General features: G+C 68.5%; 30 protein-coding genes and 2 pseudogenes. 16 read left to right on the plus strand and 16 right to left on the minus strand.

Annotated elements, in window-relative coordinates:
• Together EF918_RS05215 and EF918_RS05220 are read left to right on the plus strand one after the other, a co-directional pair.
• A pseudogene (locus EF918_RS05215) lies at positions 1 to 156 on the plus strand (OB-fold tRNA/helicase-type nucleic acid binding protein); the annotation flags it as partial.
• 3 nt (positions 157 to 159) lie between these two features.
• The gene (locus EF918_RS05220; RefSeq protein WP_125641479.1) at positions 160 to 930 is read left to right on the plus strand and encodes a DUF3159 domain-containing protein; all 771 of its coding nucleotides are present in this window, start codon (positions 160 to 162) and stop codon (positions 928 to 930) included.
• A 98-nt stretch (positions 931 to 1028) separates the two neighbouring features.
• On the opposite strand, the gene EF918_RS05225 is transcribed toward EF918_RS05220, so the two are convergent.
• On the minus strand, positions 1029 to 1691 hold the full coding sequence (locus tag EF918_RS05225; protein WP_125641483.1) for a TrkA family potassium uptake protein: 663 nt from the start codon (positions 1689 to 1691) through the stop codon (positions 1029 to 1031).
• Positions 1688 to 2356, minus strand: a complete 669-nt coding sequence (locus tag EF918_RS05230) for a TrkA family potassium uptake protein (RefSeq protein ID WP_125641486.1) — start codon at positions 2354 to 2356, stop codon at positions 1688 to 1690. Before EF918_RS05230 ends, EF918_RS05225 begins: the two co-directional genes overlap by 4 nt.
• 229 nt (positions 2357 to 2585) lie before the next feature.
• Here EF918_RS05230 and EF918_RS05235 point away from each other — a divergent pair, with 229 nt between their 5' ends.
• Together EF918_RS05235 and EF918_RS05240 are read left to right on the plus strand one after the other, a co-directional pair.
• Positions 2586 to 4634: an APC family permease gene (locus EF918_RS05235; RefSeq protein ID WP_125641489.1), complete on the plus strand. Its 2049-nt coding sequence runs from the start codon at positions 2586 to 2588 to the stop codon at positions 4632 to 4634.
• A gap of 176 nt (positions 4635 to 4810) precedes the next feature.
• Positions 4811 to 6169: a class I SAM-dependent RNA methyltransferase gene (locus EF918_RS05240; RefSeq protein WP_125641493.1), complete on the plus strand. Its 1359-nt coding sequence runs from the start codon at positions 4811 to 4813 to the stop codon at positions 6167 to 6169.
• A gap of 841 nt (positions 6170 to 7010) precedes the next feature.
• Here EF918_RS05240 and EF918_RS05245 read toward each other — a convergent pair.
• The 4 genes from EF918_RS05245 to EF918_RS05260 form a co-directional block, all read right to left on the minus strand.
• Entirely contained in the window at positions 7011 to 7535 is a 525-nt protein-coding gene (locus EF918_RS05245; RefSeq protein ID WP_125641496.1) for a hypothetical protein, read from the minus strand.
• An 18-nt stretch (positions 7536 to 7553) separates the two neighbouring features.
• Complete coding sequence (locus EF918_RS05250; RefSeq protein ID WP_260609810.1) at positions 7554 to 8732, minus strand: NucA/NucB deoxyribonuclease domain-containing protein; 1179 nt, start codon at positions 8730 to 8732, stop codon at positions 7554 to 7556.
• A 29-nt stretch (positions 8733 to 8761) separates the two neighbouring features.
• Positions 8762 to 10141 carry a hypothetical protein gene (locus EF918_RS05255; protein ID WP_260609812.1) on the minus strand — a complete coding sequence of 460 codons (1380 nt, stop codon included), beginning with the start codon at positions 10139 to 10141 and terminating at the stop codon, positions 8762 to 8764.
• Between the two features lie 704 nt (positions 10142 to 10845).
• Positions 10846 to 11901, minus strand: coding sequence for a hypothetical protein (locus EF918_RS05260; protein ID WP_125641499.1), 1056 nt, complete (start codon positions 11899 to 11901; stop codon positions 10846 to 10848).
• Between the two features lie 31 nt (positions 11902 to 11932).
• Between EF918_RS05260 and EF918_RS05265 the strand changes: the two genes are divergently transcribed.
• Positions 11933 to 12736 (plus strand): hypothetical protein, encoded by an 804-nt coding sequence (locus EF918_RS05265; RefSeq protein ID WP_125641502.1) that lies wholly within the window; start codon positions 11933 to 11935, stop codon positions 12734 to 12736.
• Positions 12737 to 12887: 151 nt separating this feature from the next.
• On the opposite strand, the gene EF918_RS05270 is transcribed toward EF918_RS05265, so the two are convergent.
• The 3 genes from EF918_RS05270 to EF918_RS05275 form a co-directional block, all read right to left on the minus strand.
• Positions 12888 to 15875, minus strand: a complete 2988-nt coding sequence (locus EF918_RS05270; protein WP_260609814.1) for a DUF3883 domain-containing protein — start codon at positions 15873 to 15875, stop codon at positions 12888 to 12890.
• Positions 15872 to 16768, minus strand: a complete 897-nt coding sequence (locus EF918_RS37970; RefSeq protein WP_260609815.1) for a sacsin N-terminal ATP-binding-like domain-containing protein — start codon at positions 16766 to 16768, stop codon at positions 15872 to 15874. Before EF918_RS37970 ends, EF918_RS05270 begins: the two co-directional genes overlap by 4 nt.
• 111 nt (positions 16769 to 16879) lie before the next feature.
• Positions 16880 to 17218 carry a hypothetical protein gene (locus tag EF918_RS05275; protein WP_125641506.1) on the minus strand — a complete coding sequence of 113 codons (339 nt, stop codon included), beginning with the start codon at positions 17216 to 17218 and terminating at the stop codon, positions 16880 to 16882.
• Positions 17219 to 17290: 72 nt separating this feature from the next.
• Here EF918_RS05275 and EF918_RS37975 point away from each other — a divergent pair.
• Positions 17291 to 17813, plus strand: a pseudogene (locus tag EF918_RS37975) (hypothetical protein); the annotation flags it as partial.
• Here the strand turns inward: EF918_RS37975 and EF918_RS05285 are convergent.
• The 6 genes from EF918_RS05285 to EF918_RS38965 all read right to left on the minus strand — a co-directional run bounded on the left by EF918_RS05285 (position 17737) and on the right by EF918_RS38965 (position 27808).
• On the minus strand, positions 17737 to 18864 hold the full coding sequence (locus EF918_RS05285; protein ID WP_125641509.1) for a hypothetical protein: 1128 nt from the start codon (positions 18862 to 18864) through the stop codon (positions 17737 to 17739). The pseudogene EF918_RS37975 and the gene EF918_RS05285 sit on opposite strands and share 77 nt — an antisense overlap.
• A gap of 11 nt (positions 18865 to 18875) precedes the next feature.
• Positions 18876 to 20414 (minus strand): AAA family ATPase, encoded by a 1539-nt coding sequence (locus EF918_RS05290; RefSeq protein ID WP_185921601.1) that lies wholly within the window; start codon positions 20412 to 20414, stop codon positions 18876 to 18878.
• A gap of 61 nt (positions 20415 to 20475) precedes the next feature.
• Positions 20476 to 22017, minus strand: coding sequence for a class I SAM-dependent DNA methyltransferase (locus tag EF918_RS05295; protein ID WP_312847811.1), 1542 nt, complete (start codon positions 22015 to 22017; stop codon positions 20476 to 20478).
• The gene (locus tag EF918_RS05300) at positions 22014 to 23453 is read right to left on the minus strand and encodes a restriction endonuclease subunit S (RefSeq protein WP_125641516.1); all 1440 of its coding nucleotides are present in this window, start codon (positions 23451 to 23453) and stop codon (positions 22014 to 22016) included. The genes EF918_RS05295 and EF918_RS05300 overlap by 4 nt, the downstream gene beginning before the upstream one ends.
• Positions 23450 to 27034 (minus strand): DEAD/DEAH box helicase family protein, encoded by a 3585-nt coding sequence (locus tag EF918_RS05305; RefSeq protein WP_260609820.1) that lies wholly within the window; start codon positions 27032 to 27034, stop codon positions 23450 to 23452. The genes EF918_RS05300 and EF918_RS05305 overlap by 4 nt, the downstream gene beginning before the upstream one ends.
• 456 nt (positions 27035 to 27490) lie before the next feature.
• Positions 27491 to 27808, minus strand: coding sequence for a hypothetical protein (locus EF918_RS38965; RefSeq protein ID WP_312847812.1), 318 nt, complete (start codon positions 27806 to 27808; stop codon positions 27491 to 27493).
• A 1492-nt stretch (positions 27809 to 29300) separates the two neighbouring features.
• Between EF918_RS38965 and EF918_RS05320 the strand changes: the two genes are divergently transcribed.
• Positions 29301 to 30443 carry a site-specific integrase gene (locus tag EF918_RS05320; protein ID WP_260609821.1) on the plus strand — a complete coding sequence of 381 codons (1143 nt, stop codon included), beginning with the start codon at positions 29301 to 29303 and terminating at the stop codon, positions 30441 to 30443.
• Between the two features lie 412 nt (positions 30444 to 30855).
• Here the strand turns inward: EF918_RS05320 and EF918_RS05325 are convergent, their stop codons facing one another.
• Positions 30856 to 32637: a helix-turn-helix domain-containing protein gene (locus EF918_RS05325; protein ID WP_125641519.1), complete on the minus strand. Its 1782-nt coding sequence runs from the start codon at positions 32635 to 32637 to the stop codon at positions 30856 to 30858.
• A 217-nt stretch (positions 32638 to 32854) separates the two neighbouring features.
• On the opposite strand from EF918_RS05325, the gene dnaK reads away from it, so the two are divergent.
• The 9 genes from dnaK (at position 32855) to EF918_RS05365 (ending at position 42883) form a co-directional block, all read left to right on the plus strand.
• Positions 32855 to 34762, plus strand: a complete 1908-nt coding sequence (dnaK, locus tag EF918_RS05330) for a molecular chaperone DnaK (protein WP_125641523.1) — start codon at positions 32855 to 32857, stop codon at positions 34760 to 34762.
• A 9-nt stretch (positions 34763 to 34771) separates the two neighbouring features.
• The gene (locus EF918_RS05335) at positions 34772 to 35392 is read left to right on the plus strand and encodes a nucleotide exchange factor GrpE (protein WP_125641526.1); all 621 of its coding nucleotides are present in this window, start codon (positions 34772 to 34774) and stop codon (positions 35390 to 35392) included.
• A gap of 6 nt (positions 35393 to 35398) precedes the next feature.
• On the plus strand, positions 35399 to 36352 hold the full coding sequence (locus EF918_RS05340; RefSeq protein ID WP_125641529.1) for a DnaJ C-terminal domain-containing protein: 954 nt from the start codon (positions 35399 to 35401) through the stop codon (positions 36350 to 36352).
• Positions 36349 to 36756: a chaperone modulator CbpM gene (locus EF918_RS05345; protein ID WP_125641532.1), complete on the plus strand. Its 408-nt coding sequence runs from the start codon at positions 36349 to 36351 to the stop codon at positions 36754 to 36756. Before EF918_RS05340 ends, EF918_RS05345 begins: the two co-directional genes overlap by 4 nt.
• On the plus strand, positions 36747 to 39386 hold the full coding sequence (gene clpB / locus EF918_RS05350) for an ATP-dependent chaperone ClpB (protein WP_125641536.1): 2640 nt from the start codon (positions 36747 to 36749) through the stop codon (positions 39384 to 39386). Before EF918_RS05345 ends, clpB begins: the two co-directional genes overlap by 10 nt.
• On the plus strand, positions 39383 to 39841 hold the full coding sequence (gene trxA, locus EF918_RS05355) for a thioredoxin (RefSeq protein WP_125641541.1): 459 nt from the start codon (positions 39383 to 39385) through the stop codon (positions 39839 to 39841). The genes clpB and trxA overlap by 4 nt, the downstream gene beginning before the upstream one ends.
• A 27-nt stretch (positions 39842 to 39868) precedes the next feature.
• Positions 39869 to 39991, plus strand: coding sequence for a hypothetical protein (locus EF918_RS37980; protein ID WP_260609827.1), 123 nt, complete (start codon positions 39869 to 39871; stop codon positions 39989 to 39991).
• Positions 39988 to 41691, plus strand: coding sequence for an FAD-dependent oxidoreductase (locus EF918_RS05360; RefSeq protein ID WP_125641544.1), 1704 nt, complete (start codon positions 39988 to 39990; stop codon positions 41689 to 41691). Before EF918_RS37980 ends, EF918_RS05360 begins: the two co-directional genes overlap by 4 nt.
• A gap of 61 nt (positions 41692 to 41752) precedes the next feature.
• Positions 41753 to 42883: a hypothetical protein gene (locus EF918_RS05365; RefSeq protein ID WP_125641563.1), complete on the plus strand. Its 1131-nt coding sequence runs from the start codon at positions 41753 to 41755 to the stop codon at positions 42881 to 42883.
• Positions 42884 to 43017: the final 134 nt, after the last annotated feature.

Here is a 43017-nt window from a genome sequence, read left to right on the forward strand (position 1 = left end):
GCCGCGCTGGACGTGGTCTGGCTCGGGCGTCGCTCGATCGTGGGAATCGAACCCGGGCGCAAGCTGATCGCCTCCGGGCGGATCGCGATGAGCCACGGACGGCGTGTGCTGTTCAACCCCAAGTACGAACTCCGACCGCTCGGACAGGAGCACTAGCCGGTGACGTCCTTCGACAAGCCGACGCCCTCGTCGCCCACCCCGCCCTCGTCCCCCGGCTCGCCGGGGACGCCGGGGGCGTCCGGTCAGGACGACGTGAAGGCGGTGACCCAGGCGGCGCTCTTCGACGCCTTCGGCGGCATCCGCGGCACCGTGGAGACGATGCTCCCCGGCCTGCTGTTCGTGATGATCTACACGTTCAACAAGGACGTGACGATGTCCGCGATCGCGGCGGGCGCGGTGGCCGTGCTGCTGGTGATCGTGCGACTGGCCCGCCGGGACACCGTCAAGCACGCCTTCAGCGGCGTCTTCGGCGTCGGCGTCGGCGTGGCCTTCGCCCTGTTCACCGGCAGCGCCAAGGGCTTCTACCTGCCCGGTATGATCTACGGCGCCGGCCTCGGCGTGGCCTTCACGGTCTCGGCCCTGGTGGGCTTCCCGCTGCTCGGCGTGATGCTCGGCCCGGTCTTCCGCGAGAACCTCTCCTGGCGGACCCGCAACCCCGGCCGCAAGAAGGCCTACACCAAGGCCTCGCTGGCCTGGGGCCTGATCTTCCTGGCCAAGTACGCGATCCTCTTCCCGCTGTACTTCTGGGGCGACGAGACCCAGCTCGGCTGGCTGCTGGTGGCGCTGAAGCTGCCGCCGATGGTGCTGGCGGTGTACTTCACCTGGGTCTTCCTGGCCAAGGCCCCGCCGCCGATCGACGTGATCGCCGAGTACGAGGCGGAGGAGGCGGCCGAGAAGGCCCGCGAGGCCGCCCGCCGGGGCGGGGCGTAGGCCCGTAGGACCCGGGCCCGGCACAGGCCCGTAGGACATGTCGAAGGGGGGCCGCCCCACGGGTGGCCCCCCTTCGACGTGCGCGGCGTGCCGGACGGCTAGCGGCGGGCCTGGAGCAGCTCCTCCAGCTGCTCCTCGCGGGCCTGCGCGGCCACGAACAGCAGCTCGTCGCCCGCTTCCAGGGTCTCCTCCGGGTGCGGGGTCAGGACCCGGTTGCCGCGGATGATGGTGACCAGGGAGGTGTCCTGGGGCCAGTTGATCTCGCTGATCTGGGTGCCCGCCACGGAGGACTCCGCCGGCAGGGTCAGCTCGACCAGGTTGGCGTCGCCGTGGCTGAAGCGCAGCAGGCGCACCAGGTCACCGACGCTCACGGCCTCCTCGACCAGGGCCGACATCAGACGCGGCGTGGAGACCGCGACGTCGACGCCCCAGGACTCGTTGAAGAGCCACTCGTTCTTGGGGTTGTTCACCCGCGCCACGACCCGGGGGACCCCGTACTCGGTCTTGGCCAGCAGCGAGACGACCAGGTTGACCTTGTCGTCACCGGTGGCGGCGATGACCACGTTGCAGCGCTGCAGCGCCGCCTCGTCCAGCGAGGTGATCTCGCAGGCGTCGGCCAGCAGCCACTCGGCCTGCGGCACCCGCTCCACCGAGATGGCGGTCGGCGCCTTGTCCACGAGCAGCACCTCGTGGCCGTTCTCCAGCAGCTCGCCCGCGATGGAACGGCCCACCGCGCCGGCTCCGGCGATCGCGACCCTCATGCCTGTGCCTCCTCGGGGCCCTCGGCGAAGGCCGCCTCCACCTTGTCGATCTCGTCCGTGCGCATCATCACGTGGACGAGGTCACCTTCCTGCAGCACCGTCTGCGACGTCGGCAGCATGGCCTCGCCCAGGCGGGTGAGGAACGCCACCCGGACACCGGTCTCCTCCTGGAGCCGGCTGACCTTGTGCCCGATCCACGCCGTGGAGGTGTGCACCTCGGCGAGCTGCACGCCGCCGCTCGGGTCGCGCCACAGCGGCTCCGCGCCCGAGGGGAGCAGCCGGCGCAGCATCTGGTCGGCGGTCCAGCGGACGGTCGCCACCGTCGGGATGCCCAGACGCTGGTAGACCTCGGCGCGCTTGGGGTCGTAGATGCGGGCGGCGACGTTCTCCACGCCGAACATCTCGCGCGCCACGCGGGCGGCGATGATGTTGGAATTGTCACCACTGCTGACGGCCGCGAAGGCGCCCGCCTCCTCGATGCCGGCCTCGCGCAGGGTGTCCTGGTCGAAGCCGACCCCGGTGACGCGGCGCCCGCCGAATCCCGCTCCCAGCCGACGGAACGCGGTGGGGTCCTGGTCGATCACAGCGACGGTATGCCCCTGCTGCTCCAGGGTCTGCGCAAGGGCGGAGCCCACCCTTCCGCAGCCCATAATGACGATGTGCACGGCCGTCCTTCCGGCTGTCGGCGGCTGTATCGGTTCCAGCCTCGTTCATGCTCAGGCTTAACAGGGTCTCAGACCGTTGCCCAAGGTACACACGGGTGGTCCGCCGGGGTGACCCCTTGCGGCCCTCCGGTCACGAGCGGCAGCCTCTTGTGGTACTCCGGTGCCGAATTCCCGGAGGAATCGGCAGGTGGTTGGGCAGCGCCGATTTCGAACGCTTACGATCCTCTGCGTGTCCAAACTGACCGACGTGCCCAAACGGATCCTGATCGGCCGGGCGCTGCGCAGCGACCGCCTCGGGGAAACGCTCCTTCCGAAGCGGATCGCCCTTCCCGTCTTCGCCTCCGACCCGCTCTCCTCGGTGGCATATGCCCCCGGCGAGGTCCTGCTGGTCCTCTCCGTCGCGGGCGTGTCGGCGTACCAGTACAGCCCCTGGATCGCGGCCGCCGTCGTGGTGCTGATGTTCACGGTCGTCGCCTCGTACCGGCAGAACGTGCACGCCTACCCCAGCGGCGGTGGCGACTACGAGGTCGCCACCACCAACCTCGGGCCCAAGGCCGGCCTGACCGTGGCCAGCGCCCTGCTCGTCGACTACGTCCTGACCGTGGCCGTCTCCATCGCCTCCGGCGTGGAGAACCTCGGGTCCGCGGTGGACTTCGTCATCGAGCACAAGGTCCTCAGCGCGATCGTCATGATCCTTCTCCTCACGCTGATGAACCTGCGCGGCGTGAAGGAATCCGGAAAGCTCTTCGCCATTCCGACCTACGTGTTCGTCGCGGGCGTCTTCGTCATGATCGCCTGGGGTGCCTGGAAGGGCCTCGTCCTCGACGACACCATGCAGGCCCCCACCGCCGACCTGGAGATCAAGGCAGAACACCAGGGCCTCGCCGGCTTCGCCCTGGTCTTCCTGCTGCTGCGCGCCTTCTCCTCCGGCTGTGCCGCCCTGACCGGCGTCGAGGCCATCAGCAACGGCGTCCCCGCCTTCCGCAAGCCCAAGAGCAAGAACGCGGCCACCACCCTCGCCCTCATGGGCGCGCTGGCCGTCACCATGTTCTGCGGCATCATCGGGCTGGCCATGGCCACCGACGTCCGGATGGCCGAGAAGCCCGCCACCGACCTGCTGCGCAACGGCGTCCCCGTCGGCGACAGCTACGTCCAGAACCCGGTCATCTCCCAGGTCGCCGAGGCCGTCTTCGGCCCGGGCAGCTTCTTCTTCGTGCTGCTCGCCGCCGCCACCGCGCTCGTCCTGTTCCTTGCCGCGAACACCGCGTACAACGGCTTCCCGCTGCTCGGCTCGATCCTCGCCCAGGACCGCTACCTGCCGCGCCAGCTCCACACCCGCGGCGACCGGCTCGCCTTCTCCAACGGCATCGTGCTGCTCGCCGGCGCCGCGATCCTGCTGGTCTGGCTCTACGACGCCGACTCCACCAAGCTGATCCAGCTCTACATCGTCGGCGTGTTCGTCTCCTTCACGCTCAGCCAGATCGGCATGGTCCGGCACTGGAACCGGCACCTGAAGACCGAGAGGGACACCGCCGCGCGCCGCCGGATGATCCGCTCCCGCGCCATCAACGCCTTCGGCGCGACCTTCACCGGCCTGGTGCTGGCCGTCGTCCTCGCCACCAAGTTCACCCACGGCGCCTGGGTCGCCCTGCTCGGCATGGTGATCTTCTACGGCACCATGACGGCCATCCGCCGGCACTACGACAAGGTCGCCGACGAGATCGCCGCCGCCGAGGAGCGCCCCGACGAATACGTCCGCCCCTCGCGGGTCCGTTCCGTCGTCCTGGTCTCCAAGCTCCACAAGCCCACCCTGCGGGCCCTGGCCTACGCCAAGCTGCTGCACGCCAACCAGCTCGAAGCGCTCACCGTCAGCGTGGACCCGGCCGAGACCAAGGCGCTCAAGGCGGAGTGGGAGCGGCGCGGCATCGACGTTCCGCTGAAGATCCTCGACTCGCCGTACCGCGAGGTCACCCGCCCGGTGATCGAGTACGTCAAGGGCCTGCGCAGCGAGAACCCGCGCGACGCGGTCAGCGTGTACATCCCCGAGTACGTCGTCGGCCACTGGTACGAGCACCTGCTGCACAACCAGAGCGCCCTGCGCCTGAAGGGCCGCCTGCTCTTCACGCCGGGGGTCATGGTCACCTCGGTCCCGTACCAGCTCGCCTCCTCCGAAGCGGCGAAGAAGCGGGCCAGGAAGCGCCAGGAGTGGAGCGCCCCGGGCGCCGTCCGCCGCGGCCCGGTGGACACCCGCCGCAAGGAGCCGAGCGGAAAGCCGTAGGGCACGGCTCGGCCGGCCGGGCCTCGGCCCGGCCGGCCTTGTCGGGCGTGGTCGGGCCGGGTGCGGGATCCACGTAGACTGAAGGGTCGCCGCCCGAGCCGCCGACCGGCTGTGCCGCCGGCGCCGGAGGCCGCCCACCCGCAGTCCGCAACCCCGACCTCCTTGGAGCCACCCCCATGACCCCGCAGAACCAGAAGAACGCACCGGTCGGCGGGGAGGAGAAGGCGTCCCTGGTGGGGGAGGAGTACGAGGTCGAGGTCGGCCCCGTCGCGCACGGCGGCCACTGCATCGCCCGTACCGAGGACGGCCGCGTCCTCTTCGTCCGCCACGCCCTCCCCGGCGAGAAGGTGATCGCCAAGGTCACCGAGGGCGACGCGGACTCCCGCTTCCTGCGCGCCGACGCCGTACGCGTCCTGGACCCCTCCAAGGACCGCGTCGAGGCCCCCTGCCCGTACGCCGGCCCGGGCCTGTGCGGCGGCTGCGACTGGCAGCACGCCAAGCCCGGCGCCCAGCGCCGCCTGAAGGGCGAGGTCGTCGCCGAGCAGCTGCGCCGCCTCGCCGGCCTCACCCCCGAGGAGGCGGGCTGGGACGGCACGGTCATGCCGGCCGAGGGCGACAAGCTGCCCGCGGGCCAGGTCCCGCAGTGGCGCACCCGGGTCCAGTACGCCGTCGACGCGGAGGGCCGCGCGGGCCTGCGCAAGCACCGCTCGCACGAGGTCCAGGTCATCGACCACTGCATGATCGCGGCGCCGGGCGTGACCGAACTGGGCATCGAGAAGCGTGAATGGCCCCAGATGGCCTCGGTGGAGGCCATCGCCGCGACGGGCTCCCAGGACCGCCAGGTCGTCCTGACCCCGGTCCCCGGGGGCCGCCTGCCCCTGGTCGAGCTGGACAAGCCGGTCTCGGTCCTGCGGGTGGAGGAGAAGGACGGCGGCGTCCACCGCGTCCACGGCCGCCCGTTCGTCCGCGAACGCTCCGACGGCCGCACCTACCGTGTCGGCATGGGCGGCTTCTGGCAGGTCCACCCCCAGGCCGCCGACACCCTGGTCAAGGCCGTCATGCAGGGCCTGATGCCGCGCAAGGGCGAGATGGCCCTCGACCTCTACTGCGGCGTCGGCATCTTCGCGGGAGCCCTCGCCGAACGCCTCGGCGAGACGGGCGCCGTCCTCGGCATCGAAGCGGGCAAGCGCGCCGTCGAGGACGCCCGCCACAACCTGGCCGACTTCCCCCGGGTCCGCATCGAACAGGGCAAGGTCGAGCAGATCCTCCCGCGCACCCGCATCACCGAGGCCGACCTGATCGTCCTCGACCCCCCGCGCGCCGGCGCCGGCAAGCAGACGGTCCGCCACCTGGCCTCCCTCCACGCCCGCCGCATCGCCTACGTGGCCTGCGACCCGGCCGCCCTCGCCCGCGACCTGTCCTACTTCCGCGACCACGGCTACCGCGTCCGCACCCTCCGCGTCTTCGACCTGTTCCCGATGACCCATCATGTCGAGTGTGTCGCGATCCTTGAGCCCGTTGAAAAGGGTCACTGACCTGCGGTTTTGGCGAGTGTGCGTTATGCGCAGTAGGTGCGTTACGGGCGATATCTTGACGCCAATCTGACGCACGTGACGCACGTGACGCACGCGTGACGCACGTTTGACGCACGCCGGACGTTTTTTCTGACGGGCCGTCATGGCAGGAAAGTCGCCTCCCGAGACGGTGTCCCGTCGGGGAGGTGGCTTTCGCGCAGTCGAGCCGTGCTGCCCTTCCCCTGCGGGCGTCTCGGACAATCCCGTGCGTGGTAACACTCTGTAGTCGATCGCCGGGGTGGCGGCGGGCCGGGGAAACACCGCGGGCGAGATGTTCAGGCGGTTGGTGAACGCGTCCGGGGGGCGGGTGGTCACCTTAGGTGCCGCAGGGGTCGGGGCTCGTAAGCGAGGAGGGTGTCGGCCTGCTGGTGCCGAGTAAGGGTGCGGGTAACGCCCAGAGATGTGCTTCGTGTGGAGGAGCGCCCGGCGACGGCAGCATCGGCTGGACGTTGGGGCCCGCCCGCCGGGCCTGTACAGGCCCGCGTGTCGCCCGACGCCCCGGGAGGGGGCGCCGGGCGGTTTTGAAGCAGCTGATGACGGGCTCGCCGAGGGATCCGTTGCGGATAGGGTCAGCTTCATCCCGGGCCGATATGGCGTGCGCGGGCCAGGCCCGGCGCCCAGGCGCTCTGGGAGCAGTACCGCCGGGCCGCCTCAACTTTCCGCGACCACCCTCTGTTGGTGTGCCAACTCCCCTTGTGCCGTCCTCAATTACTGTCGGGCAGAGCGGGCTTCGCCGCGGCTGCGAGCGGTGGTGAGGCCGGCGCGGGGTGCGCCGGGCTCACCAGACTTGCTCCGGCTCCGGTCATTCCGGCATGTCGTCTTCGGGTTCGTGGAGGTACCACATGTCGAAGCAGTACGTTTCGGAGCCTGCGAGGGCGTCCAGTGCCTGTCGTGTGGCGGCGCGGCTCCACTGTTCCTCGACGGCGCGCATGCGGATGGTCGAGGCCTGGTGGGCTGTTGGCTCGCGTCCTTGCCAGGAGGCGCGGACCTGGTAGACGCCGGGTCGGGGGAGCTCGACTTCCCCGGCGACCCCTGCGGTGAACTCGCCGACGACCAGGGTGCCGGTTGCGCACTCCAAGGTCAGTTCCGTGCTGCCGTCGGCGGGCGGCCAGGTGGAGGGTGGGGCGTTGTGGACTCGGATGGTGACGCCGACGCCGACGCCGCTTTGCAGGCTGCCGATGTAGAGGTGGTATCCGTCGCCGGCCACCACGTGTTCGTCGAGCTGGTCCAGGACGGCTGATGTGCCGACGTAGGCGTCGGCGTCGTACAGCTCGATGACCCGGCGGTCGGGGACGGCCTGCAGCCGGTGTTCGGCAAGGATGGTCACGGAAGTCCTCGGCGGGTCTCAGGGAACGATCTTGACGTAGAAGGGGTCGTTGTCGAGGATGCGGTTCTCCTCATACACCTTCTGGATGCGTTCGCCTCCCTTGCGGTTGTCGCGGCCGTCTATGAGCCGGGCACTGTATCGGTTGTCGTTCTTCGCGGCGCCTTCGTAGGTGCTGGAGAAGGGATACTCGTCGCATTCCAGGCCGCTGCCCTCGTAGTTGCCCCAGACATCGTTGCAGGTGGCGATCGCCACGTCCCGGTTCGCGTCCTGCTTATCGCGGTTGATCAGGCGGTGCAGGGGCTCACTGGAACCGGGGACGGACTTGCCGGGCCACGAGGGGAAGGTGCGTTCGGGCAGCTGCTGGGCGTCGAGGATGTGCCGGGCGCTCTGATCGACTTCCGGGTCTTTCAGACTCATGGTCAGCTCGACACGGGCCTCGACGAACACCGTGCCCTTGTGCTTTCCGGCAGCCCGCCCGGTGTAGTCGAAGCGGACGTTGGAGTACGCCATGTTCGAGTCGACCCAGGGCACGGCTGTCGGTGAGGTGATGTTCATTGCAAGGTTGACCTGCCCGGCGACGCGTTGTGCGTTGGCGGCGTCCACACGGCCGGTGTCGGGGGAGGTGTAGGTCAGGACCCACTGGGGCTTGGTCTTCCACTGCTCGATGGTGTCCTCGCGGCTGGTCACTGCCGGCTTGGTCATGGCCGGGTTGGGGTCACTGGCGGAGGCGTTGATCGAATGGGAGAAGGACTGTCCGAGCTTCCAGGTGGCCGGGTTCTCACCGGCAACGGCCTTGGCCCGGATGTTCTCGATGCTGGTGACGTAGTCCACGCGGCGGGATCCGTCGTAGGAAAAGCCGAGCATCCACAGGTCGAACCACAGCTCGCCGCGCAGCCGCCGCCTGTCGTCGAGGAGCTTGAGGTAGACGGGCTGGTGCACGCATGTCTCGAAGCGGTTCTTGATCCAGCCCTTCTTGGTCTTGGCCTCGGGGTGGGCAGCGCATTCGGTGCGCAGGTTCCCCTCGTCGGCGGCTGGGCCGTTGACCGCGAGGGTATGGCGAATCGTTTCTTCCGGCGCGGCGGTCGCAGCCGTCGTGGCGGTGAGGAGGAAGGCGAACAGGGCCGCGAACACCGCGCTCGTCCGGCGGGTCAGATGAGAGCGGCGCTGGCCGGCCATGGGGTCACGTGGCAGACGCATGGGGGCTCCTGAACGGGGGACAGTACGGGTCATCGGGCGCACATCTGCCCCCAGCAGGCGTCAAGGAGCTGGCCGCTCACGGCCGAGTAGGTGGCACGGAACCCGCGGACGGCGGTGCCGCGGGCGGAAAGGCCCTTGGTCGTCGCCTGCGACTCCACCGTCCAGACGGCACCAGCTTCAGGCTGCGGGTCGGCCGAAGGCGCCGTCTTGCCCGCGGTGTCGCGGCTGCTGCCCGTGCTGACGTGAACGTCCTGCACCGGGACGCCGAACGCTGCCGCAGCGCGCCCACGGATCTCCACCGGCGACGGAAGCGGAGGCGTTGCGGACCGCGCCGACGGCGCATGCGTGGGGCGCGATGCCGTGGGTGTCAGAGCGGCGGCGTTGCACTGCTTGGCGGTGCGTACGCACTCGGCCAGCCCCGGCACCGTCGCAAGGCAGCTGTTGGGGTCCTCGGCCATACACCGGGCGAGTGCGCCCTGGTCAGTCCCGTTGAACGTGCCGACTGGGGCAGGGTCGACACGGCCGGGTGCCGACTGCGGCACGAACGGAGCGGTTCGCGGCGCGACGGGGGAGGAGCCGGCCGCGCCAGGCTTGCTGACGGTCCACTGTGTGAACTTGGTGTTGTCGGTCAGCTTTGCGTTGAAGCAGTTGGGGGGAGCGTAGGTGAAGTTCGGGTCCCACGGACTCTTCTGGCCGCAGATGCCCAAGGTGACAGCCTGCGCGGTGTCGGCGGTGGCGGAGCGGGACCAGGTCTTGTTCTCGGCCATGTACTGGACCCGGTTGGCTATCTCGGGGACCGTTACGTACTGCGGACCCATGACCTCCAGGCCGATGTCGATGCGGTTGGGGTTGCCCCGCGGGACTTTCAACTGGTCGGTGGTGGAGCCGACCCAGTTGAAGTCGTACAGCACGTCCCACTGGTCCCCGCTGGCCTGCCGAATCGTCATGTAGGTGTGGTTGACGTTGTTCGGCTTGTCCGGGTCGATGCCCTGGGTGATGGCGTGGGTCTTGCCGCCGCTGTTGCCGACCTCGGTCCATCGCGGACCGTACGTACTGCCCGTGGGGCCGGTCTTCTCCGCGTACAGTCCGAGCTCGATGTGGTTGGCGAACATGCCGCCCTCGGTGTTGGGCACCATGGTCAGGTAGTTCGACGCCTGTACCGTCGTCCCCTGGGGCGCCGCACTGTCGAACGTGATGGGTGTGTTTCGCCAGGTGGCAAAGGCGCCGATCACCGGCTGGCCGGGCTGTGAACACGCCACCGCCCAGAAGACGATTCTGGCCTGATGCGTTTCACTGCAACTGGCGGTGGGTGGACTCGCGCTTGCCGGTGCGGCTGCTGCCAGGGACAGCACTGCGGCGGATGCCGCTGCGGATAAGGATGCGGCGAGCCTTCTCTTCGCGCGGAACACATGTCTCCGATCTCGTTGATCAATGACGTGACCGCGTGAACCTATCGAACAGATGTATGCGCCACTGGGTTATCTACCGACTTGGCCGGATGTCTACTCTTTGGGCGGCTACGGGGTTTGCGATTCCCGACGCGAGCATGCGGAGGCAAGTCGCCGAAAGGATGTGTGTGGGGACCTGGTGACAGGTCCCCACGTATCGCCCGAGAGTAGGGAAGGAGGCTCGCGATGGGCGAGGCCGGCCAGTGTGGTGGGCGACTTCGCCAGCTGTGATCTCCACGCGGTCCGTGTGAACCGTGGACTGAGGAGAGGATGGTCGATCGGGAACGGGCCGCAATGGCCGTATGGGCTGCTGACCAGCCCATGAGAGCGCCTTGGTTGGACTCGAAGCTTCGGCCGAGCGCTCAGAAGAGACCCATACGTTTCGCCGCGCCCACCCCTCTGACCAGCGGCGGAGCACTGCTGGAGTCGCTTCGAGGACCGACTGCCACGCCTGTTCACCGGAAGGCGCGGTTCCGGCGTCCTGCGAGGACGGCCAGGTCGGACGCATCTGACCTGGCCTTCTCTGAGCAGCCTTGGGATTCGAACCTGAGACCTACGCATTACGCCTATGGCGGGTCGGTCACAAGTGCTGGACCTCGGCCGGGAAGCCGTCAGACAAGGTCGGTGCGATGGTGGACGCTTCGGCTGATCGCCTGGTTCTTCCTTCACCCGCGGCCCCGGAGGGTGGGCACGCAGAAACGCGCGGAGACCCCGGGTCCCGGGGCCTCCGTTTTTGACACACCGGTCGGGCGACGTGGCGTGCCTATGGCGGAGTTGACGGTGCTCCTACCCGTCGGGCCTGTTCTCGTCGGGGGTACAGCCGCGAGTTGCCAGCGCAGGTCCCCGTGGGCGGGTACGAGACGTCGGCTCAGTGTGGTGAGCTGGAGCGCTTCCTGGCGTACTACGGTTCCGCTGCTGAGCGCGAGAGTTGTGCGGGCGGCGAGCGGTGCGGGGAGCCAGGTGCTGACGGTGCGGGCGGCGTCAGGGGCGATGGCGGTGGCGCTTCGCCGGGCGCACGTGAGGAGTGCCGCGTAGAGGCCGCTTGCCGGGGTGAGTGGGGGAAGGCCGGCTGCCACGGACCGTTGGCTGGCCAGCGTGACGCAGTGCAGCCCGTCGTAGTCCAGGTCGCCGTAGTAGAGGATCTCTGTGAGCGGATGCCCGGTTTCGCTGAGGCGCTCGGGGAGCGTGGTGATGCTGGCGGCGATGCGATCACCGTCTCCGAAGGCGATCCAGCCCACTTCGTGAGGGCAGGGCCACTGCCGCAGGATGCGGCGGAGGTTGTCGAAGGTGGCCGTGTTCTCGACGATGAGCAGCCATGGCGCCGGACCGAGCTCGATGATGTTCAGGGGCTCGGGGGTGAGGTAGGCACGCAGGTGCGTGTCGATGCTGAGGAGACCGTCGGTAACCCATTTCGCGTCGTGGATGCCGTCGAGGAACTTTTCGTCTCCGAACAGTTCGAAGGACCGGTCGCGCAGGGGTATGAGCTCGCGGGTGGCGCTCCCGGCGAGGATCAAGTCGTTGAGACGGGTGAAGAGTCGGTAGTCGTGGGGGGAGAGCCGGCGGCCTTCGAGGAAGGGCAGTGTTCCACCCAGGAGCGGGCGGGACGAGCTGCCCTGGGTCGGGGCGCTCGCCGCCCACAGCACCGACCCGGACGCCGCCGCCCAGGCCAGGGCCGCGGCGGAAAGCGCGCTGCGCCGGCTCGGCGAGCTGGCGATCGGCACGTTCCCGGGGACGCTGCTGCCCAACTCCCTGGTGAGCGAACTGTCCCACCTGGCCCGGCAGGTGGAGCTGCCGGCGCCGCTCGTGGAGGAACTCGCGGCCGACATCTTCATGGGCAGCTTCACCCCGAAGTTCCTGACCGCCGCCCGCGTCGCCGCCGACCTGCTGGAAGGCAGCCTCTACGCGCGCTACTACGGCATCGACTGCGCGGCGGTCCGGAGCATGGCGGTGCTCCAGGCGGCCCAGAGCCTCGCCCGCGGCGCCCAGGGCGCCCCCGCCTCCGCCGCCGGACGGCCCGCACCCGCAGCCGCGTTCGGCCGGATGTGCGTCGAGCGCGCCGAACAGGCCTCGGCGGGCGCCGGATCCGGCGCCCGGTCCTGGTCGCCGGCCGCGAACGGCACCGTGATCGAGCAGGCGCAGATCCTCACCACTCACAACCTCGCCGTCCTCGTCCGGCTCGCCGGGGTGGAGCCGGCGGCGGGCTGGGAGGACCTGGCCCGGGCCGCCTTCATCACGGCCTGCCGGCTGGTCGCCCGCGCGCACGACCACCCGTACCCCCTGGCCACGGTGAAGGACGCGGCGTACGCGTTGCGCCAGATGCTGTTCCACCTCTCGCTGTGTACCCCCGAGCGCCAGACGGCGCTGGTGGACTGGATCGGTGCGGAAGCCGCACGCCAGCCCTGGCACACCGCGGCCCGCCTCGCCCCCGCCGTTGCCGGCCTGCGCATGGTCGCCTCCGGCGGCGCCTTCCTCCCGGACGGCACCGCGCTGGGCGGGCTGGCCCGCCGCTTCCTCGGCTGGACCACGACCGGCCACTGGCCCACCCGCCGCCTGTGACCACCGCCCCCCCGGCCGGACCGCACCGCCTCCCGCGGCGACTGCGGCCCGGCCGGGGGACGGGCGCCGGGCGGCGCCGGGGGGCGAGGCGCCGGGCCGATTCCGGCCGTGGTCCCGGCGCCGCGCACGCACCCGAGGGAACCGCGCTCCCTCAGAGCCAGTACGAGAAGCGCAGTGCGCCCCCCTCCTCCCGGTACCGTCCCCGTCCCTCCTTGCCAAAGGGATTCGGAAGCATCCGGATGGCCATCCGCTCCGGATCGCGGACGTGGCTCACCACCAGCAGCCGCCACCGGTCGTTCCCCGCGGAGCGCTGCGCCTCGCGCACCTCGCTCTCGCCCAGCTCGATGCGCCCGCCGTCGCCCTGGGTGGCCTTCACCTCGAACATGAGGGGGCGCTTGCCCGACCCCACCCTGAAATCGAATCCCAGGCCGTCGTCCCCGCGCACACCGGGGAAGGCCCGGCCGGCGTTGGCGGAGACCCAGCTGCTTTCGTCCGTACGCGTCGGGTAGGCGGCCCGCAGCCAGTGGTAGGCGTACCACTCGCCCATGTAGCCGATGGCCTCGCGCTGAGCCTGGGACAGCCCGGCGTCCCCGCCGCCGGGCCGCCCGGTGCGCACGGTCCCCCGGCCGGAGGACCGCTTCGCCGGAGCGGTCTGCCGCCGGCTGAACACCGCACGGCCCTGCGGCAGCAGCCCGCGGTCGACGATCCGCTGGAGTTCGGCCGTCAGCTCGGTGAAGTCACCGGACGCTACGAGGACGTCCCTGCCGCCGATGCCGACCGTCTGCCGGCGGCGCTCCTGCGCCTCGCGTTCCCGGCCCGCCTCGTCGCGCGCCCGGTCCAGGTCAGCCCGGGTCAGCCCGTGCAGGTGCGGTTCGGCCGTGGGGTGCATCCCCGGCGGCCACGCGTCCGTGGCGGCAAGCCAGAGCACCACGTCGGCCGGGGCGAGGGAACGGAAGTCCAGCGCACCGGCCGCATCCAGGTGCGTGATGACGGCTGCCGCCGGGTCTGGTGCGGCGAGGACCGCGGGGAGGCTCCGCCCGGCGGCCTTGACCAGCGCGGCGAGCTCGGAGGCCATGGCGCTGATGGTCCGCCGGTTCGTACTGCGGACCTGTTCGCGGCCCGGGAGCTGTTCGCCCGTCCGGGGCGTCGGCCGTCCCAACCGGCGGGTGAGCTGCGCTTCGACGTGCTCCTCCAGCAGCGCGGGACCGGCGCTCTCCACCGCGTACGCCCACTCTGGCGGGATGCCGATCCATTCCAGGGAGCGCAGCGCGGGCCAGTGCGGCATCGGACGGCGGGCGTCGAAGTCCGCCACCGCGACCCGGCGCAGCCGGTCCACGATGTCCTTGCCGTGCAGGTCCAGGTACTGGTGCAGCGCCTCCTCGTGGGCCTCCGCGTGACTGACCGGTCCGTGGTCCGGACCCAGGGACCCCAGCGTGGCGTTGAACTCGGCGAAGCCGACGCCCAGTCGGGACCGCAGGTCGTCCAGGTCCCGAGCCGAACGGGCCCGGGCGAGGAACTCCTGCGGCGGCAGCGGCAGAGCGTCGGCGTGCCGCTCCAGCGAGGCCCGGAAGTCCGCCGCGTCCCGGGGCGCCGGCACGGTGAGCCCCCGTGCCTCCTCGACGCCCAGAGCGTGGGCGAGGAAGGGATAGCAGCGCTCCACCACCAGGCCGATCGCCCCGTCGACACGGTCGCGCGTCTGCTGCAGCTGGGAGGGCGTGACCTCGAGGGCCTCGGCCAGCTGCTCGTCCCCCGGCGCGGGCACGGCGGCGTACAGGGAGGCGAGGGAGAAGACGGCCAGCCGCAGCCGGGGGCCGAGGTCCGGGCGGTCGATCAGGTCGCCGACCGCCTCCACGATGCGGGGCACCTCGCCCCAGCCCGGCTCGGCCTGCGGGGCCAGGAGCAGCGGGTGCTCGGGATCCGCCAGCGGCAGGACCCCGCCCAGACGGTGCGGCATCGTCACGGGACGCCCGTCGAGCTCGATCTCCCAGGCGCGGTAGCGGCGCAGGTGCACCCGCCGCACCGCGGAGGTGAGCGCGCTCAGCACCGCTTCACTCGCCCGGGGGCCGCTCGTGGCGTGGTCGGCGAGGACGGCGACGGCCAACGGCAGCCACGGCAGGTGGCCGACGAGCGGTTCCCCCGAGGTGCCGGGGTCCACCCGCTCGCCGTCGACGCTCACCGCGAACGCCGCATCGGCCAGCCGCCGGACCGCGCCGGGGCGGCGCCCGCGTCCCAGCAGACCCGCGACCTCGACGGCGACCCCGGGCGCGACCAGCAGCGGACGCCGCATCTCACGGACCAGCAGCGCCTTCAGGCCCTGCCGCCCATCGCCCACGTAGAGAACCGAGCCCTCTTCGTCCAGCGCGGACGGAACGACGGCGGCCGGCTGCTCGCCGACCTCCACCAGCAGGGGAACGTCCTCCTGCAGGGCCGCCCCGGGCTGCTGTGCGAAGTGCTGCCACGCGCGTTCATTGGCCCGCTGCGCCGCCGGCCGGTCCTCGCCGCCCAAGGCGCCCTCCGCCACCAGCCGACCCACGGCCGCGAGGACCCGCCCGCTGTCCTGCGGATCGTCCCACGTCGGCATGCCCAGCCTCCGCAGCCGGTCGCGGACCTTCTCCGGAGCCAGGAGGTGGCGCACGCGGTGGTCGCACGTCAGGAGGTACGGCGGCTCCTCCTCCGAGCCGTCCGGGCAGTGCCAGACCTCGGCCGGCGGCACGAACCGCGCGGTGCGGTCCCGGCCGCGCACCGGCAGCCAGGGCTGCTCCCGGACGAAGGCCGCCAACGGCGTCAGCACATACTCCCGCTGCTCCTTCTGGCTCCCCCTGCTGGCCCACGTGCTGCTGAACAGGGCGTTCCCCCAGCGGGCGAGTCCGTGCAGGACGAGCCGCGCGTAGGCGAACCGAACGTGCTCGCCCAGCCGCTCGACGACGCCCTGCCCGGGCAGGCGGTAGGCGGGAGTCCCCTTGTACAGGGTCTGAGGATAGTGCGCACCGGACCGGGAGCGGCCCACGTGCGGCTCCCACTGCGCTTCCACCTCGGGCGGGAGCTTCGCCATCCCGACCAGCCGGCGGGTGACCAGCTGCCGGCCCTCCTCCCATACGTCCGCGCCGGCGGACGCAACCGGGGCCAGCCCGTCGGTCACACCGCACTCCGCGAGGAAGGCGCGCCAGTCCTCGACCTGCTCGCCCTTCCTGAGGAACTCGCCCGGCGCGGCGAGCAGGTTCCCCGCGACGTTCCCCAGTCGAGGAACAGCATGACGGGCACCTGGGCGCGGGCGAGCTCGTGCAGCCGGCCCCGGACCTCGGTGCGGGCCGTGCCCTCCAGCAGCGGCAGCCGCACCACGGTCACGTGTCCCCGCGCCGCCAGCTCCCGGCACACCGGCGGCACCTCGGTCAGCGGCAACGGAGCCTGCAGCAGCGGGAATTCCGCCGCCACTTCACGGGCGTCCGGTTCGCCCGCGAGGAACTCCTCCAGATCGCTGCGCGAAGCGAACCGGAAGCAGTACCCGTCCAGTTCCCGTCCGCCGGGCCGGGTGGGGTCGACTGCGCCAGCGGGGTCGACGACGTCGGCCGGGTCGGCGAGGTCGGTGGGGTCGGCCGGGTCGACGAGGTCGGCGAGGCGGTCGGGATCGGCGCTGTAGATCTCCGGCGCCTCGCTGATCAGCAGGACGCTGCGGAACCCCACCCCCTTGTTGCCGATGCCCTCCCCGACGACCTTCGAGCTCCTGGCGAGCTCGCACACCCGCTTCACGTTCTCCCAGGTGAACGGGTCGCCGCCGTTGGCGACGTACAGCGTCCCCCACTCGCCCTCGTCCTCGTCCAGCAGGACGTGCACCCGGCCACCGCGACTGCCCCTCGGGTGCGCGTCGTACCCGTTCTGCAGCAACTCCAGGAGGAACCGGCCGGCATAGGCCTTGGCGTACTCGTCGGTGGCGGCGTTGACCTGCCGGCCCATCCGACGGACCTCCTCCGACCGGGCCCCGCCCAGCACGAAGTCCGCGAACTCCTGCAACTGCCCGGCACGCACGTTCCCCACCGACTCCCCCTCGCCCCGTCTCAGCCGAGACGCTACCGCTCGCCCCGGCCCGCGGTGTCACGAACGGGAAGACAAGCGGAAGAGCACCGGAAGGAGGGAGACGGGAGGGCCTCAGCCCGGGCCGCCCGTCTCGGCGCCGGTCAGGACGGCGGCCAGTTCCGCCGGGTGACCCAGGGCGACGCAGTGGCCCGCGGCGATCTCCTCGGGGACCACCCCGAGACGTTCCCGTACGAGGCGGCGCAGGAAGCCGGGCGCAGGGACCATCCCGGCCACCAGCACCAGCACCAGCGCCCCCACCGGCCGGCGGGCGGAGACCAGCGGCGCCGTGAACGCACCGAACGACTGCCCCACGACCACCAGATCACGCCGCGCGCCGACCGCTCCCAGCACGGCCTCGGCATAGTCGTCCAACGTCAGCGAGTCGTCGTCACCGAGGTGTTCCTCGCCCATGCGTGCATGGCCGCACGCTGATCGACCGGCGTCTGTATCTGCCCGCCTCCTGGACGGACGACCGCGACCGGCTACTACATCGCCTACTGCCCCGCCGAAACCACCTTGGACGAGCTGATCCGCGTCGCGGGAAGCCGGTGGGCAGTCGAGGAATGCTTCCAGAGCGCGAAACAGGAATGCGGCCTGGACGACTGCCAGGTCCGCCGCTACGACGGCTGGCACCGCCACATCACCCTGGCAATGGCCACCCGCCCACGCCTGCCTCACCGTCCTGCGGGCCCGCGACCTCGACACGGGGAAAGCAGAAACGGATCCTCCCAGCTCATACCCCTCACCCTCCCGAAATCCGACGCCTGATCCACCACCTCACCCGACCCCGACCGAGCAACGACGACGTCCTGCACTGGTCACACTGGCGACGCAAACGACAGTTCCAACCCCGCATCAGCCACTACCAACAACGCGGCCACACACCACCCCGAAACCAACACACCGTCACAGAAAAGACCGTTGCAGTACTAGGTTTCATGGTGTTGGGACCGAGCCGATGCGTACGTGTCACGAATTTCTGCGATCGAAACACGTCCACTGTTAACTTCGATGGTCCAGAAATGCCAGCCGCTGCTGGCCTCGGCTCCGGCCGCTGCGGCGGCCGACTCAGGGCTGGCGTACGCTCGTGCGCCGAGTTCAACACGCCCGTCGGCGATCAAGGTTGCGTGGACATCGCCTAGCGCTGTCGATCCGATCAGTTCGACGCCGGGACTCAGGACACCGGTTTCAATCAGTCTGGGCAGGCTGAGATTCAAGTCGCGAGTTGAATCGCTATCGGTTACCTCGGACTCGTCAACCAACAGTACGTCATGAAAGGCCTGACAAACGTTTGGTAGCCCGCGGGCCGTCCGCAAGGCTGCACGGGCAGCACTGCTGTATTCGGCTTCTGTGGCTATGCGTGCCCGGATCCATTCCTCAGCCTGCGGAAAAACGCCAAGGGCTTTCGCAAGGTCCACTACCTCGCCCATCACGACCCGTCTGCCTTCTGTCAGACCAGTTCGATCGAGCCTGAATATTCGAATGCTCTCGGTAACCCGGTCTACGCTCTCTAGTGGGGTACGGGGCGTCAGCGCGTTGCGTCGCGCAACACCTACCATATCGAAGGACAGCATTACACTGTCACTCGCAACCAGAGGATCGAGCAGGACGGGCATTTCGCGGCTCAGCTCGCCCCCGGGAGAGCGAATACGCGCAGACTCGTTCAGCAAAGGAAAGTGGTCATGCTTTGTTCTTCGTGACCCATTTGTCACATCGTCCGTTGACGAGTTGCAGAATTCGCATGCAAGGCGGAAATTTTGGGGAACAAAAGCTAGCCAGTAGTAGCCTGTGTGAGAGGGATCTTCGGTGACCCGTCCTTTGGGTCTGAAATGATCGATATGTAGTCTGCTATGGGAAACTTTGCCTTCGCAGTACCAACATTTCCGGCCGCACAAGTCCACTAGCTCGGCTCGAAGCTTGGTCCAGTGGGACGTGTTTCTCCGCTCGAAGAACTTTTGAAGCTTTACTTTGTCGCCGTTGCATTCATCGACCTGCTTCTCCAGGGCGTCGGCGTCGGCACGCCACTGTGGCGGTACACTCAGCCGAGTGCTGTCCACGTGCCGCACTGTCAGAGCCCCCGGGTCAAGCGCTGATCGAAGAGTTGGGCTGCCAACGCTGCAAGCTCCTGAGAGTTCGGATAGCTGTCTCCGGTCGCGCTGGAGATGAGTTCTTTCCGGCGTCGATCTAGTTCGGCCAAGAATAGCTCGACCGCCTTCTCCCGATGAGATGGAGCAAAGCCGAGTTCCTCGAGCTTCTCGTTGAGCTCCCGTAGTCTATCGAGCTCGTCATGACTAAGCTTTCGGCGCCCCGCAAGCTCGTATTGTTCGTCGATCAACATCTGGGTATAGCTGTCGAGCTGGCTGGTGAGTCCGTAAAGCTCGGAGGTCAAGATTCCGCCGACTCCGCGACCGCGAGGGTCGTCAGCCGGCATCTCCGCACATGTCGAACCATCATTCGCACGCCGAAGGATCCTGAGCTGCTCACGGGGAACATTGGATACCAGGGCGGGATCATGCGTCGTGGCGATGAACTGCGACCTCTGTCCATCCTCCAGCATCTCGCGAATCGAGGCATACCAACTCTGACTCCATGCAGGGTGGAAATGCGAGGCTGGCTCGTCGAGGAGGAAGAGGGACTCCTCGCCTCGCTGTAGGCGGAGCATTCCGAGGACTACGAGCATCTGCTGCTCGCCTGCACTCAGATCCTGCGGCCGAATCTGATCACCGCTGCTTGTGATCAGCCTGACGTCCGCCGTCAAGATTTCTGCGGTCTGCAAGCGCTCCAGAGTGGCGAACATCGTCGCATCCGAGGCGAACAGACCTAGAAAGCTCGCGAGATCGTCGGGTGCGGCGATAGTGATCCGGAAATCGTCATAATTGCTGGGAATTGAGGAATCGGGTATTGCGCCGAACCGTCCCATGGACGCTACTTGGTCAAAGAGAGTCGGCGCAAATCCCTGAAGTCCCCAGTAAGGCAGTGCAGCATGCGAAGAATTTCTGAACCACGGGGGCCGTCGTACCGTTAGGTCGGCCGAAGCGAATCCTTGAATTCCGACATGCTTCTCCGTGTACCGGCTAAACCTCTCCGACCAATCAGGTAGGAGCGCGAGGAGAATTAGCGGAAGGTGCCGTCCGTCGCACTGGAATAGCGACCGCAGCCCCGGCTGGCTCTCGAGGCGATCCATTCCCTGCTTTCGGGCGGCGTCAAGATCGGCCTTTGCGTGACGTTCGAACTCCTCGTCCCAAACAGATTCTCCACTTGCCTGATAGCCGAATACATGGTCCGGAAGATGATGGTGCCAGTGCGCGCCATTCACCTGCTCAGCGGCACGGCCACTGGCTGAAATTTTCATCGTCGGTTGTGACCCCGCCGTCTTCTGGACGACGTGGACGGCTAGATCTCCGTGAATATACTTGACGCCGTAGCTGAAGCTGGCTTTCTTGGATCGCCGGAGACTTCCAAAGATCTCTACCAGAGCATGCAAGACCCTGGACTTGCCGCGCCCATTACGCCCTACGAGGACACCGACATCACGGGCGTCGTGAAGGTTGAGATGGAAATCGCGCAGGCCGCGATAGTTTGGAAGCTCCAATTCGACCAGGTGCACGTCCACTCCCCCCTTGATCATTCGGCGCCAACTCTCGCCATCGCCGATGAACCAGCTTCCGTTATTCGCTTTGCTCGGTGTCCTGCAGAGCGAGGCCCGCAGGGCGCAATGCGTCCGCGAGGGACATCAGCTCTGCCAGGGCAGATTCAAGCTCTTGTGCGATCTCGTCAGCAATCACATGAGGCTCGAGCAAGTCGTCCTCGTTGTCGGCCAACTCATCCTTAACGCTCGCCAGCAGCCGGAGATCGACCAGATCACGCTTCAGCAAGTAGTCGACGTCGTAGGGCTTGAATTGTTCGGACGGCTGCCGGAGCTCCCGGCTCTCGCCCGGGCGGTACGCGGCGACGAAGTCGTCCAGGTCTTCCCGCCGAAGGCGCTTCTGCTTCAGCGTGAAGTGCTGGTTGGTGCGGAAGTCGTAAACCCACAGCGTCTTGGTCTGAGGCTTGCCGTCCGCCCTCGGCGGAAGCTTGTCGAAGAAGAGCACGTTGGCCTTGACGCCGCCCGCATAGAAGATGCCGGCGGGCAGCCTCAGCAGCGTGTGCACGTCACACTGTTGGAGCAGGCGCCTGCGCAGGGTCTCGCCGGGGCCGCCCTCGAAGAGGACGTTGTCAGGGACGACGACGGCGGCCCGGCCTCCCGTCTGGAGCAACGTGTAGATGTGCTGGACAAAGTTCAGCTGCTTGTTGCTGGTGGTGACCCAGAAGTCGAGGCGGTGGTAGGCCAGGTCCTTGCGCTCGATCTCGTCATCCTCCCCGAAGACCATGATCGAGGACTTCTTCCCGAACGGCGGGTTGGCCAGGACGAGAGACGCATGCCGGGTCGGCGGCTTGGCCAGTGCGTCGCCCACGTCGATCAGCGACTCGCCGTTCGGCTGCCCGATGCCGTGTAGCAGCAGGTTCATTGCTGCAAGGCGGGCGGTTCCGTCGACCAGCTCGTTCCCGCGAATCGCACCAGCGCTCAAGCGCTCGCGCTGTTCGGGCGTGAGGCCTCTGTCGTGGTGGCTTTGGATGTACTCCGATGCGCTGAGGAGGAACCCGCCAGTACCGCAGGCGGGATCGACGATTGTGTCGTCGGGTGTCGGCTGCATGCAGTCCACGATCGCTCGGATGAGATCGCGCGGCGTGAAGTACTGTCCAGCCCCGGACTTGACGTCTTCGGCGCCCCGGGCGAGCAGAGCCTCGTAGGCATCGCCCTTGATGTCGACGCCCGTACCCGACCAGTTCTCCTTGCCGATGAGCTCCCGGATCAGTCGCTTCAGCTTCGCCGGGTCCTGGATGCGGTTCTGCGCCTTCTGGAAGATCCGGCCGAGCGTGCCGCCCTTGCCAGCGAGCTGCAACAGGATCTTCGTGTACGCCTCCTCGAGTTCCCTTCCCTCTGCGTCGAAGAGGATCTGCCAGGCGTTGAGACCGTCGAGGATATCGACCGGGTTCAGCCGACGGGTCTTCTGCTCATGGGCCATCTTGAGGAAGAGCAGATAGGTCAACTGCTCGACGTAGTCTGTGACCGAAACGCCGTCATCCCGGAGGACGTTGCAGTAGCTCCAGAGCTTGTTGACGAGGGCCTCGGCCTCAGCCATCCGCGGCAATGCGCCTGGCTTGGTCACAGCAGGGTCTCCTGTACTTCCTTCTTCGGCGTGCGCCTGCTGGCAACGCGCTTACGGGCTCCGGCTAGGGGCGTCGGGACGTCCGCCCGGGCTGCTTCCAAGAGGACGGACGCTGGCTCATCTTCTGGAACTTGTGGTACGAGTCGGCCGGAGAACGCGGTGCGGAGTAGTGCCTTTCGTATGGCGGCGAGGCGCTCCAGGCCGGCGGTCGCCGAGCTGTGGACCACATCCGCCATCTTTAGGCGTTCCTCGATCTCACTCACGAGCTGTTGCTGAACGTCCTGCGGTGGGATGGCGACCGGCAGCATCCGGATCTTGCTCAGGCTAATGGACGCAAGATTGACGCTCTGCTTCCCATTCCTCTCGCACCAGCGCTGTCCGAAGCCGTTGGCATGCCAGGCGAGCAATTTGGGATGGAGGACCTCTTGGTCGACGCGGGCGCGGAAGACATGGTTCTGGTGGATGCACTGAGGGATCTGTTCCTCCCAGATCCAGCCGCGTCCAAGCTTGTCGCGGTCGCCACCCTCGTTGAGAAGCACGTCGCCATGCTTCAGGTACAGCTGGTCGGCTTTCGCCGGCGCCACCTTGATGGTGGACACGTCGGAGAGCTCGAGGCGCCCGCGCTGCACATTGGCTACCCGAAGATAGGGCACCTCGACATAGGAGGGGTCGTTCTGCTTCTTTGTGTCCTTGGTGACGCCACCGACGACTGCAGCGATCTGGCCGAGCCGGGCCCAGCGCCAGTTCCGCGGAAGCGGGGGCAACTCACCGTCGTCGATTCCAGCGGGGGCGAGGTGGGCGGCCGCCCGCTGCGCCGGGGCAAGGCCCCCAGTGGTCGCGAAGTCCGTGATCCTGGTGCGGAGCCGGGACATCCGGGCGACCACGGTGTTCAGACTGGAGGCCACTGCGTCCAGCTGGGAGAGGCGGTCCTCGAGTTCGGCGACCAGGCGATGTTGCTCAGCTAGCGGCGGGATGCTGATCGGCCACCGTGCCAGGCGGGTGGCCCCAAGGTGGTGGATGCCGACGCCCCGGGCGTCTGCAGCGAAGGCACCGCGCAGAGCCTCATAGCGGAGGTAATGCAAGAGGTAGCGGGGTTCGACGCGCCGTGCCCTCACTCGGATCAGAGTGTTCTGGAGGCAGCAGTCCTCGATCTCGTCGTTCCACAGGGCCGGCTTGCCAACTTCGCCAGCGCTCCCTGACGCCTCGCCCACCACGATGTCACCGCGGCGCAGGCGATAGACCTCCGCCTCGTCGTCGGTGAAGTGCATAGTCTTCACATCATCGAGGAGGAGACCATGCCAGCCAACGTTGGCCGCGCGCAGGTAGGGGCGCATGTTGGTGCCAGTGTGGTTCTTCGGCGATCGTTGCCGGCCGAGGCGAACCTCCGCGAAATCTGCCAGCGGTGCTCGCAGCCAGCCAGGCGGCAGTTCGCTCATGCGGTGAGTTCCTGATCCAGCTCGTCTAGGACTGCCTCGGCGCGATCGTCGCCGAAGACGCGCAGGAACCCGTCGGTACCTCCGCGCTCAGTGAAGGGTACGCGGTCGAGGTCGGCTACATCGAACCGGACGCTGGTGGCCATGGTGTCGACAATCCGCTCAAGCCACCAGAGCTCGTCTGGGGTGAACACCACGCCAGCCTGGGCCTGGCGGGCAATCCAGTTGGCGAATCGCTCCTCGACGGTGGCCCTGTAGGGCCTCACCTCATTGTCCAGCCCCAACTCGAACCGGATCAACGAGACCAGGTCCGGCGGCCCATGCTTGACACCGGGAGTACTCACAGCCTGCCCCAGTTGCTCGTATGCCTGCCAGAGCCGTTCAACGGTCCACTGGTGTGGCGGCCTGGCAATTCGGGCAGCCAGGTCTCGAAGGCGCTGATATGCCTCTCGGGGGTGTACCTCCCGGCCACCTTGGCCAGTTAGTGCGACCTGAAGCGCGGCGATCTCATTACGATGCTCGGTGACGTACTCCCGCCAACTTGCGACGGTGGCTGGAGCATTCTCGACTGGCTCGGCGAATATCAGCTGGTCTGAGCTGACCTCGTCGTAGACGATGCGCTGGTTGGTCCGGATATAGATCAGCAGGTCTCGGAGTTCTTTATTAGCAGCCAGCGGTTGAACAGCCTTCTGCACTTCGTCGTGCACACCTTGGGCGCCCTTGGTGCGCCGGACCTCGTCGAGATGGTCAATGTCGACTGCCTTCATGATCCGTCCGATGACAGTGTCGAGTGGTTCGCCGGCAAGACGGCTGATTTCGCCGTGGTCTTCGGCGGTCAGGGTACGCGCGAGTCGCGACAGCCGAAGGGCCAATTCTTCGGCCTCGTCTTCATTAATGGTATGGCCTGCGGTTTTACTCAACAATTTCCGTAGCGCGGTGCGCTTGGCGTCGTCCCTCTCAACGGCTGGGGTTTCACGCTTGTGGCTTTCCGTGACCCCGATTGCGTCGATTACGACAAACCTGGTCTTCTCTGCAACATCGGGGGTTACTGCCCGCAGCTCGGTAGGGTCGATGGTACGGGATCCGCGACCGCGCATTTGTTCAAAATAAGCCCAGCTCTTAACGTCGCGCAGGAACAGCACGCATTCGATCGGGCGTACATCGGTGCCTGTGGCGATCATGTCGACCGTTACTGCTACCCGCAGCTCCGGCGTGTTGCGAAATTCGGATAGGAGTATGTCCGGTTTCGCGACCGATCCGGTGATTTTCTTGCAGAAATCATTTCCCTTTCCGAAGACGTCGCGGACCATTTCCACGACCTCATCGGCGTGAGCTTCGCGTCGTGCGAAGATCAGTGTCTTAGGCACCATTCTTTTGTCCGGGGCCACAGCCTGCCGCTCCGGAAAGATCACCGGGATGTTGTCGCGGAAGGTGGTGAGTACGGTACGCAGCTGCCCCACGCTGATGACATCGGAACCCACCTGGCTCGCGCCATAAGCGAACTCTTCGTCCAGTTCCTCGTAGCGGCGACGCCGCGTGCGGCGATCCGCGATCGGCACATGTGTGTCGACCGGAATTACAGACCCTTCCTCTGTGATTTGCGTACGAATCCGATACGTGCTGTAGTCCACGGCAACGCCATCCGCCACGGCTTGCTCGTACGTGTACTCGCTAACCAATCGATGGAAGAATCCAAAAGTCTGTGCGACAGGCGTTGCAGTTAGGCCGACCAAGTGCGCGTCGAAATACTCGATGACGGCGCGCCATTTGCCGTAGATCGACCTGTGGCATTCGTCGATGATGATGAGATCGAAGGACTCTGGGGGCAGTCTGTCGTTGTAGATGACGGCTGCCGGTGCCCCTGGGTCTACTGCCTCCTCTTCCTCTTCGAAGGAAGATACGTCACTGTAGTCATCCGATGGGCCGGGATCTTCGCCTTTCAGCAACTTTGCCACACGATGGATCGTCGAGATGACGACCTTGGACGATTCCAGAACGGTCGATCCGGTCAATTGGTCTACGTTGTAGAGCTCCGTGAACTTTCTGCCGTCGTCCGGGGTGGTGTAATTGGTGAATTCGGAATGAGCCTGCGCGCCCAGGTTGTTTCGGTCCACCAGGAAGAGAATCCGCTGAGCCTTGGCATGCTTGAGTAGCCGGTAGGCGGCCGTGACCGCGGTGTAGGTCTTGCCTGCGCCGGTTGCCATCTGGATCAGAGACCGACGGTCGCCCCTGCGTAGCGCTGCCTCCAGCCCTTGCACTGCGTCGAACTGGGCCGGCCGCAGTCGGCCGCTGACGACATCTTGGTAGTCGAGCGCCGGCAGGCGCTCACGGAGCCGAGCCCGATAGGTTGGGGCGCCCAGGTCTGCGTCTGCTTCCCGCATCCATCGGGCCAGTGTTTCGGGCCGATGGAACGAGTGCACGTCGCGGGTGCGCGAGTCTGGGTCGAGCGCGTCACGGAATCGGACAATTCCACCGTCGCTGACATATCGGTAGGGCAGCGGTGTCTGCCAGGCTTGAAGGTCTTGGGTTGCTGTCAAGCCTGCGGCGTAGCGGTCCGCCTGGCGCTCGGCGACCGCCAGATCAGCACCCTCGTGTTTGGCCTCGATCACACCGACGAGTTTGGTGTCCAGGTACAACAGATAGTCCGCACGGCCCGCAGCCGTCGTGACCTCACGGACGGCAACACCACGAGCCGCGTACAGGCTTTGGCTTCCTTGTCCGTCCTGCACGGACCATCCCGCCTCAACAAGCATGTCGTCGATCCGGTCTCGGACCCGTGCCTCGCTGAGAGGCTCTTGGGATGCCCGTCGTGCGCTGGAGGCGAGGGCTTCCCGCTGCCGCGCGGTCGGCCGCTTTCCAATCCGCTCGTCATCGAAGCGCTGCTGGAGAAGGGTCCTCTCGTCCGCTAGGGCCTTGAGGAGGTCAGCCACCGCGGCCTGAGCCGCTGCGGCCCGGGTTAGGTCGGCAGCTGCGCTGGCGCGAGCCTGTTCCAACGACCGCTCAGGTGCGAGATCTCGGTCGGTGTAGGTGATGCGAGAGGTCTCGAGATCGCGGCACGCGGCGTCGATCTCCTCACGGATGGCCTGAAGCTCGGGGCCTTCAGTCTCGGCGGCCAGCAGTGGGGGAGGGAGCTGAGGAGGGATGAAGGGGATCTGTTCGCGGTCGCCGGTCAGCAGACGGTGGTACCAGACGCCCAGCCGAAAGCACCGCCGAACCGTTCTCAGGGCCGCTAGCTCTGCGGCGAAGTGATTGGGCGCTGGCCCGAGGTTTGGCCTGCGGAGATCGTCGAACAACTCTCGGATGGCTTGATCGAGGAAGCCGGCTCGGACTAGGGCGTGCAACCGGCCGGCGTGGTCACCCCGTCGAGGCGTAATGCCAGATCGGCGGATGAGGTCAGCGGCCAGGACCTCGCCGAACTTGCGGCCTTGGATCAGGGCCGTATCCGGGACATCGAACGCGTTGGCTTCCGTGCCAGCACCGTAGAGGAGCAGCAACGGCTGGTGCGACAGCAGAAAACCGAAGTTCGCAGATCGAGCAGCCAGCTCCTGCAGGCGCGGGTCGATACGGCTGGGCGCCTGGCTCAAAGGATCCTCCCCCAATAATCACTTCGCATCAGATCTAGTGAGATCGCACAACGCTACCCAATCTCGACGGCCCGTGGCGACGAACGGGCCTGAGGGCAGTACCGCAGAGATTGCGTGGTGTTCGTCCGGCCAGCCGATGTGCGTTCCTGTGTGCTTCACCTCGACGCCGCTGGCTGTCACGCAGTGCGGCCCAGCCCCTGCTTGGTGCGCGCTGAGTGACGAGCAGGTCACTGAACGAAAGAGTGGCCCGGCCCTGCACCTGATGCTGACATCGATATCTCCTGTGCGGCGGCCTCGTGAACGGTATCGCGCGCCGCCGTTCCGGACGCCGGCCACGGAGAGTTCCAGATCACTCAGGCTGACGCCTTCCAGGCTTCGGCAAGTGAGCGTACTGAGGGGAACCGACCCGTCGGCGCTGCCGTTGTGGCTCGCTGGATCACGGTCAGCTGGCCGCGGCTACCGCGCCACTGCTTCTCCTCGTCGTCGGCGTCGAGGAGGAGCCGCCGCGCCCTGCCGGGTGAACACGGTCGTACGGATGTCGATCACCGAACCCCGTACGAACTCCTCCGGTGGCCATGTACCGGCTGGAGCCGGGGAGCCGGTCGGCGTCCAGCGTGAATGTCCCTGCCGGTACTCGTCGAGGTCGCACAGCCTTATCCGCCCCTCTTCGAAGTCATGCAGCATGCAGCCGTCGTAGAGGTCGACGGCCACGAGTCCTGTGTCCTCCACGGCCAGATGGGCATCCAGGATGGTGTCCAGGGCGGCGTGGACCACGGGAAGGCAAGCCTGCGGAATCGGGCCATTAGGCTGTCGGGCGCCGTTCTGCCACCGCTTCGTGACCTCGTGGGATGATAGAGAACTTCGCCAGCACCCAGGGGTAGACGAGAGCCAGCCCCTCATCCGTCGAGATCCTGTGTAGGAGGGGCGTGATGGCTGGGTGCGCGACGGCCTGGTGCACGGCGACCGCTCCGCGCAGCGAGGACACCGCTGCCGGTGCGGAAGAGGTCTTCACGAACCATCTCCGCCCATCGATCAGGACTCCGTACGAGATGCACCCGGAGTCCTGATCGGCGAAAGTACGAAAGATCGTTCCGATCTCCGCAAGGTAGGCGTCGACTGCGCTGATGTGGGGGACGTCAAGGAGGGGATGCGGCGTCATGCTTGTGATCGTGTCAAGTCCGGTCCGACCTCGTGGTGAGTTTCCCGGTCGAAGCACGAATCCCCGCCCCCGCTCGGAACATTCGCCCACGGCAGACGTGGAAGAGGCGCAAGGGGCTGGAACGCTCGCCCGGACCATGTCAACGTACAACGTCCGAGAAAACACCAGGTCAGAAAGGCCCGGTGCTGTATGCGGCCGCCGGGCTCGCCGCGCCCTCGATCGTGTCATCGCTTCAGGAGATCCTCTGCCCAAGACCGTCCCTCGCCGCTCTGCGGCTCTTGGCCCCTTTCTGACCACTCTCAGCGCTCCGTATGCATGAAGTGCCCTCCGGCATCATCGCCATGGCGGCCTCACCGCCCTGATCCGTCCCTGTCTCCGTACGGCCGGCCTTCTTGCCGATGACCTCCTCCAAGATCTCTACCGCCAGGATCGAGCAGTCTTCGCCCGCACGGCCGCGTACCCAGGAGTGAGTGTCGTAGGCAGCCTGTGGAGTGGGGCTCGGAGGAGGAAGTCCCACGAAGTCTCGACCCCGTTGTCAGCGACGGGGTTGTGATTGTCGAGAACGAGGCCCAGGGGCGATCGCCGTGCTCATTTCGGGTGGCTACCTGACACCTCTTGCCGGCGCCGCGCACCCACGCTGAGGCGTACGTATAACCGACGATCCCCGGTTAGCCAAACCGGGGATCCTCCAGACCATTGACGTAGTTCGCGCCGCCTACTTGGCGGTGGCGTGGTGCGGGCTGCCCTGTCCGAATCCGTTTGCGGCCCCTTACATGCCCTGTGCAGATACTGCGCGGGCGTCGTCGGAAGCCCAGGTGAAGCAGAAAGACCTGATCATGTGCGAAACCCTGCTCTCTGTTCCCCGCGTAGCCCAGATCCTCGACATCAGCCGAAGGTCCGTGTACCGCTAGATCTCTTCGGGCGAGCTGTCGGTTGTCGACCTGCGTACCGGCACTGAGCGCTCGCGTGTCCGCATCCCGAGCGGGGACGTGCATGAACTGGTCCGGCGGCGTACTGCTGCCTCGCCCCGGCGCTGAGTCCAGTCTCACCCCCAGACGTGTTAGCGGCGAGAGCCGTCGGCGTTCAGAAGACAATCGGAAAGGGAATATGCCGTACCTGCGCAAGCTGGCCTCCGGAAACTGGCAGGCCACTGTCAGAAACCATGCTGGCGAGCGGTTCACCGAAACGTTCCCTCTGCGCACGCAGGCCCGCGAGTGGGGCCTGGAGCAGGAAGCGAAACTTCGCCGGAATGCCTATCAGGATCCGCAGGCTGGGAAGATCAAATTCGCTGAGTGGCACGACCGCTGGTGGGAAGCCCGAGTTGTGGAACCCCACACGCAGCGGGGTGACGCATCGTGTATACGCACCCATATCGCGCCATACTGGTCTGATTGGGGAGTGCGCGCGATCGCCCGTCTGGATGTGCAGTCCTGGGTGCGGAAGATGGTCGTGGACAAGAAGGGGGCCTCGGCGATCCGGCGGGCCTACAACCTGATGTCCTCCATCATGCGAGCGGCGGTCGACGAGAACCTCATTGCCGTGACGCCGTGCAGGCGCATCGACTTGCCCCGGGAGGCTGTCAAGCCGCCGCAGTGGTTCACCGTGGAGGAGGCCCAGGCCATCCTCGGCGAGCTCCAGCAGCCGTGGCAGACGATGGCTTTGCCGGCCTTCTACACCGGCCTGCGATGGGGAGAGCAAGCTGGCCTTCACGGGCACCGCATCGACGGGCGGCGAAGCCGCTTGTTCGTCGTGGAGGTCAATACGAAATCGGGCATCAAGGAGTACCCGAAGAGCTCGAAGAGCCGCCGCGAGGTCCCGATCCCAGAGCACGTGCTCGATGCGCTTGCCCGCCACATGAGAGGCCGCGACCGCTCGGGTGTCGTCTTCACCACCGTCACGAAGGGCCGGACCGGCCGGCTGCTCGACGACGGCAACTGGCGGACCCAGACGTGGTGGCCGGCGGTGAAGAGCGCGCACTACACAGAGGCCGACGGGACGATCATGCCGGTGCCGCACTACCCGCCACACTCGATGCGCCACACCTGTGCCTCCTGGCTGGTCCAGAAGGGCGTGTCGCTGTACGAGGTACAGCACCTCCTTGGGCACGAGAGCTACCAGACCACACAGCGGTACGCCCACCTTGCTCCCGATGCTCACCAGGCGGTTCTCGGTGCCTGGGAGCGGCTGGACTCCCAGCTGATCGTTCCCGCGGGTGCCACCTCCAACAAGGGCAGCAGCACCAGCCGGTAGCGGTGGGTGATCACGCCCATCTCGCCAATCACGCCTTCCTCGGCGCTGCCGGCCACACCCACCAGGGTGTGGCCGGCAGCGCCGTGCTTGTTTCCGCTGCCCTGGCTACCGGGTTTCCTGCATCGCGGCTCAGCTTGAACAGCGCGCTCGCCCGTAACGCACACCGACGCTGGTGACGCTCGTTTGACGTACGGCCCTTCGAGAGGCGAAGCGAAATGGCCTCTGACCTGCGGTTTTGTTCGCCACCCTAGGTGTCCACATCTTCCCGATGACGCATCACGTGGAGTGCGTGGCGATCCTGGAGCCGGTGGAGAAGGGCTTCTGACCTGCCGTTCCTCTGAGTGCGCGGGAGGGGTGCGACGGGCGTCGGGTGCGATGCACCGGCCCGTCGGCACGGCTCCGGGAAGGGTCGTCAGCCGGATCCGCCCAGGACGATCTTCCATACTCGGGTCGCCACCTGGAGGTTGAGCCGGTCTTCGACGTTCGCGAGGTCGTTGCCGCTGATCTCGCGGATGCGCTGCAGCCTGTAGCGCAGCGTGCTGCGGTGGATCGCGAGGGACGCTGCGGCCTCGTCGTAGTTGCCGCCGCAGTCGAAATACCGGGAGAGGGTCTCCACCATGGTTGCGTGGTGTCGGGAGTCGTAGTCGATGAGCTGCCCGAGCCACTCGTGGACGAACCCCTCCAGTTCCCGGTGATCGGCGCCAGGTCCCAGGATGCGGTACAGCCCGAGCTCGTCGAAGAAGGTCGTGCCGTACCGCTCACGGGAATGGAGACGCACTTCGAGGGCGCGCCGGGCCTCCCGGTAGCGGTGGGGGATGTCGGGCACGGAGTCGGAGGGGGCGCTCACCCCGATCGTTCCGGACGGTGTTCCGGTCTCCCGGGCGAGCGCCTCGTGCAGCGCGCGAGCGTGCGGCCTGTCGTCAGCGACCAGGACCACGTGGTCGGAGCGTCGGGTCACCAGCGAGTGCATGCCGACGGCAGAGGCCGCCCGGCCCACGGCCCGGGCGAACGAATCGTCCGCGGTTCGGTTCGACCACTCCACGACGACGACGTAGTGGCTGCGGTGCAGGTCGTGTCCGACCGCCTCGGACCGGGCGTAGGCGCTCGCGGCATCCGTTCCTGCCAGCAGGTCGTCGACCAGCTCACGGTGCAGCCTCAGCTCCACTTCGGCCAGAGTGCGCAGGTGCGTCAGCTCCAGGGCGAGCGAGGCGGCGGCGTGCTCCAGTGCGCACAGGGTGTGTTCGTCGGCCTCACCGAGGGCGTCGACCAGTGCCAGTACGCCCAGGATCTCGCCATGGGGGCGTACCAGAGCGATCAGCCGGTCCTTCATCCGTACGGGGCCGGCCTCCCGGGCGACGGCGTGCAGCATGTGGTTCCGGCGGACGGGGTCCGGTTCCGGGTAGGGGTCGGGGCGGCCGGCACCTGACCAGGCCTTCAGCCGTCCGAAGCGGTCTTCGACCAGTGCCGGAAGTCCGGTGAGCTCGTGCAGTGCGCGGGTGACGGCCTCTTCACCGCCGCCCGAGGCGGCGATGTCGGCCATGAGCGCGTGAACGGCCCGCTGGTTCCCCAGCTCGGACACCACGGAGTTCAGCTGCCGCTGAAGAGCCGCGCGGTCCTCCCTGACCCGGTGGAGCTCCTGCGCGGCCTCGCGTTGGAGGCGCTGCGCGAAGGCGACCGACAGAGCAGCGGCGGTGTGCCGGACGAGCGTGGCCAGCAGGGACCGCTGGGCCCTCGTGGGCCGGGTTCGGGAGGTCACCACCAGGTAGCCGTGAAGCCTCTCCGTCCCGCGTAGCCCCAGGGCCCGGCCCCAGGGCCTGTCGAGGACGGTCACAGGCCCGTCCTGCCCCTCCAGTTCCCGAACCCTCCGGTCCACGGATGCGGCCCGGGCGCGAGCGTTCCCCGGGCTGGGGACCAGGTCGCCGTCGACCTCGAGGTATCCGGCTTCGGCACGGTAGGGCCCGGCGGCTGCTACGTGGTGCATGGCCAGGCGCAGGATCTCGCCTGCGCTCGGGGCTTCGAACAGGGCGCGGGAGAGCTCCGTCACTTCGTGGAGGGCACGGGCGGTCGGCCCCTCGGCCGATGGGCGCGGCTCTCTCCGCCCATCCGCGCGGTGCCGCCCGGCGCTACCCGGGGGAAGGCTGCCCTCCCCATCGGAGCAGCGGCCGTGCACGTGGTGCGACCGGCTGCCGGCCATGGGATCACTCCGTTCTCTCCGGAGCCCCGGGGAGGCGATCGTCCCTGCGTCTACCCCAGCGGGGGCGGCTCATCCGAGGGGTCCGGATTCTTCCCCCTCGTACTCGGGGGGCCACCGGGCCCGTGCACTTCTGACTCGTCAGGAGCAGGCGCGGAGCCACCCGGCTGACGATCCTGGACAGGGTCTGGCAGCCCGCCGTACCGAGAGGAGTCTTCTCATGGCCAAGGCAGTGGGTCTCGACCTGGGTACCACGAACTCGGTGATCGCCGTGTGGGAGGGCGGGGAGCCGTCCGTCGTACCCAGCAGCGAGGGCAACCGCACGACACCGTCCGTAGTGGCGTTCACCGACACCGGCGAGCGTCTGGTGGGCCAGATGGCCCGACGCCAGGCGATTCTCAACCCCAAGGGGACCATCTACTCGGCCAAGCGGTTCATCGGCCGGCACTTCGACGAGGTCTCCGACGAGGCCAGGGCGGTCGCGTACGACGTCGTCGAGGGCGACGGCGGGGCGGCCCGTTTCAAGGTGCGCGACAAGGTGTACGCGCCTGAGGAGATCAGCGCCCAGGTGCTGCGCAAACTCACCGAGGACGCGTCCAAACAGCTCGGGGAACGGGTCACGGAGGCGGTCATCACGGTGCCCGCCTATTTCAACGACGCGCAGCGCACGGCCACCAAGGACGCCGGCCGGATCGCCGGACTGGAGGTGCTGCGGATCATCAACGAGCCGACCGCCGCAGCCCTCGCCTACGGCATGGACAAGCAGCAGCACGAGACCGTCCTCGTCTTCGACCTGGGCGGCGGGACCTTCGACGTGAGCATCCTCGACGTCGGCGACGGCGTGGTGGAGGTGCGTTCCACCGCCGGTGACAGCCACCTGGGCGGCGACGACTTCGACCGGCGTCTGGTGGATCACCTCGCGGACGACTTCCAGAAGGAGAACGGCATCGACCTGCGCAAGGACCCGCAGGCGCTGCAACGCTTGTTCGAGGCCGCGGAGAAGGCCAAGACCGAGCTGAGTTCGGTGACACAGACGCAGGTCAGCCTGCCGTTCATCACCGCCGACGCCTCGGGCCCCAAGCACCTCACCGACTCGATCAGGCGGTCCACCTTCGAGCAGATCACGAGCGACCTGGTGGAGCGGTGCCTCGGACCGGTCCAGCAGGCCATGACCGATGCCAAGGTCGGCGAGAGCGACATCGACGAGGTCATCCTCGTCGGCGGCTCCACCCGCATCCCCGCCGTTCAGGCCCTCGTGCGCCGGCTCACCGGCGGCAAGGAGCCCAACATGAGCGTCAACCCCGACGAGGTCGTGGCCTTGGGCGCCGCGATCCAGGCCGGGGTGCTCAAGGGCGAGGTCAAGGACGTCCTGCTGCTCGACGTCACCCCGCTGTCGCTGGGTGTCGAGACACGGGGCGGCGTGATGACGAAGATCATCGAGCGGAACACCACCATCCCGGTGCGCCGCTCCGAGACCTTCTCCACCGCCGAGGACAACCAGCCCGCCGTCGACATCGTCGTCCTCCAGGGCGAGCGCGAGCTGGCCGCCGACAACCGGGTGCTGGGGCGGTTCCAGCTCACCGACATCCGGCCGGCGCCGCGGGGCGAACCGCAGGTCGAGGTCACCTTCGACATCGACGCCAACGGGATCCTCAACGTCACGGCCCGCGACCGGGACACCGGCAAGGAACAGGGCATCACGATCAGCGAGAGCTCCAACCTGGACCGCAGCGAGGTCGACCGCATGGTCCAGGAGGCCGAGCGGAACCAGGGGCAGGACCAGGCGCTCCGCGAGGCCGTCGACGCCCGCAACGAGCTCGACGCCGTCGCCTACCAGGTCGAGAGGCGCCTGGCGGAACTGGGCGACGCGGCCCCCGCGCACGAACGGGCACGCGCCGAGATGCTGGTCTCCGATGCCCGGGCGGCGGTCAAGGAAGAGGCGGGCGTCGAGCGCGTGCGGCCCCTGGCCTCCGAACTCCAGCAGTTGCTCGCCGGGCTGGCGGCCCACCGGGGCGCCGCCGCCGACACGGGCGGCCCGGGGCCGGACCCCACCACCGGCGGTCCCACGAGCGGCAGTGGCAGTGACGACGAGGACGACGTCATCGACGCCGAGTTCGCGAAGGACTGAGGAACCGCCATGTCCAGCCACCCCAGGGAAACCGACCCGGCCGTGCCCGAGCACACCGGTCCGGGCGCCCAGGGCGCCGTAGCCCCTTCCCCCGGGGATGCGCCGCGCTCGGACCCGCCGACGGGGCGGGTGCCCGTCACGGACGGGCACCCCGGACCCGGTGGGGCCGGCGGCGGCCCCGCACCGTCCGAGGACGAGTACGCGGCCGAGCTGGAGGAACTGCAGGACCGCTGGAGGCGCGCCCTCGCGGACCTCGACAACCTGCGCAAGCGCCACGCCAGGGAACTGGAGCGGGAGCGGACGGCCGAGCGTTCCCGGACGGCCGCCGCCTTCCTGCCCGTCCTGGACAACCTCGAACTCGCCCTGACCCATGCCGGCGCCGATCCCGGTGCCATCGTGGAGGGCGTCCAGGCGGTCCGCGACCAGGCGGTGAACGTCCTCGAACTGCTCGGCTACCCGCGGCACGCGGAGACCGGCACCGCGTTCGACCCGGCCCGGCACGAGGTGGTCGGCGTCGTCCAGGACCCCGACGCCCCGCCGGGCACGGTCGTCGACGTGCTGCGCCCGGGCTACGGGGACGGCGAGCGGCAGCTCAGGCCCGCCGCCGTGACGGTCGCGAAACGGGAGTGACCGGTCATGGCACGGGACTTCTACGAGGTGCTGGGCGTGCCGCGGACCGCGAGCCAGGACGAGATCCAGCAGGCCTATCGCACACTCGCCCGCAAGAACCACCCCGACGTCAACAAGGACCCGCGGGCGGAGGAACGCTTCAAGGACCTCAACGAGGCGTACAGCGTCCTGTCCGACCCGAAGACCCGGGCCCGCTACGACCGTTTCGGCGAGGATTTCCGCAAGATCCCCGAGGACTTCGACGAACGGGTCGCGGCCGGCGCGGGCGGCGGCTTCCGCGCCCGGAGGACCACGGGCGCGGGTGGCCCCCGCGTCCGGTACGCCACCGGCTTCGGCGACGACTTCGGGGCGGAGGACATCGACATCGAGGACCTGTTCGGTTCGATCTTCGGGGCGGGCGCCGCCCGCGGCGGTGTACCGGGAGCCGACCAGGAGGCCGAGCTGCCGCTCACCGTGGAGGAGGCGTTCCAGGGCGGCCGTCGCACCGTCACACTCGCCGGACCGACCGGGCAGCCGCGACGGTACGAGGTCGACGTGCCGCCGGGCGTCACCGACGGACAGCGCATCCGGCTGGCGGGGGAGGGGGGTCGGGGGAGCGGTGGCGCCCCCGGAGGCGACCTGTACCTGCGGGTGCGTGTCCGGCCCCACCCGCAGTTCCGGCTGGACGGCCGCGATGTCCACGTCCAGGTCCCCCTCACCCCCTGGGAAGCGGCCCTTGGTGCGACCGTGCCCGTGCCCACCCCTGGCGGTGGCACGGCCAAGGTCACCGTGCCCGCGGGCTCGTCCAGCGGTCGGCGCCTGCGGCTGCGCGGTGAGGGCATGCCCGACCCGCGCGGCGCCGACGGCGACCTGTACGCCGAACTCCGCATCATGGTTCCGCCCACCCTGGGCGACCGGGAGCGCGAACTGTTCGAGGAGCTCGCCGCCACCTCCCCCTTCGACCCCAGGAGGACACGATGATCGACCGACCCGCGGGAGCGGCAGGCATCGGCCGGGCCGGCACGGGCGACCGTCCCGTACGCACGGGCACCGGCCCCACCGCCGCGACGGCCGTCCGGTACGCGCTCGTGCCCGTCCGCAGACTCTCCCTGGACGCCGTGGCCCGTCGCTCGGGACTCCACCCCGACCTGATCCGCCGGTTCGTCGCCCTCGGACTGGTCGACGCCGACCGCGACGCTTCGGGGCACCTGGTGTTCGACCCCACGGCCCCGGCGGTGCTCGCCCGCATCCAGCGGCTGCGTTCCGGGCTCTGCCTCAACTACGCCTCGATCGGCCTGGTGCTCGACCTGCTCGATCGCATCAGTCTGCTCGAAGCCGCCCTGCGAGGGCGCGGCACGAGGAGTGAAAACCCCCCATGGACATGAATCGTCTCACCCAGAAGTCCCAGGAAGCCCTCCAGGAGGCCCAGACCGCGGCCGTCGGCATGGGGCAGACCGAGGTCGACGGGGAACACCTGCTGCTCGCACTCCTCGACCAGGAGGACGGCCTGATCCCGCGATTGGTGCAACAGGCCGGTGCCGCCCCGAACGAACTGCGCGCGGCCGTGCGCGGGGAACTCTCCCGGCGCCCGAGGGTCACCGGCCCCGGCGCGGCCCCCGGCCAGGTCTTCGTCACCCAGCGTCTGGCCCGCCTGCTCGATGCCGCCGAACGGGAGGCCAAACGCCTCAAGGACGAGTACGTGTCCGTGGAGCACCTCCTGCTCGCCCTGGCGGAGGAGGGCTCGTCGACCACCGCCGGGCGTCTGCTCAAGGAGGCCGGCATCACCAGGGACTCGTTCCTGGGCGCGCTCACCCAGGTCCGTGGGAACCAGCGCGTCACCTCCGCGAACCCCGAGGTGGCCTACGAGGCTCTGGAGAAGTACGGCCGCGACCTCGTCGCCGAGGCACGGAGCGGCAGCCTCGACCCGGTCATCGGCCGGGACGCCGAGATCCGCCGCGTCACCCAGATCCTCAGCCGCAAGTCCAAGAACAACCCGGTCCTCATCGGCGACCCGGGCGTCGGCAAGACCGCCATCGTCGAGGGTCTCGCCCAGCGCATCGTCCGCGGCGACGTGCCCGAAGGACTCCGCGACAAGATCGTGTTCGCCCTCGACATGGGCTCCCTGGTCGCCGGGGCCAAGTACCGCGGTGAGTTCGAGGAACGGCTCAAGGCCGTGCTCAGCGAGGTCAAGGCCGCCCAGGGAGGCATCCTGCTCTTCGTCGACGAACTGCACACCGTCGTCGGCGCGGGCGCCGCCGAAGGAGCCATGGACGCGGGCAACATGCTCAAGCCGATGCTCGCGCGCGGTGAACTCCACATGATCGGCGCGACCACCCTCGACGAGTACCGCAAGCACATCGAGAAGGACGCCGCCCTCGAACGCCGCTTCCAGCAGGTACTGGTCGACGAGCCGAGCGTGGAGGACACCGTCTCCATCCTGCGCGGACTGCGCGAACGCCTGGAGGTCTTCCACGGAGTGAAGATCCAGGACACCGCGCTGGTCTCCGCCGCCACCCTCAGCCACCGCTACATCACCGACCGGTTCCTGCCCGACAAGGCCATCGACCTCGTGGACGAGGCGTGCGCCCGGCTGCGTACCGAGATCGACTCCATGCCCGCCGAACTCGACGAGATCACCCGCCGCGTCACCCGCCTGGAGATCGAGGACGCCGCCCTCTCCAAGGAGACCGATCCCGCCAGTGAGGCCCGCCTGGCGGAGCTGCGCAGGGAACTGGCCGACCTGCGCGCCGAGGCCGACGCCAAACGCGCCCAGTGGGAGGCCGAGCGGCAGGCGATCCGCCGCGTGCAGGAGCTGCGCCAGGAACTGGAGCAGGTCCGCCACGAGGCGGAGGAGGCCGAACGCGCCTACGACCTCAACCGCGCCGCCGAACTCCGCTACGGACGCCTCCAGGAGCTGGAGCGCCGCCTCGCCGCGGAGGAGGAGCAACTGGCCGCCAAGCAGGGGCAGAAACGGCTGCTGCGCGAGGTCGTCACCGAGGAGGAGATCGCCGAGATCGTCGCCGCCTGGACCGGCGTCCCCGTCGCCCGCCTCCAGGAGGGCGAACGCGAGAAACTGCTGCGCCTCGACGAAATCCTGCGCGAGCGCGTCATCGGTCAGGAAGAGGCGGTCAAGCTCGTCGCCGACGCCATCATCCGCGCCCGCTCCGGCATCCGCGACCCCCGCCGCCCCATCGGCTCGTTCATCTTCCTCGGCCCCACCGGCGTCGGGAAGACCGAGCTGGCCAAGACCCTGGCCCGAGCCCTGTTCGACTCCGAGGAGAACATGGTCCGGCTGGACATGAGCGAGTACCAGGAGCGGCACACCGTCAGCCGGCTCATGGGCGCCCCGCCCGGATACGTCGGCTACGAGGAGGGCGGCCAGCTCACCGAGGCCGTACGCCGCAAGCCCTACTCGGTCGTGCTGTTCGACGAGATCGAGAAGGCGCACACCGACGTCTTCAACACATTGCTGCAGATCCTCGACGACGGCCGCATCACCGATGCCCAGGGCCGCACCGTCGACTTCCGCAACACCGTGATCATCATGACGTCCAACATCGGCTCCGAGCACCTCCTCGACGGCGCCACCGCCGAGGGCGAGATCAAACCCGAGGCCCGTGCCCTGGTGATGGCCGAGCTGCGCGGACACTTCCGCCCGGAGTTCCTCAACCGGGTCGACGACATCGTGCTGTTCAAGCCGCTCGGCGAGCGGCAGATCGAGCGGATCGTGGAGCTGCAGTTCGACGAGCTGCGGCAACGGCTCGCCGAGCGCCGCATCACCGTCGAACTCACCGACGCCGCCAAGCAGCTGATCGCCCACCAGGGCTACGACCCGGTGTACGGGGCCCGTCCGCTGCGGCGCTACATCTCCCACGAGGTCGAGACGCTGGTCGGACGCGCCCTGCTGCGCGGCGACGTCCAGGACGGTGCGACGGTGCGCGTCGACGCCGAGCACGGAGAGCTGGTCGTCACCTACGACGGCCAGGACGAGGCCTGGGAGGCGAAGGCGGCGTGAACACCACCCGGACGACGACGGTGACCTGCCCGAACTGCGGGCGCGGCAACCGGATCCCGGTGGCCGCCGAGGGCCGGCCCGGGTGCGGCCACTGCAAGCAGCCGCTGCCCTGGCTGGTGGACGCCGGTGACGACGACTTCGCCGAGGTGGCCGAGCGCGCCACCGTACCCGTCGTCGTCGACCTCTGGGCCACCTGGTGCGGCCCCTGCCGCATGGTCAGCCCCGCCCTCGAACAGGTCGCCCGCGACCTCGCCGGACGGATCAAGCTCGTCAAGGTCGACGTCGACAGGAACCCACAGCTCAGCCGCCGGTTCGAGGTACAGGCCGTTCCGACCCTCCTCGTCCTCGACCGGGGCGAGCAGGTCGCCCGCCGGGCCGGCGCGGCACCCGCGCACGTGCTGCGCGCGTGGGTCGAGCAGGCGATGGCGGGCCGCCCGGTCGCCGACCGCGGCTGAACCCGCCCCGCACGGAAGGAGAACCCCATGGCCACGATCCCCGACCCCCACCTGGCGATGGTGAGCCCGGTGACACCACGTACGCCGCAGGGCTTCCAGCCGGGGGAGGACCGGCGCTGGTGCTTCGTTCACGAGGTCCTGGTCCGATGAACACGACCGAGTACGAGCAGGGTGCGGTCCGTGAGACACCCGACCGGTACGGGGCGTTCCCGCGTCTGACACCGGAGCAGCTCCAGGACCTGGCCGCGCACGGTGAACGCCGCAGGGTCGACGAGGGCGAGGTGCTGTACCGGGAGGGTGATCCGTTCCGGGAGTTCCTCGCGATCCTCAGCGGCACCGTCGAGATCCTCCACGACCACGGCGGGCCCGAGGAGCGTACGGTGGCCGTGCACGGGCCGGGCAGGTTCCTCGGTGAACTCGGCCTGCTGGAGGGCCAAGCCGCCTTCGACACCGCCGTGATGCGTCAGGCCGGCGAGATCCTGGCCGTTCCGGTGGAGCGGCAACGCGCCCTGGTCGGCCGCGACCCCGTCCTCGGCGACCTGATCCTCCGCGCCTATCTGGGCCGCAGGTACCTGCTCATCGGCCTCGGTGCCGGCTTCCGGATCCTGGGGTCGAGCTATTCACCGGACACGTTGCGGCTGCGTGAGTTCGCCGCCCGTAACCGGCTGCCCCACCGATGGGTGGATCTGGAGAAGGACAAGGAGGCTGATGCGCTGCTGCGCCGGTTCTCGATCCGGCCCGAGGAGACCCCTGTCGTCCTCTGGAAGGGCGAGCGGGTGCTGCGCAATCCGAGCAACGCCGAACTCGCCCGGCTCATCGGGCTGCCCGCCCCCTTGCCGGAGGCCGCGCGGTGCGACGTGATGGTGGTCGGCGCGGGCCCCGCGGGACTCGCCGCCTCGGTGTACGGAGCCTCCGACGGCCTCACCACGGTCACCGTCGAGGCGGTGGCCACCGGAGGCCAGGCCGCCACCTCGTCGCGCATCGAGAACTACCTCGGCTTTCCGTCGGGCATCTCCGGGGGCGAGCTCATCGAACGCGCGGTGCTCCAAGCCCATAAGTTCGGTGCTCACCTCATGGTGCCGGCCCAGGTCGCGGGGCTCACCCCGCAGGGTCACGAGTACGTCGTCACCTTCACCGACGGGTCCCGTACGCGGGCAGGTACCGTGGTGCTCGCTTCGGGTGTGTGGTACCGCCGGCTGGAGGTCCCGGACATCAGCCGCCTGGAGGGCATCAGCGTCCACTACGCGGCGACCGTCCACGAGGCCAGTCTCTGCCAGGCGGATCCGGTCGCCGTGGTGGGTGGCGGGAACTCCGCCGGGCAGGCATCGCTGTTCCTCGCGAACCACGCGTCCCAGGTCCGTCTTCTCGTCCGGGGCAGTGACCTCAACGCTGACATGTCGCGTTACCTGGTGGATCAGGTGGAACAGCATCCGAAGATCGAGGTGCTGCTCCACACCGAAGTCCGGGGCGTCGGCGGGGAGGAGAAGCTGGAGTCGTTGGTCGTCGAGGACACCGCGAGCGGTGAGCGCCGCGAGCTGCGGGCCGCAGCGCTGTTCGTGTTCATCGGGGCCCGGCCGCGCACGGATTGGCTCAAGGGCGTGCTGGCCCTGGACGAGAAGGGTTTCGTCCTCACCGGCGCAGACGCCCGGGCGGCGGCCGACGCGTCCCGCTGGGAGTCGCTCGGCCGGGGTCCGCTGCTGCTGGAGACGACCCTTCCGGGGGTCTTCGCCGCCGGCGACGTCAGGAGCGGTTCGGTCAAGCGAGTGGCCTCGGCCGCCGGTGAGGGGGCCATGGCGATTCGCTTCGTGCACGAACACCGGGAGGTGACGGGCAACCTGGTCCGCCCCTGACGGCGTACGGCAGGCGGCCGGACCCTCGATCGTGGAGGGAGCCGACGAGAAAGGTCGGGTCATGCACAGGTCGCCTCAGGACGTCACGGTCGTGGTCCTCCTGGCGGATCCGGACGCGCCGACGGACATCGCTCGGCGCATGACCCGGGCCCTTTCCGGTCGGCTCGCCGACAAGGCGGGCCAGGGGCGGTTCGACGTCAAGGTGGTCAGTGAGCCCTTCAGCGCGGGGACCGAGGACCCGCCCACCTTGATGCGTCGGATCAAGGACCGCGGAAGCACGGAGGACTGGGACATCGTCGTGGCCCTCACCGACCTTCCGCTGCACGCCCACGGTCGCAGGCTCGTGGCGGACCTGAGTCACGACCACGGGTTGGCGCTGCTTTCGCTTCCCTCTCTGGGGGGTCTGCGCCTGCAGACGAGGGCACGGCGGGCGGTGGAAGAGGCCGTGCTGGACCTGGCGGGCCCGCAGGACACCGGTGCTCGGGAGCGACCGCGAGGTCGACGGCGTCCACAACCGCTCGGCGTTCGTCTCACGCCCGTTCGTCCGGGCCGGGTCGGTGAGGAGGAGACCGCCGATCTGCGGTACGTCGTCAGCGGGCCCCGCGGATACCTGCGGGTGCTCGCCGGTATGGTCCGTGCCAACCGGCCTTGGCGCTTGGTGCCGGGGCTGTCGAAAGCCTTGGCGGCCGCACTCGCCACGGGCGCGGTCGCCACCGTGAACTCCACCGTCTGGAGTCTCGCCGAGGCCCTGAGCGCACCGCGCCTCGTGATCGCCATGGTCGGCTCTGTCGCGCTCATGATCGGCTGGATCGTCGTGGACGCGCAGTTGTGGCACCGCACGGCGGAAGGTTCCCCGGAGGCGAGGCAGAGGGCGAGGCTCTACAACACCTCGACGGTACTGACCGTGGGCATCGGGGTGCTGGTCTGCTACGTGGGTCTGCTGCTCATCAACGTCGTGTGGGCGCTGTTCATCCTCAACGACCAGGTGTTCGCTTCGCTGACACGCGAGCCGCTGGACGCAACGGACTTGTGGACGTTGTCATGGTTCGTCGCTTCGACCGCGACCGTGGGCGGCGCGCTGGGCTCAGGCCTGGAGAGCGACGAGGCCATCCGGGCCGCCGCCTATTCCAAGCGGGAACAGGAACGACGCCAGATGGCCAGGGACGGCCACGGCGACCAGGGGGCGACCTGAGTCGGAGGACCGGCTCATCGCCCGGGCGCGGATTCCCCGAAGTGCGAGCGCAAGGTCGGGTACAGGTGGGGTGGGGCGGTGAGGGCGTCCAGGCCCAGGAGGGCTGCGCCCATGACCGGCGGGGTGGTCAGGAC

The sequence above is a fragment of the Streptomyces sp. WAC06614 genome (genome assembly GCF_003949795.1).
In the GTDB taxonomy this organism is placed as follows: domain Bacteria; phylum Actinomycetota; class Actinomycetes; order Streptomycetales; family Streptomycetaceae; genus Streptomyces.

Coding starts and splice junctions, on each gene's coding strand:
- EF918_RS05225 (WP_125641483.1), bottom strand. CDS start 1,691: ATGAGGGTCGCGATCGCCGGAGCCGGCGCGGTGGGCCGTTCCATCGCG.
- EF918_RS05240 (WP_125641493.1), top strand. CDS start 4,811: ATGACCCCGCAGAACCAGAAGAACGCACCGGTCGGCGGGGAGGAGAAG.
- EF918_RS05250 (WP_260609810.1), bottom strand. CDS start 8,732: ATGCGTCTGCCACGTGACCCCATGGCCGGCCAGCGCCGCTCTCATCTG.
- EF918_RS05275 (WP_125641506.1), bottom strand. CDS start 17,218: ATGGGCGAGGAACACCTCGGTGACGACGACTCGCTGACGTTGGACGAC.
- EF918_RS05300 (WP_125641516.1), bottom strand. CDS start 23,453: ATGAGCGAACTGCCGCCTGGCTGGCTGCGAGCACCGCTGGCAGATTTC.
- EF918_RS05320 (WP_260609821.1), top strand. CDS start 29,301: ATGCCGTACCTGCGCAAGCTGGCCTCCGGAAACTGGCAGGCCACTGTC.
- EF918_RS05325 (WP_125641519.1), bottom strand. CDS start 32,637: ATGGCCGGCAGCCGGTCGCACCACGTGCACGGCCGCTGCTCCGATGGG.
- dnaK (WP_125641523.1), top strand. CDS start 32,855: ATGGCCAAGGCAGTGGGTCTCGACCTGGGTACCACGAACTCGGTGATC.
- EF918_RS05335 (WP_125641526.1), top strand. CDS start 34,772: ATGTCCAGCCACCCCAGGGAAACCGACCCGGCCGTGCCCGAGCACACC.
- EF918_RS05340 (WP_125641529.1), top strand. CDS start 35,399: ATGGCACGGGACTTCTACGAGGTGCTGGGCGTGCCGCGGACCGCGAGC.
- EF918_RS05345 (WP_125641532.1), top strand. CDS start 36,349: ATGATCGACCGACCCGCGGGAGCGGCAGGCATCGGCCGGGCCGGCACG.
- clpB (WP_125641536.1), top strand. CDS start 36,747: ATGGACATGAATCGTCTCACCCAGAAGTCCCAGGAAGCCCTCCAGGAG.
- EF918_RS37980 (WP_260609827.1), top strand. CDS start 39,869: ATGGCCACGATCCCCGACCCCCACCTGGCGATGGTGAGCCCGGTGACA.
- EF918_RS05360 (WP_125641544.1), top strand. CDS start 39,988: ATGAACACGACCGAGTACGAGCAGGGTGCGGTCCGTGAGACACCCGAC.
- EF918_RS05365 (WP_125641563.1), top strand. CDS start 41,753: ATGCACAGGTCGCCTCAGGACGTCACGGTCGTGGTCCTCCTGGCGGAT.